Origin of the sequence: Streptomyces sp. NPDC127114 (genome assembly GCF_042677525.1) — a bacterium.
In the GTDB taxonomy this organism is placed as follows: Bacteria; Actinomycetota; Actinomycetes; order Streptomycetales; family Streptomycetaceae; genus Streptomyces.
In genome coordinates this window covers 114,232-170,695 of sequence record NZ_JBHXTJ010000007.1, presented here as the reverse complement: position 1 = coordinate 170,695, position 56,464 = coordinate 114,232, and the positions used below count along the sequence as shown (strand labels likewise).

The following is a 56,464-nucleotide window of genomic DNA, read 5'->3' as shown; positions in this document are numbered from 1 at the left end:
GTCGATCGGGGCGCCGTCGAGGCTGATCCGCTCGGTGATGGTCTGGACGTGCGGCGAGGTGTAGCGGCCGGTGCGCAGGTCGAAGGCGCCGAGCAGCGCCTCGATCATGCGGGCGGTGGAGGTCTTGCCGTTGGTGCCCGTGATGTGGATCGACGGGTACGCGCGCTGCGGCTCGCCGAGGACGTCCATCAGGGCCGCGATCCGGGTGACCGACGGCTCCAGCTTGGTCTCGCCCCAGCGCGTCGACAGCTCGGTCTCGACCTCGCGCAGCGCCTTGTCGACCTCCGGGTCGGCGGGCCGGGAGGGCACCGGGTCGCCCTGCGGCGGGCCGGACATGGCTCGCAGGGTGCGGCTGCCGGCCTCGATCACCGCCAGGTCGGGGTCGCGGGTCGTCTCGGCGTCGACGATGTCGTCGAACAGGTCGCCCTGGTCGCTGTCGTCGGACCGGTCGTCGTCGAACTGGTCGCGGTCGCTCTGGTCGCTCGGCTCACTCACGTGCCCAGTCTACGGAGGGGTACCGACAGGACCATGGACCCACCCCTTTCGGGACTTTCGGTCCACCGCCCGGGGGAGCCGCCGGGCAGACTTGGCGATCATGGACATAGGCATCGATCTCGGCACCGCCAACACCCTCCTCTACGCCCGCGGCCGGGGCATCGTCCTCAACGAGCCGTCCGTCGTGGCGGTCCAGGAGGGCTCGCGGTCGCCCCTCGCGGTCGGTGCGGAGGCGAAGGAGACCATCGGCCGGACCCCGGGTTCGATCACCGCGATCCGCCCGCTGAAGGACGGCGTGATCAGCGACTACGAGGCGGCCGAGGAGATGATCCGGCACTTCGTGCGCAAGGCCGTGCCGGGCCGCCGGCTCCCCCGGACCCGCATGGTCGTCTGTGTGCCCAGCGGGGTGACCCCGGTCGAGCGGCGCGCCATCGTGCACGCCTCGCGCTCGGCGGGCGCCCGGGCGGTGCACCTCGTCGAGGAGCCGATGGCGGCGGCGATCGGCGCGGGCCTGCCGGTCTCGGACCCGCGCGGCTCGATGGTCGTCGACATCGGCGGCGGCACGACGGAGGTGGCCGTCATCTCGCTCGGAGGGATCGCCACCTCGCAGTCGCTGCGGGTGGGCGGCGACCGGCTGGACGCGGCGATCTGCGACTACGTGCGCAAGGAGCACGCGCTGCTGATCGGCGAGCGGACCTCGGAGGACGTGAAGGTGGAGATCGGCTCGGCATGGCCGGTGCCCGGCGACGAGGAGTTCGAGGCGCGCACGTTCACCGTGCGGGGCCGGGAGAAGATCAGCGGCCTGCCGCGGACGGTGGAACTGACGGTGCCGGCGGTGCGGGTCGCGCTCGACGAGCCGGTCGAGGCCGTCATCGCGGCCGTCAAGGCCACCCTGGAGGAGTGCCCGCCCGAGCTGTCCGGCGACGTGATGGAGCACGGCATCGTGCTGACCGGCGGCGGTGCGCTGCTGCCGGGCCTCGACCTGCGGATGGCCTCGGCGACGGGCATCCCGGTCTTCGTGGCCGACGACCCCCTGGACTGCGTGGCGCTCGGCTCGGGCCGGTGCGTCGAGGACTTCGACGCGTTGGAGCGGGTGCTCGGGAAGGCGGAGGTGGTGCGCTAGGCCGTCTCTTCCGGATCTTGGCCGGGTCCGCGCCCTGATCCGAAAGAAACGGCCTGGGAGGGCGCCTCGCCGGACTTGCCGGGGCGCCGGGGTCCGCCGCCACGCCGGCTTCCGGTCCTTACACGCCCCGCCGGCCCGGCCTGGGAGGCCGGGCCGGCGTACGGCGGGATGCAGCGGAAAGTCACCCCAGCAGGACCGTGACGATGACCACCACGGCCACGATGCCGAGGACGATGGCCCAGATGGGCCAGTTGCCGCGTCGCCCCGGTTCCTCGGGGCCGCCGCCGCGCGGGCGGTCCTCTGCGAGGCGGGGGTTGTCCGGCCGGTCGCGCGAGGAGAAGTCCCGGTCGTCGGCCATAGGGCATCACTCCTTCGTGGACCCTGCGGGTACCCGCCTTCGCCCGGGCGGGAAGCCTGGTGCGGCCGACCCGCCGGGGCAGGCCCTACCGCGTCAGCCCCGACGGCAGGGTCGCCGTCACCACATAGGCGCCGTGCTCGCGGCGGGCCTTCAGGGTGCCGCCCATGCTGGTGACGCGTTCGTCCATGGAGAAGAGGCCGGTCCCGGTCGACACCGGGGCGCGGTCCGGCGGGGTCTGCGCGAGGGGGTTGCGGACCTCGACGCGCAGGGACGGGCCGTCGACGTCGATGGTGACGCTCACCGGGAGGCCGGGCGCGTGCTTGACGGCGTTCGTGAGGCACTCCTGCACCACCCGGTGGACGGCCGTCTGCCGCAGCGGCGACAGCGCCTTCGCCTCCTCGGACACCCGGACGTCGACGGGGCTGCCCATCCGTTCGCTCTCCTCGGCGAGCGCGGTCAGCCCTTCGAGGCCGGGTGTGGCGGCGGCACCGTCACCGCGTCGTACGACCGTCTCGTTGAGCATGTGGTGGGCGCGCCGCGCGGTGTCGGCGAGCTCCTCGAAGTCCTTCTGGTGCGCCTCTCCCCGCGCCCGTACGGCCAGCACCTCGGCCCGCACCGCCAGCACGGTGAGCTCGCGGCCCACCAGGTCGTGGACGTCCCGCCCGACCGAGATCCGCTCCTCCTGGACGGCCTGCCGGGCGGCGGCCTCCCGCCGCTGGGCCTCCAGGGCGCGCACGAGGTCGTGACGGTACGCGGCGATGCCGACGCCCGTGGCGAGGACGCCGATCGGGACGACGAGGCTCAGGAAGTCGCTGAGGTTCTCGCCGTGCGGGCCGGGCCAGCCGGGGGTCTCGTAGTACCCGAAGGCGGCTCCGACGTACAGCAGGGTGGCCAGGACGGCGACGCGGCGGCCCCGGAAGCGGCCGAGCGAGTACAGCGCGAACTGGATCATCGTCAGCTCGTGCAGCCAGCCCATCAGGCCGATCGCCACCAGGAAGGGCACCCAGGGCGCCTTCCGCCGCAGCACCAGGGTGGCCGCGCCGGCCCCGAGGACCAGGGTGGCGGTGACACCGGTGAGCGAGTTGTCCGCGCGGGCGAGTCCCGGCACGTCCAGGAGCATCAGGCCGAAGGCGCTGAGCGCGGCGACGACGTCCGCCGCCCTGGGCGACACCGCCCACCGGTCCACGCAGCGGCGCAGCGCGGCGGGGGCGGGAAGAGGAACCATGCGTTCCATCATCCCGGGTCTTTCGTCCCGCCGCCGGGGACCCGAAGTCCCGTCCCGTGTGACGTCGGGCACTTCGCCCGGATTGTCGTTTCCCTCCGAAATGCGCACGAAGTACTGCGTCCGGCTGAGGGAACACGCCGCATCGCACACGCCGAAGGGGCCCGGAACCACTCGTGGTTCCAGGCCCCTTCGTCACGCCGTGCGGGCTACGCCTGCGGCAGGTTCGCCAGCTGCGCCTGGATGCGGGCGATGTCCTCGTCCGCCTTGGCGAGGCGGGTGCGGATCTTGTCGACCACGTTGTCCGGCGCCTTCGCCAGGAAGGCCTCGTTGCCGAGCTTGCCCTCGGCCTGCGCCTTCTCCTTCTCGGCGGCGGCCAGGTCCTTCGCGAGCCGCTTGCGCTCGGCGGCGACGTCGATCGTGCCCGACAGGTCGAGCGAGACCGTCGCGCCGGCGACCGGCAGGGAGGCGGTGGCGGAGAAGCCCTCGCCCTCCGGCTGGAGGCGGAGCAGCTGGCGGATGGCGGCCTCGTGCGCGGCGAGCGGGGTGCCGTCGAGCTCGAGGCGGGCCGGGACCTTCTGACCGGGCTGGAGCCCCTGGTCGGCGCGGAAGCGGCGGACCTCGGTGACCACCTGCTGGAGGTTCTCGATCTCGGCCTCGGCGGCGTCGTCGCGGAAGCCGCTGTCGGTCGGCCACTCGGCGATGACCAGGGACTCACGACCGGTGAGCGTGGTCCACAGGGTCTCCGTGACGAACGGGACGACCGGGTGCAGCAGCCGCAGCATGACGTCCAGGACCTCGCCGAGGACCCGGCCGGAGACCTTGGCCTGCTCGCCGCCGGCGAAGAAGGTCGTCTTCGACAGCTCGACGTACCAGTCGAAGACCTCGTCCCACGCGAAGTGGTACAGCGCGTCGCTGAGCTTCGCGAACTGGTAGTCCTCGTAGAACGCGTCGACCTGGGCGACCGTCTTGTTGAGACGGGACAGGATCCAGCGGTCGGTCGCGGACAGCTGCTCGACCGGGGGCAGTTCGCCCTCGACCGTCGCGCCGTTCATCAGCGCGAAGCGGGTCGCGTTCCAGATCTTGTTGGCGAAGTTCCGGGACGCCTTGACCCAGTCCTCGCCGATCGGGACGTCGACGCCCGGGTTGGCGCCGTTGGCCAGGGTGAAGCGGACGGCGTCGGAACCGTACTGGTCCATCCAGTCCAGCGGGTTGACCACGTTGCCGAAGGACTTCGACATCTTCTTGCCGTTCTGGTCACGGACCATGCCGTGCAGGGCGATGGTGTGGAACGGCGGGGTGCCGTCCATCGCGTACAGACCGAACATCATCATCCGGGCGACCCAGAAGAAGAGGATGTCGTAGCCGGTGACGAGGACGGAGTTCGGGTAGAACTTCGCGAGGCTGTCGGTCTGCTCGGGCCAGCCGAGCGTGGAGAACGGCCACAGGCCGGAGGAGAACCAGGTGTCGAGGACGTCGCTGTCCTGGCGCCAGCCCTCGCCGGTGGGCGGCTCCTCGTCGGGGCCGACGCAGACGACCTCGCCGTTCGGGCCGTACCAGACCGGGATCCGGTGGCCCCACCACAGCTGGCGCGAGATGCACCAGTCGTGCAGGTTGTCGACCCAGTCGAAGTACCGCTTCTCCATCTCCTGCGGGTGGATCTTGACCTTCCCGTCGCGGACCGCGTCACCGGCGGCCTTCGCGAGCGGCCCGACCTTGACCCACCACTGCATGGAGAGCCGCGGCTCGATGGTGGTCTTGCAGCGCGAGCAGTGGCCGACGGAGTGGGTGTACGGCCGCTTCTCGGCGACGATCCGGCCCTCGGCGCGCAGCGCGGCGACGATCGCGGAACGGGCCTCCAGACGGTCCAGGCCCTGGAAGGGACCGTGGACGGTGATGACCGCGTGCTCGTCCATGACGGCGATCGACGGGAGGTCGTGCCGCTGGCCGATCTCGAAGTCGTTCGGGTCGTGGGCGGGCGTCACCTTGACCGCGCCGGTGCCGAACGCCGGGTCGACGTGCTCGTCGGCGACGACCGGGATCCGGCGGCCGGTGAGCGGCAGCTCGATCTCGGTGCCGACCAGGTGCTTGTAGCGCTCGTCGTCCGGGTGGACGGCGACGGCCGTGTCGCCGAGCATCGTCTCGGCGCGGGTGGTGGCGACGACGATCTCCGCGTCCCCGGAGCCGTACCGGATGGAGACGAGCTCGCCGTCGTCGTCCTGGTACTCGACCTCGATGTCCGAGATCGCGGTGAGGCAGCGGGGGCACCAGTTGATGATGCGCTCGGCGCGGTAGATCAGCTCGTCGTCGTAGAGCTTCTTGAAGATGGTCTGGACGGCCTTGGACAGGCCCTCGTCCATGGTGAAGCGCTCGCGGGACCAGGCGACGCCGTCGCCGAGGCGGCGCATCTGGCCGGAGATCTGGCCGCCGGACTCGGCCTTCCACTTCCAGACGCGCTCGACGAAGGCCTCACGGCCCAGGTCGTGGCGGGACTTGCCCTCCTTCGCGAGCTCGCGCTCGACGACGTTCTGGGTGGCGATGCCGGCGTGGTCCATGCCCGGCTGCCACAGCGTCTCGTAGCCCTGCATCCGCTTGCGGCGGGTGAGGGCGTCGATCAGCGTGTGCTCGAAGGCGTGGCCCAGGTGGAGCGAACCGGTGACGTTCGGCGGCGGGATGACGATGGTGAACGGCGGCTTGTCGCTCTTCTCGTCGGCCTCGAAGTACCCGCGCTCTACCCAGCGCTCGTACAGCGGCCCCTCTACCTCGGCCGGCGTGTACTGGGTCGGCAATTCGGTGGTGGCTGCTGTCTGCTGCTGAGTGTTCTCGGTCACGGGCCCAGTTTAGGGGTGTCCCGGACGTGTCCAGAAACTCGATTGTTCGGTAACGGTGTGCCCCCCAGCGCTCCGGCGGGGCGGGGCTTCCGACAGGATGTTCGCTACGCATAAACATCCTGTGAGGGGAACCTGTCCATGAGCTACAACCAGCCGGGCCCGTACGGCGGCCAGCCGAACCCCTACGGCCAGCAGCCCGGCCCCTACGGCGGCCAGCCGAACCCCTACGGCCAGCCTCAGGCCCCGCAGCCGGGTTACGGCTACCCGCAGCAGGCCCCGCAGGGCGTCCCGCCGCAGCAGCCCCCGTACGGCTACCCGCAGCAGCAGCCCGCCCCCTACGGCCAGCCGCCCCAGCAGCCCCCGTACGGCGCCCCCCAGGGCCCCGGCGGCTACATGCCCCCGCCGCCGCCCGTCAAGAAGAGCAAGGCCGGCTGGATCATCGGCGGCATCGCGGTGGTGGCGGCGCTGGGCGTGGGCGCGTACTTCGTGTTCGGCGGAGGCGCCGGCGCGGGCAACGGCGCCGTGGCCGATGACACCAAGGGCTACAAGCTGACCGCCCCGGACAGCGTGGGCGAGTACAAGAAGTCCCCGGGCGCCGCGGGCAAGTCCACGACGCTGAACGACGAGCAGAAGGCGCGCGCCGAGGCGCTGGGCGTGAAGAACGCCGCTCAGACCTTCGGCCAGTACAAGAACAGCACCGAGCCGCTCAAGGGCAAGCAGCTCAGCTTCAGCGGTCTGTACGGCGAGATCGCCGACCCGGAGAAGACGATCGACGCCTACTTCGCGAGCATCGGGAAGAACCCCGAGGCCGAGAAGATGGGCATGAAGTACGAACTCGTCGGCAGCGCCGAGACGGTGGAGCCGTCGGGCTTCAAGGGCGCCCTGATGAAGTGCCAGAACGTGAAGATGACCAGCGAGAAGGAGTCGGGCTCGGCGGCGCTCGGCCCCAAGTCGCTGGAGGCCCCGACCTGCATCTGGGCCGACTACTCGACCCTCGGCTCGGTCAACCTGATCGACCTGTCGACCATGATGACCGGCGGTGCCCCGCTGCCGCAGTCCGAGGTCGCCGACCTGGCGGCCAAGCTCTACAACACGTCGCGCAGCAAGGCCTGATCTGACGACCAGCCCCGCCCCCCGCCCGGGGCGGGGGTCCCGGCGGTGGGGCGGGCGGACATGAGCCGCCCGCCACCGCGCTCGAGACCGAAGAGACTCACCGACTACGCGGCCAGCGTGCAGGCCCTGTTCGCGTGGGCGGCCTGGACGCCGATGGCCACAAGGCCGCCGAGACACACGGTGTGCCCGGTCGGCACCTGCGCGCCGTTTCGGCAGGCAGCCTTCACCTTCGGACCGACCACGTACCCGGCGCCACGTAAGTAGCTTTCACACTGGGCAGGCGTCGCCTGTGCGGACGTCGCGGTCGCGACCGGTATCACGATGACGGCGGCAGTCAAGGACGCTGCCGCGAACAGCCGCTGGAGCTTGGTCCCCATCTTGGTCTCCTCTCGGAATGACGCAGACTGATCGTCTGCACCCGAGAACGAGATCATCCGGACAATCGCACGGCAATCGAATGGGGCGACTCTGTCCTGATTCAACTGCCTCTGGCGACGAAAACGCGTGTGCCCCGCCGGAGGCCGACGGGGCACGAACGAGTCCCGGTCTCAGGCCGACTTCTCGTGCCTGCCGTCGTTCTTCACGATGCGCGGGACCAGCGTCGGGTTCACGTTGTCGCGGACCACGTCCGCCGTGATGACCACGCGGGCCACGTCCTTGCGGGACGGGACCTCGTACATCACCGACTGGAGGACCTCCTCCATGATGGCGCGCAGGCCGCGCGCGCCGGTGCCGCGGAGGATGGCCTGGTCGGCGATGGCCTCCAGGGCCGGGCGGTCGAAGTCCAGCTCCACGCCGTCGAGTTCGAAGAGGCGCTGGTACTGCTTCACCAGGGCGTTGCGCGGCTCGACGAGGATCTTCAGGAGGGCTTCGCGGTCCAGGTTGTGGACGGAGGTGATGACGGGGAGGCGGCCGATGAACTCCGGGATCATCCCGAACTTCACCAGGTCCTCCGGCATGACCTCCTGGAACTGGTCGCTCGCCTCGATCTCCCGCTTGGAGCGGATGGTCGCGCCGAAGCCGATGCCCTTGGCGCCGGCCCGCGACTCGATGATCTTCTCCAGGCCGGCGAAGGCGCCGCCCACGATGAAGAGCACGTTCGTCGTGTCGATCTGGATGAACTCCTGGTGCGGGTGCTTCCGGCCGCCCTGCGGCGGGACGGAGGCCGTCGTGCCTTCCAGGATCTTCAGGAGGGCCTGCTGCACGCCCTCGCCGCTCACGTCACGCGTGATCGACGGGTTTTCGCTCTTACGGGCGACCTTGTCGATCTCGTCGATGTAGATGATGCCGGTCTCGGCCTTCTTGACGTCGTAGTCCGCGGCCTGGATCAGCTTGAGCAGGATGTTCTCGACGTCCTCGCCGACATAGCCCGCCTCCGTCAGCGCCGTCGCGTCGGCGATGGCGAACGGCACGTTCAGCATGCGGGCGAGCGTCTGGGCCAGGAGGGTCTTGCCGGACCCCGTGGGGCCGAGCAGCAGGATGTTGGACTTCGCCAGTTCGATGGCGTCGTCCCGGCCCTGCGCGCCGCCGTTCTCGCCGGCCTGGACGCGCTTGTAGTGGTTGTACACCGCGACCGAGAGGGCCTTCTTGGCCGGCTCCTGGCCGACCACGTAGCCCTCCAGGAACTCGTAGATCTCGCGGGGCTTGGGAAGCTCTTCCCAGCGCACCTCGCTCGTCTCCGCGAGCTCCTCTTCGATGATCTCGTTGCAGAGGTCGATGCACTCGTCGCAGATGTACACACCGGGGCCTGCGATGAGCTTCTTCACCTGCTTCTGGCTCTTTCCGCAGAACGAGCACTTGAGCAGATCGCCGCCATCACCGATGCGTGCCACGAGGTGCTTCCCCTTCGCCTGGGAGCGCTTGGTTCAGCGACTCCTGGTGCCTCATATTCGACGGTACCTTGCCGGGCCCCCCGTTCGGGCCCCCCTTGGCCCGGTTGGCATGGACGGGATTCGGCCATGCCCACCGGGACGAGGGAAGGTCGAGCGTCAGGCTGCCGCGGCGGCCGTGCTCTTGCGGGTCGAGATGATCTGGTCGATCAGGCCGTACGCGAGGGCGTCCTCGGCGGTCAGGATCTTGTCGCGCTCGATGTCGTCGCGGATCTTCTCGATCGGGGTCGAGGAGTGCTTGGCCAGCATCTCCTCGAGCTGGCTGCGCATGCGCAGGATCTCGTTGGCCGCGATCTCCAGGTCGGAGAGCTGCTCACGGCCGGTGCCGCCGGACGGCTGGTGGATCAGCACCCGCGCGTTCGGCAGGGCCATCCGCTTGCCGGGGGTGCCGGCGGCGAGCAGCACGGCCGCGGCGGAGGCCGCCTGGCCCATGCAGACCGTCTGGATGTCCGGCTTCACGAACTGCATCGTGTCGTAGATGGCCGTGAGGGCGGTGAAGGAGCCGCCCGGGCTGTTGATGTAGATCGAGATGTCGCGGTCCGGGTCCATCGACTCCAGGCACAGCAGCTGCGCCATGACGTCGTTGGCCGAGGCGTCGTCGATCTGCACGCCGAGGAAGATCACGCGCTCCTCGAAGAGCTTCGCGTACGGGTCGTACTCGCGGATGCCCTGCGAGGTGCGCTCGACGAAGCGCGGCACGACGTAGCGGTTGTCCACCTGCGGGCCGGTGTAAAGGCCGCTCGCGGAGAAGTTCGGGGTCATGGGGCTGTTCACCATCCTGAGGGCGATCGTGGGCTGGGGCTCTGGAACGGGCTGCCGGGGCTCAGGCGCCCGTGCCGCCGCCGCCCGGGACACCCGCGGCGTGGGTGATGATGTCGTCGATGAGGCCGTACTCCTTGGCCTCGTCCGCGGTGAACCAGCGGTCACGGTCGCCGTCGCGGATGATCGTCTCGACGGTCTGGCCGGAGTGGTGCGCGGTGATCTCGGCCATGCGCTTCTTCGTCCGGAGAAGGTACTCGGCCTGGATCTTGATGTCCGAGGCGGTGCCGCCGATGCCGGCGGAGCCCTGGTGCATCAGGATGTCGGTGTTCGGCAGCGCGAAGCGCTTGCCGGGGGTGCCGCCGGTGAGCAGGAACTGGCCCATCGAGGCCGCCATGCCCATACCGATGGTGACGACGTCGTTCGGGATGTACTGCATGGTGTCGTAGACGGCCATGCCGGCCGTCACGGAGCCACCGGGGCTGTTGATGTAGAGGAAGATGTCCTTCTCCGGGTCGGCGGCCAGGAGGAGCATCTGCGCGGTGATCTTGTTGGCGATGTCGTCGTCGACCTGCTGGCCGAGGAAGATGATGCGCTCGCCGAGCAGCCGGTTGTAGACATGGTCGCCGAGGCCGCCACCGATGGACGGCTCACCCGCGGCGTAAGGCTTCAGATTCGTCACGTATCCACCTGCTCGTCTCCGACGGCCCCGGGCCGTCTCGCGTCTCGTTCTGAGGGCAGTGCCCTCGTATTCATGGACCCTAACGCGCAGGTAGGACAACGCCATCCCGGTTCCCGAACTGTTCGCTGGGAGCGCAAGGTAGTTGGGCGCGCATAAACGGGTCACGAAGGGGTTCCCGGAGGGATCCCGGTACGTCCACGGGCCCGGCGCACTGCTGTGCGTCCGGGCCCGTGGCGCGGGGTTCAGCGGGGGGCCTGGGCCTCCCGGTGAGCCTGGTGGGGCTTACTTCTCCTCGGAGACCTCGGCCTCGCCGGTGACGGCCTCGACCGTCTCGGTGGCCTGCTCCTCGTCCTCGTCGGACAGGTCGACCACGTCGCCGTTGGTGTCGACGACCTTGGCGGCCTCGACGACGACCGCGAGGGCCTTGCCGCGGGCGACCTCGCCGACCAGCATCGGCACCTGGCCGCCCTGGACGACGGCCTGGGCGAACTGGTCGGGGGACATGCCGGAGGAGGCGGCGCGGCGCATGAGGTGCTCGGTGAGCTCCTCCTGGTCCACGTTCAGCTTCTCCTGGGAGACCAGCTCGTCGAGCAGGAACTGGGTCTTGATGCCCTTGACCGCCTGCTCCTTGGTCTCGGCCTCGAACTCCTCGACCGTCTTGCCCTGGAACTCCAGGTACTTCTCGAGGGTCAGGCCCATCTGGCCGAGCTGGTGGTGCTCCAGGTTGTGCTTGCGGGTCTGGATCTCGTCCTCGAGCAGCTTCTCGGGAACGGGGATCTCCGCGAGCTCCAGGAACTTCTCCAGGACGCGCTCCTGGGCCTGGGTGGCCTGGTCGAACTGCTTCATGTTCTCGAGGCGCTTGCGGCTGTCGGCCTTGAGCTCGTCGAGGGTGTCGAACTCGGACGCCATCTGCGCGAACTCGTCGTCGAGCTCGGGGAGCTCACGGGCGGCGACGGCGGTGACCTTGACGGTGACCTCGGCCTCCTTGCCCGCGGCGGAGCCGCCCTTCAGCTCGGAGGTGAAGGTGGCCTCGCCGCCGGCCTCCAGGCCGGTGACGGCGGCGTCGATGCCGTCGAGCAGCTCGCCGGAGCCGATGGTGTACGAGACGCCGTTGGCGATGCCGTCGGGGAGGACCTCGCCCTCGACCTTGGCCTCGAGGTCGATGGTGACGACGTCACCCTCGGCGGCGGCGCGCTCGACCGGGTTGGTGGAGGCGAAGCGCTCGCGCAGCTGCTCCACGGACTTCTCGACGTCCTCGTCGGTGACCTCGACCGCGTCGACCTCGACCTCGATGCCGGAGTAGTCCGGGATCTCGATGGCCGGGCGGATGTCGACCTCGGCGGTGAAGGCCAGCAGCTCGCCGTCCTTCAGCTCGGTGATGTCGACCTCGGGCTGGCCCAGCGGGTTGACCTCCGCCTCGTTGACCGCCTCGGTGTACAGCTTCGGGAGCGCGTCGTTGACGGCCTCCTCGAGGACGGCACCGCGGCCGAAGCGCTGGTCGATGACGCGCGCGGGGATCTTGCCCTTGCGGAAGCCCTTGACCGTGACCTGCTGGTTGATCTTCTTGTACGCCGCGTCGAGGCTGTCCTTGAGCTCCTCGAAGGGCACCTCGACAGTGAGCCGAACCCGGGTCGGGTTCAGGGTCTCCACGGCGCTCTTCACGGTTCGGTCTCCTTGTGGCTGATTCCTGGTTTCCGGCGGCGCCGCCCGTGGCGGTTCCGGCCGATCGGCCCGGTCAGAGAGACACACGGGCACGCAGCTTGCATAGTAACCGCAAGCGGCTTGCGCCCCACAACGTGATCTTGGCTGGTCGGGGTGGCGGGATTTGAACCCACGGCCTTCCGCTCCCAAAGCGGACGCGCTACCAAGCTGCGCCACACCCCGTCGGTGCGACACGTAGGGTACATGGACGGGGACGGTGCGACGCCCCCTCTTTCCGAGGGGCGTGCGAGCACCCGCCAGGACCGGCTACGATGGCGTCCGTGCCGCGGCCCTGGCCTGCGGCGCACTGCTGTGCGGGCGTAGCTCAATGGTAGAGCACTAGTCTTCCAAACTAGCTACGCGGGTTCGATTCCCGTCGCCCGCTCTGTTCGGCCCGGGGCCGGGCCGGAGACGCGTTCTCCGGCCCGGCCCCGAGTCGTTCCCGGGCCCCTCATGCCGGGCCTTTCGTACCTTTTGCAGGGATCTTCGAGGGGCCGGAGAATGGGCCGCGGAGGCACTCATGACGGACCTGAAGTTCGAGCAGAAGCGCTCGTTGTCCCGTGTCGAGGCGGCCGATCAGCTCGCGGCGCTCGCCGACGCCCTCAGGAAGGGCGGAGACGCGGAGCTGGAACTGGGCGCGGGAACGCTGAGCCTGCGCATCCCGGACGAGCTGCGCGGTGAGCTGGAGTTCGAGGTCGACGACGGGGAGGTCGAGCTGGAGATCGAGTTCACGTGGTCGACGGCCCGGGGCTCGACGAAGGCGACGGCCCCCACGGACGGGACCGCGAAGACGGCCACGAAGGCTTCTCGGGGCCGTAAGCGCGCCGCGGCCAAGCCGGCGTGACCGCGAGCAGGGCACTCAGAACTTGATGGAGCCGATCGTCTGCGTTATCGAGTCCAGGAAGCGCTGGATGTCGTCGGCCATGCCCGTGGAGGCGAGGAAGAAGCCGAAGAGGACCGCGACGACGGCCGGACCGGCCTTCAGGTTTCCGCCACGGATCAGCACCACCAGGATGATCGCCAAAAGCAGCACCACGGACAGTGAAATGGCCACAACTGATCACACCCTCGGTCGGTCCCGCCCTTGCCGCCGGGGAGCGCACGTCACAGAACACCCCCGCCGCATCTATCGTGCCACCAACTTCCTGCCCAGCGCGGCCGGGTGACGAATCGTCGACGTAAGGATCCAGCCAACGTGACGAAATCCGTCTTGATCATTTCCCTGTGGCCTGATCATTTCCCTGTGTGAGTCCCAACGGGGTTCCCTGTGTGAGTCCCAACAGGGACCGCATCCGGGCGTATTTGGCCGTCAGCCGCTCCCCCGTCGCCGGGTCGAGCGCGGCGAGGCGGGCCGGGTCGGCGTTGTGCGCGAGGTCGGACTCCTTGACCAGCAGGGCGCCCGGAGTGGCCAGAATGCGACGGGCGTAGTCCTCCGGCGGCTCACCGGTCCGCTTGGTGAGGGCGCGCACCATCGCCTTGACCTCGTCCGGCAGCGCGGCGTCCGCCAGCCACCGCTCGGACAGGGCGTCGTCCTCGACGGCGTCGTGCAGCCACCCGGCCGCGATCTGCGCCTCGCTCCCGCCCCGGGACCGCACGCCCTCGGCGACGGCGCGCAGGTGCTCCGCGTACGGCCGGCCCGCCTTGTCGGTCTGCCCGGCGTGGGCGGCGACGGCGACGGCCTCGACCTCGGCCAGGGTGAGGTACGGGCGCGGGCCGGGGTGCGGGGTCTCGGTCACGGCGGCTACCCCTTGCGGCTGATCAGGAGGAGGGCACGGTCGTCGTTGACGTCCTTGGCGCAGGCTTCGATGAGGTGCCAGGCGGCGCCCTCGAAGCCGGCGGTGATGTGGCGGTCGGCCTCGCCGGTGAGGCGGTCGATGCCCTCGGCGATGTCGCGGTCGGCGCTCTCGACGAGGCCGTCGGTGAAGAGCATCAGGACGTCGCCGGGGCGCAGGGCGCCCTTGACCGGGTGGAACTCGGCACCGTCGTACACGCCGAGGAGCGGCCCTTCGGCGGCCTTCTCCTCCCAGCGGCCGGTGCCCGCGTGGAGCTGGAGCGCGGGCAGATGGCCGGCGGAGAGCAGCTCGTAGTCGCCGGACTCCAGGTCGAGGACCAGGTGGACGGAGGTGGCGAAGCCCTCGTCCCAGTCCTGGCGCAGCAGGTAGCCGTTGGCGGCGGGCAGGAAGCCGTGCGGCGGCAGCGAGCCGAGGAGGCCGCCGAAGGCGCCGGAGAGGAGCAGCGCGCGGGAGCCCGCGTCCATGCCCTTGCCGGAGACGTCGGTGAGCACGACCTCCAGGGTGCGTCCGCCGTTGGTGCGGGCGGCGACGACGAAGTCGCCGGAGAAGGACTGGCCGCCGGCCGGGCGCAGGGCCATCTCGCGGTGCCAGCCGGCCGGGAGGCGGGGCAGCGCGCTCTGCACGCGGATGCGTTCGCGCAGGTCGAAGAGCATGGTGCCGCCGCGTCGCCAGGGCACGCCGACACGGGCCCGGAACTGGGCGATGAGCAGCCCGAACAGACCGCAGGCCGCGACGACCAGGACGGTGCCGGGGGTGACCCGGGCCGGGCCCTCGGTGTACGGGCCGAGGACCAGCGACTCGACGATGAGCGCGCCGGCGGCGGCCGCGTACAGGCCGAGGAGGCTGGCGGGGCGCAGCAGCAGCCCGCCGGCGACGATCGGCAGGACGAGGGCGACCGGCGAGCACCAGACGGGGTTGGTGACGGTGCCGACGGCGATGGCGGGGACCGTGAGGAGGAGCCCGGCCATCGCGATCCAGTCGGAGCCGTCTCCGCGGAAGTAGTCGACTCCGCTCCGGCGCAGCGCGACGCGGGCCCGGCGGGCGCTCCTGCGCATCCGGGCCGCGTACGAGTCGAGTACTCCGCGACGTCCCATTGGCCTGGACCCTATCCACACGGTCGGAGCTCGTGCAGGGGGACCCAGGTGACAAGCTGTGTGAAATCGGGTCGCGTCGGGGCGCGGGGCGCTGATATCGATGGCATATGACGACGGAACTGCGGGTGCTCGACCCCGCCGAATGGGACAACTGGTACGCCGTGCTCGAGCTGGCGTTCGGTGGCGTTCCGGAATCGGACGAGGAGCGCAAGCTCTGGCAGGAGCTGACCGAGCACGAGCGCTCCATCGGCGCGTGGGACGGCGACCGCTGTGTCGGTACGGCGGGCGCGTTCTCCTTCCGCCTCTCGGTCCCGGGCGGGAACGTGGTGCCGGCGGCGGGCGTCACCATGGTGAGCGTGGCGGGGACGCACCGGCGGCGCGGGATCCTCACGTCGATGATGCGGCGCCAGCTGGAGGACGTACGGAGCTGGGGCGAGCCGCTGGCGATCCTGACGGCTTCGGAGCCGGTGATCTACGGGCGGTTCGGGTACGGCGCGGCGACGTACGCGGTGCACACGACGATCGACACGACCCGGGTGCGGCTGACGATGCCGGAGGGCACGGACGAGGTCTCGCTGCGGGTGACGACGCCGACGGAGGCACTCGACGCGACCGAGGCGGTGTACGCGCGTCTGGTCACCGGCCGGCCCGGGATGCTGGAGCGCCGCCCCGGCTGGGAGCGGGTGGCGGTGCTCGACCCGCCCGCCGACCGGGAGGGCGCTTCGCCGCGGATGTGCGTGCTGGCGGAGCGGGACGGGGAGGTCGTCGGCTACGCGCACTACGCGATCAAGCCGGACTGGTCCTTCGCGGGCTCCGACGGCTCCGTCTCGGTGCACCAGCTGGCCGGCCTCGACCCGGTGGCGGAGGCGGCGCTGTGGCGGTTCCTGTGCTCGGTGGACCTGACCGCGCGGGTGAAGGTGCGCAGCAGGCCGGTGGACGACGCCTGGCAGCACCTGGTGACGGACGTCCGGCGCTGCGAGCCGACCCTCCGGGAGATCCTCTTCGTCCGGCTGGTGGACGTGGGCGCGGCGCTCGCGGCGCGGACGTACCAGACGCCGGTGGACGTGGTGTTCGAGGTCGAGGACGCGTTCTGCCCTTGGAACGAGGGGCGTTGGCGGCTGACGGGGGACGCGTCGGGCGCGAGCTGTGTCCGTACGGGCGAGCCGGCGGACCTCTCCTTGTCCGTACGGGAGTTGGGCGCGGCCTACCTGGGCGGTGTCTCGCTGCTGTCGCTCGCCGCGGCCGGGCGCGTCCGCGAGGTGCGCGCGGGAGCGCTGGCGGCGGCTTCCGTGGCGTTCGGGTCCCCGGTGGCGCCGTGGCTGCCGCACAGTTTCTGACCGGAGGCCGGACACCCCTCTAGGACTGCTGGCAGCCCGGGCACCAGAAGAGGTTGCGGTGGGCGAGGTCCGCCGTGCGGATCGCGGTGCCGCAGACGTGGCAGGGCAGGTGGGCGCGGCGGTAGACGTAGACCTCGCCGCCGTGGTCGTCGACGCGCGGCGGGCGGCCCATCGCCTCGGGCGTGTGCTCGGGGCGGACGGTGTCGATGCGGTTCAGGCGCACGCCCTCGCGCATCAGCGCGACGAGGTCGTCCCAGATCGCGCGCCATTCCCGCTCGGTCAGGTCCCTGCCCGCGCGGTACGGGTCGATGCCGTGCCGGAAGAGGACCTCGGCGCGGTAGACGTTGCCGACGCCCGCGACGATCTTCTGGTCCATGAGGAGCGCGGCGATCGTGGTGCGGGACCTCGAGACGCGGTGCCAGGCGCGGGCCGGGTCGTCGCCGTCCCTCAGGGGGTCGGGGCCGAGCCGGTCGTGTACGGCCCGCTTCTCGGCGTCGGTGATCAGCTCGCAGGCCGTCGGGCCGCGCAGGTCGACGTACGACTCCGGGTTGGCGAGGCGCAGCCGGACCGTGTCCGTGGGCGGCGGCGCGGGGGCGTCGCCGAAGGTGACCTTGCCGAAGAGGCCGAGGTGGACATGGACCCATTCCTCGCCGGGGAAGCCGAGGAAGAGGTGCTTGCCGTGGGCCTCGGTGCGGGCGAGCACCGTGCCGTCGAGGAGCGCCGCGGAGTCGGCGAACTTGCCCTGCGGGCTGGAGACGCGCACAGGCCGGCCGCCGAACCGTTCCCGGCAGTCGGCGGCCAGCCGGTGGATGGTGTGCCCTTCGGGCATCAGGCGGTGGGCTCCTGCGGGTGGTGGGCCGGGATGGGCGGGAGCTCGCCGGTGGTCTCGTACGCGCTGAGCATGTCGATGCGGCGGGTGTGGCGCTCGTCGCCGGAGTACGGGGTGCTCAGGAAGATCTCGACGAACTTGGTCGCCTCTTCCTCCGAGTGCATGCGGGCGCCGACGGCGACCACGTTGGCGTTGTTGTGCTCGCGGCCGAGGGCGGCGGTCTGCTCGCTCCAGGCGAGGGCGGCACGGACGCCCTTGACCTTGTTGGCGGCGATCTGCTCGCCGTTGCCGGAGCCGCCGATCACGATGCCGAGGCTGCCCTCGTCGGCGGCCGTCTTCTCGGCGGCGCGCAGGCAGAACGGCGGGTAGTCGTCCTGGGCGTCGTAGATGTGGGGACCGCAGTCGACGGGCTCGTGGCCGTGGGCCTTCAGCCACTCGACGAGGTGGTTCTTGAGTTCGTAGCCGGCATGGTCGGAGCCGAGGTAGACGCGCATGGGTCCGAGTGTGGCACGGGCGGAGCCGGGTAGCGGTCATCGGGGTCGGGACGTCGGTCCCGGGCGCCGGGGACCTTCGTCCCGGCTGGTCCGGACCTTATGTCCTGAATCACGATCCGGAATCAGCTCTTCCGTACTCCCCGGTCACCCGGTTTCATTGCTCCAGCTCGCGACCCGAGCATGCCCCCATACCGAAGGAAGCGTTCATGAACACGCAGCCGACCCTGGCGAAGGAAGGCGGCACCACCGGAAACCCCGGTGAAGTCCAGCCCGACGGCACCAACGGCCTCAAGGCCGGGCTGAAGAACCGCCACCTGTCGATGATCGCCATCGGCGGTGTCATCGGCGCCGGTCTCTTCGTCGGTTCCGGCTCCGGCATCGCCGCGGCCGGCCCCGCCATCCTCCTCTCCTACGCGCTCGTCGGCGCGATGGTCGTCTTCGTGATGCGGATGCTCGGCGAGATGGCCGCCGCCCGCCCCTCCTCCGGCTCCTTCTCCGCCTACGCCGACCAGGCGCTCGGCCGCTGGGCCGGCTTCACCATCGGCTGGCTGTACTGGTTCTTCTGGGTGGTCGTCCTCGCCGTCGAGGCGACCGCGGGAGCGGTGATCCTGGAGAGCTGGATCCCGGCCGTGCCGCAGTGGGCCTGGGCGCTCATCGTGATGGTGGTGCTCACCGCGACCAACCTCGGCTCCGTCGCCTCGTACGGCGAGTTCGAGTTCTGGTTCGCCGGCATCAAGGTCGTCGCCATCGCGGCCTTCGTCGTCATCGGCTTCCTCGCCGTCTTCGGCGTGCTGCCGGGCTCGGACAACCCGGGCGCGGGCCTCGCGCACCTCACCGACGCCGGGGGCTTCTTCCCGATGGGCGCGGGCGCGATCCTCACCGGCGTGCTGATGGTCGTCTTCTCCTTCATGGGCAGCGAGATCGTCACCCTGGCCGCCGGCGAGTCCGAGGACCCGCAGCGCGCCGTCACCAAGGCCACCAACAGCGTGATCTGGCGGATCGGCGTCTTCTACCTGGGTTCGATCTTCGTCGTCCTCACCCTGCTGCCGTGGAACGACAAGTCGATCGTCGAGAAGGGCTCGTACGTCGCCGCCCTCGACTCCATCGGCATCCCGGCCGCCGGCCAGATCATGAACGTGATCGTCCTGACCGCCGTGCTGTCCTGCCTGAACTCGGGCCTCTACACCGCCTCCCGCATGGCCTTCTCGCTCGGCCAGCGCGGTGACGCGCCCAAGGCCTTCGCCCGCACCAACGCCAAGGGCGTGCCGGTCGCGGCGATCCTCGCCTCCGTCGTCTTCGGCTTCGTGGCGGTCTTCTTCAACTACTGGCGGCCGGACGACGTCTTCGCCTTCCTGCTCAACTCCTCCGGTGCGGTCGCGCTCTTCGTGTGGCTGGTCATCTGCCTGACCCAGCTGCGGATGCGCAAGATCATCCTGCGCGAGTCCCCGGAGAAGCTGGTCGTGAAGATGTGGCTCTTCCCGTACCTGACCTGGGCCACCGCCGCCATGATCGTCTTCGTCCTGGGCTACATGGTCTACGACGGCGGCAGCAACCGCGAGCAGGTCGTGCTCTCGCTGCTGGTCGCGGCGCTGGTCCTCGCCATCGGCATCGTGAAGGACCGGTTCCGGAAGCCCGCGGAGCTCCCGGAGCCCTCCGACAGGATCTGAATCCATACCTGACGGAAGCTGTCAGGTATCCGCGAAAGGCTCTCCGTACACCGACCACCTCGGGAACGGAGAGCCTTTCCATGTCCGCGTACGACCAGTTCACCGGCTTCCAGACCGCCTTCCCCGTGCGCCCCGAGCGGCTCGTCGAGGCCACCGGCCCCGACGACGTCCGCGCCGCCGTCCGGTACGCGGCCGGGCACGGCCTCACCGTCGCCGTGCAGTCCACCGGGCACGGGCGCGGCGGGCCCGTCGAGGGCGGGCTGCTCGTCGACACCCGGCGGATGGACGAGGTCGCGGTCGACCCGGTGGCACGCACCGCGCGGATCGGCGCCGGGGCCCGCTGGGGCCGGGTCGTGGCGGCCGCCGCGCCGCACGGGCTCGCGCCGCTCAACGGCTCCTCGCCCGGCGTCGGCGTGGTCGGCTACCTCCTCGGCGGCGGTCTGGGCATCCTCGGCCGTACGTACGGCTGGGCCGCCGACCACGTCCGCTCGCTCGACCTGGTGACGGCGGACGGCGAGCTGCGGCACCTGACGCCGGGCGACGCGGCGTTCGAGGCGGTGCTCGGCGGCGGTCACGGGCTCGGCGTGGTCACCGCCGTCGAGACCGGCCTGGTGCCGGTCGCCCGCCTCTACGGCGGCTCGCTCGCCTTCGACGGTGCCGTGGTCGAGCCGGGCCGGGTGCTGCGGGCCTACACGGAGTGGGCCTCGGGCGTGCCCGAGGCGCTGACCTCCTCGCTCGCCGCGCTGGTCTACCCGGACGTCCCGGCCCTGCCTCCGCACCTGCGCGGCCGGTACGTGCTGTCGGTGCGGGTCGCCTTCACCGGCGACGCGGCGGACGGCGAGCGGCTGGTGGCGCCGCTGCGGGAGCTGGGGCCCGCGCTCTCCGACTCGCTGCGGGAGCTCCCGTACGCCGAGAGCCACACCATCCACGCGGACCCGGACTTCCCGCACGCCTACTGGGGCGACGGGATCCTCCTCGACGCGATGGACGAGCAGGCGCCGGCCCAGGTCCTCGACCTGACCGGGCCGAAGGCCGACCGGATGGCGGTCGTACAGCTCAACCACCTGGGCGGGGCGCTCGCCGCGGAGCCGGCGACGCCGAACTCCGTGCCGTACCGCGAGGCGGGCTGGCTCGTGCGGGCCCTGTACCCGCTCGACGAGGCCGGTCCGGCACCGGTACGGGAGCTCCACGCGCGCGTGGAGCGGGCGCTCGCACCGCGCACGCTGGGGCGCGCGGCCAACTTCGTCTTCGGCGACGGGGAGCGGACGGACGGCCTGTACGACTCCGCGACGGCGAAGAGGCTCGCCGCGGTCAAGTCGGAACTCGACCCGGCGGGCCTCTTCGGGCCCTTCGGGAAGCGGTGAGCGCGTGAGCGCGGGCCTTGGGCGGCGCGGCACTCGGCAGCCCCGGCCCTCAGCGGCTCCGCCGCTTGCGCGGCTCAGCCCTTGTGGCCGAGCAGCTTCCAGGCGGTCGGCAGGGCGCCCATCGCCAGCGCGGCCTTGAGGGCGTCGCCGATGAGGAACGGAGTCAGGCCCGCGGCGACGGCCTGGCCGAAGGACATGCCGGTGGCGAGGGCCAGGTACGGCACGCCGACCGCGTAGATGACCGCCGAGCCGAGCACCATCGTGCCGGCCGTGCGGAGCACCGAGCGGTCGGCGCCGCGGCGGGCGAGGGCGCCGACGACGGTCGCGGCGAGCAGCATGCCGAGGATGTAGCCGAAGGACGGCATGGACCAGCCGGAGGTGGCCTGGGCGAACCACGGCACGCCCGCCATGCCGGCGACGGCGTACAGGGCGAGGGCGAGGAAACCGCGGCGGGCGCCGAGCGAGGTGCCGACGAGGAGGGCGGCGAAGGTCTGGCCGGAGACCGGGACCGGGGAGCCCGGGACGGGCACGGACAGCTGGGCGGCGAGGCCGGTGAGCGCGGCGCCGCCGACGACCAGCGCGAGGTCGCGGACGCGGCTCGACGGGATCAGGTCGGCGAGGACCGTCCCGGAGCGGAGGGAACGGACGGGGGCGGCGGCGGTGCTCATCGGTACTCCGCGGAACGAGGGGACAGGGGGACGGCTCGACCGTATGCCAGGAGTGAACGGCCGATCACCATCAGCCGCCCACAAAGCGGAGGTTGAGCGCTTCGTGGAGATCAGACAAAGCCCGTCGTTCATGCCTCCCGCCACGTGACGCTTGTCACTGGGCACTCTCGCCCAGTGGTCCCTTTTGCGCCAGGAGACGGTCACCGGAGAGACTGTGGAGTCCCCATAAACCGTCCGAGAGCACGAGCCCCCACATGCACGACGCCCCGCCCGCCCCTCCGTCCTCCCTCGCCCCGGAACCCGAGCCGCTCTCCCACGGGCTGAAGCAGCGTCATCTGACGATGCTGGGGCTCGGCGGGGTGATCGGCGCCGGGCTCTTCGTCGGCTCGGGCGCGGGCATCGCGGTGGCGGGGCCCGGGATCGTCGTCTCGTATCTGCTCGCCGGCGCGCTCGCGATGCTGGTGATGCGGATGCTGGGCGAGATGTCGGCGGCGATGCCGGCGTCCGGTGCCTTCTCGGTGCACGCGGAGCGGGCGCTCGGCCGCTGGGCGGGCTTCTCGGTGGGCTGGCTGTACTGGTTCCTGCTGGTGGTGGTGCTCGCGGTGGAGGCGACGGGCGCGGCGCGGATCGCGCACGGCTGGGTGCCGGGCGTGCCGCAGTGGGCCTGGGTGCTCGTCTTCATGCTGGTGTTCACGGCGGCCAATCTGGCGGCGGTGAAGAACTTCGGCGAGTTCGAGTTCTGGTTCGCGGCGCTGAAGGTCGGCGCGATCGTGCTCTTCCTGGTGCTCGGTGTGCTGGCGATCGTCGGCCGGCTGCCCGACACCGACCCGGTGGGACTGACCAATCTGACGGGCCAGGGCGGCTTCCTGCCCAACGGCTGGGCAGGGGTCGTCTCCGGCGTGCTCGCCGTGGTCTTCGCCTTCGGCGGCCTGGAGGTCGTGACGATCGCGGCGGCCGAGTCGGACGACCCGGCGCGCAACGTCGCGCGGGCGGTGCGCAGCGCCGTGTGGCGCATCCTCTTCTTCTACGTGGGCTCGATGCTGGTGATCGTGACCCTGCTGCCGTGGACCGCGATGCAGCCGGGCGAGTCGCCGTACGTGGCGGTGCTGGACGCGATCGGGGTGCCGGCGGCCGGTCAGATCATGAACGTGGTGGTGTTCGTGGCGCTGCTCTCGGCGCTGAACGCCAATCTGTACGGCTCCTCGCGGATGGTGTTCTCGCTGGCCGAGCGCGGTGAGGCGCCGAAGGGACTGCTCAGGGTGTCGGGCGGCGGGGTGCCGCGGCGGGCGGTGCTGGCGTCGGTGGCCTTCGGCTTCGTCTCCGTACTGCTGAATCTGAAGTGGCCGGATTCGGTCTTCCTCTACATGCTGAACGCGGTCGGCGCGGTGCTGCTGTTCGTGTGGGCGCTGATCGCGGTGTCCCAGCTGCGGCTGCGGCGCCGGATCGAGCGGGAGGCGCCGGAGACGCTGTCGCTGCGGATGTGGGGCTTCCCGTGGCTGACCTGGGTGGCGCTCGCGGCGATGGCGGCGGTGCTCGTGCTGATGCTGGTGGACGACGCGGCCCGGCCGCAGGTGCTGTGGTCGGCCGGGGCGACGGCGGCGGTGCTGGTCGTGGCATGGGGGCGGGAGCTGCGCGGTTCCTCCACGAAGCGGAGCTGAACCTTCACCTTGTGTGAAGCTCGTGCCCGTATAGCGGACATCTGTTCCCTGTGAGCGGTGCGGGCCCACAGACTGTGGGCCACCTCCCCGTCTCACCTCATGAACAGGTTCGCCCATGTCCCGGACCACCGCGCCCGCGCCGGCCGACCGCAAGGACGGCGCGAGCGCTCCTGCCGGGGGCCTGTCCCACGGCCTCAAGCAGCGCCATCTCTCGATGATCGCCCTCGGTGGCGTCATCGGCGCCGGCCTCTTCGTCGGCTCCGGTGCCGGCATCGCCGCGGCCGGCCCGTCGATCGTCCTCGCGTACGCGATCTCCGGTGTGCTCGTCATGCTGGTGATGCGGATGCTGGGCGAGATGTCGGCGGCGAACCCGGCCTCGGGCTCCTTCTCCGTCCACGCCGAGCGGGCCTTCGGCCCGTGGGCCGGCTTCACCGCCGGCTGGGCCTTCTGGTTCCTGCTGTGCGTGGCCGTCGGCCTGGAGGGCATCGGCGCCGCGAAGATCATGACGGGCTGGTTCCCGGGAACCGCGGAGTGGGCCTGGGTGGCCCTCTTCATGGTGGTGTTCTGCGGCACGAACCTGGCGGCGGTGAAGAACTTCGGCGAGTTCGAGTTCTGGTTCGCCGCGCTGAAGGTCGGCGCGATCGTCCTCTTCCTCGGCATCGGCGTGCTCGCCATCGTCGGCGTGCTGCCGGGCACGGACGCCCCCGGCGCGGCGAACCTCTCCGGGGACGGCGGCTTCTTCCCGCACGGCTCGGAAGGCCTGATCGTCGGTCTGCTCGCCTCGGTCTTCGCGTACGGCGGTCTGGAGACCGTCACCATCGCCGCGGCCGAGTCCGAACACCCGGTGCAGGGCGTCGCCAAGGCCGTCCGCACGGCGATGTGGCGCATCGCGCTCTTCTACATCGGCTCGATGGCGGTCATCGTGACCCTGGTGCCGTGGGACGACAAGGCGGTCGTCGAGAAGGGCCCGTACGTCGCGGCGCTCGACCACCTGGGCATCCCGGCCGCCGGCCAGATCATGAACGTGGTGGTCCTGGTCGCCCTGCTCTCGGCGATGAACGCCAACATCTACGGCGCCTCCCGCATGGCCGGCTCGCTGGTCGCCCGCGGCCAGGGCCCGCAGGCGCTCGGCCGCACCTTCGGCGGCGTGCCGCGCCCGGCGGTCCTCGTCTCCTCGGTCGTCGGCTTCGGCTGCGTGCTGCTGAGCTACTGGTCGCCGGACAAGGCCTTCATCTGGCTGCTCAACACCATCGGCGCGATCATCCTCGTCGTCTGGTTCTTCATCGCGGCCTCCCAGCTGGTGCTGCGCCGCCGCACCGAGCGCGAGGCGCCCGAGAAGCTGGTCGTGAAGATGTGGCTGTTCCCGGCCCTGACCTGGGTGGCGCTGGCCGGCATGGCGGCGGTCTTCTTCCTGATGGCCCGTGAGGAGGGCACCCGGATCCAGCTCTACTCGACGGGCGGCCTGACGCTGGTGCTCGCGCTGGTCGGCTTCGCCCTGCAGAAGTCCCGCGGGACGGCGGCCGCCCCGACGAACGACCCGGCCCCCGAAGAGGCCTGACCGCCCCCCTTCCCTGCGACGAGGCCCCGCCGAGCGACCGCTCGGCGGGGCCTCGTCGTGTCCGCGCCCGTCCTAGGACCAACGACTGATCAACTTCTCTCGCACCTACTGCTAACCTGCACTTGCATAGAGGTTGCAATAAGCAGTCGGTCGAAGGGCTAGGGCTCGGCACATGGCGATCTACACACTTCCGGAGCTGCCGTACGACTACGCGGCGCTGGAGCCGGTGATCAACCCGCAGATCATCGAGCTGCACCACGACAAGCACCACGCGGCCTACGTGAAGGGTGCGAACGACACGCTGGAGCAGCTGGAGGAGGCGCGCGACAAGGAGGAGTGGGGAAGCATCAACGGGCTGGAGAAGAGCCTGGCCTTCCACCTCTCCGGGCACATCCTGCACAGCATCTACTGGAACAACATGAACAGCCCGAAGGACGGAGGCGGCGGTGAGCCGCTGGCCGCCGACGGGGTCGGCGAGCTCGCCGACGCGATCACCGAGTCCTTCGGCTCCTTCGCCAGGTTCAAGGCCCAGCTCACCAAGGCCGCCGCGACCACCCAGGGCTCCGGCTGGGGCGTCCTCGCGTACGAGCCGATCAGCGGCCGGCTGATCGTCGAGCAGGTCTACGACCACCAGGGCAACGTCGGCCAGGGCTCGGTCCCGGTCCTCGTCTTCGACGCCTGGGAGCACGCCTTCTACCTGCAGTACAAGAACCAGAAGGTCGACTTCATCGAGGCCATGTGGCAGGTCGTCAACTGGCAGGACGTGCAGAAGCGCTACGCCGACGCGAAGGGACGCACCCCGCTGATCGGCATCTGACGGACTCCTGCTCGTGATCGTCTTCTCAACCTTCACCGGGCAGGCGGAAAGAGGACGGCCCCCGCGGTACCCCCTCTGGGGGCGAACCGCGGGGGCCGTCCGCATGTGCGGACGCGGGCCTACTCGAAGCTCGGCGCCGCCGTCCGGGTGCGCTTGATCTCGTAGAAGCCCGGCGTCGACGCGACGAGCAGGGTGCCGTCCCACAGCCGGGCGGCGGCCTCGCCGCGCGGGGTCGGCGTGACGACCGGGCCGAAGAAGGCGACCTCGGCGCCGTCCGCGCCGGGGACGGAGATCACCGGGGTGCCGACGTCCTGGCCGACCTTGTCGATGCCCTCCTTGTGGGAGGCGCGCAGCTCGGCGTCGTACGTGTCCTTGTCCGCGTAGTCGACGAGCTCGGCCGGCAGGCCGACGTCGGCGAGCGCGGCGGCGATGGCCTCGCGGGTCGGGCCCTCGCCGTCGTTGTGGAAGCGGGTGCCGAGCGCCGTGTAGAGCTTGCCGACGACCTCGTCACCGTGCAGCTGCTGGGCGGCGACCACCACGCGCACCGGGCCCCAGGCCTTGGTCTCGAGCATCTCCCGGTACTCCGGCGGCACCTCGTCCAGACGGTTCTCGTTGAGCACCGCCAGGCTCATCACCTTCCAGCGCACGTCGACCGGGCGCACCTTCTCGACCTCCAGCATCCAGCGGGACGTCATCCAGGCCCACGGGCACAGCGGGTCGAAGAAGAACTCGGCGGTGGTCCTGCTCTCGGACATGTGACTCCTCGGAAAGGGCCTCGGAACGGGCGGGGAAACGTGCTCGGCAAGGTGTTGCGCCGAAAAGCGGCAACGCCGGGGAGCGCGGCGGCATTCCCGTGTACCCCGCGTCAGTGGCACATGGCAGGATCGGTGCTGTTTCGATGGCGTCACGAAGGAGTGCCCCGTGCCCGGTGAGAATCTGTCCCGCGACGAGGCCCGCGAGCGGGCCGAGCTGCTGTCCGTCGACGGGTACGAGGTCTACCTCGACCTGCGGTCGGCGGTCGGCGAGTCCGGGGAGGGCGTGCGCACCTTCCGCTCGGTGACCACGCTGCGCTTCCGCCGCACGGGCACCGGCGACGCCACCTTCGTCGACCTGGTCGCCCCTTCGGTGAACGCGGTCACGCTCAACGGCCGCGCGCTCGACCCCGCGGTCGTCTTCGACGGCTCACGGATCGCCGTCGACGGCCTCGCCGACGAGAACGTGCTGGTCGTCGACGCCCAGTGCGCCTACAGCCGCACCGGCGAGGGCATGCACCGCTTCGTCGACCCGGAGGACGGCGAGGTCTACCTCTACACGCAGTACGAGCCGGCCGACGCCCGCCGCGTCTTCGCCAACTTCGAGCAGCCCGACCTCAAGGCCCCGTACCGCTTCGAGGTGGACGCCCCCGAGGGCTGGACGGTCTGGTCGAACGGCGCCGGCGAGCAGGACGCCGAGGGGCGCTGGCGGTTCGCCGAGACAGCGCCGATCTCCACGTACATCACGTGCGTCGTCGCCGGGCCGTACCACTACGTGACGGACACCTACAAGCGGGTCTCCGCCGACGGCACCGAGCTCGTGATCCCGCTGGGCGCGATGTGCCGCAAGGGCCTCGCGAAGCACTTCGACGCGGACGACGTCTTCCTGATCACGAAGCAGGGCTTCGACTTCTTCCACGACAACTTCGACTTCCCGTATCCGTTCGGGAAGTACGACCAGGCCTTCGTGCCCGAGTACAACCTCGGCGCCATGGAGAACCCGGGCATGGTCACCTTCCGCGAGGAGTACATCTACCGCGGCAAGGTGACGCAGGCGGCGTACGAGCGCCGGGCCAACGTGATCCTGCACGAGATGGCCCACATGTGGTTCGGCGACCTGGTCACCATGGTGTGGTGGGACGACCTGTGGCTGAAGGAGTCCTTCGCCGACTTCATGGGCTCCTTCTCGCTCGCCGAGGCGACCCGCTTCACCAACAGCTGGGTGACCTTCGCCAACAACCGCAAGGCCTGGGCGTACCGAGCCGACCAGCTGCCGTCCACCCACCCGATCACGGCCGACATCCGTGACCTGGAGGACGCCAAGCTCAACTTCGACGGCATCACCTACGCCAAGGGCGCGTCGGTCCTGAAGCAGCTCGTGGCGTACGCGGGCCGGGACGCGTTCCTCGAGGGCGCGCGCCGCTACTTCAAGCGCCACGCGTACGGCAACACGCGCCTCGCGGACCTGCTGACCGTCCTGGAGGAGACCTCCGGCCGGGACATGAAGGCCTGGGCGAAGTCCTGGCTGCAGACCTCCGGCGTCAACACCCTGACGCCGGTCGTCACGTACGACGCCGAGGGCCGGATCACCGAGCTCGCCGTCCTCCAGGAGGGCGGAGAGCTCCGTCCGCACCGCGCCGCAGTCGGTCTCTACCGCCTCTCGGACGGCGAGCTCGTGCGGTACGCGCGCGTGGAGGCGGACATCACGGGTGCGAGCACGGTCGTGGCCGAGTTGGCGGGCGCCGAGAAGCCGGACCTGGTCCTGGTCAACGACGACGACCTCACCTACTGCAAGGTCCGCTTCGACGAGGGCTCGCTCGCCACCCTGCGCGCCCACCTCGGCGACATCACCGACCCGCTGGCCCGCGCCCTGTGCTGGTCGGCGCTGTGGAACCTGACCCGCGACGGGCTGATGCCGGCCCGCGACTTCGTGCGGATCGCGCTGGACTTCGCGGGCCGCGAGACCGACATCGGCGTCCTGCAGATGGTGCACGCCTGGGCGCAGTCGGCCGTCACCCACTACGCGGCGCCGGACTGGCGGCCGGAGGGCGGGCGGCTGCTCGCCGAGGGCGGGCTGCGCGAGCTGCGGCTCGCCGAGCCGGGCAGCGAGCACCAGCTGACCTGGGCGCGCTTCTTCGCCGCCGTCGCGTCCTCCGAGGCCGACCTCCAGCTCCTGGAGGGTCTGCTCGACGGCTCGGCCGCGGTCGACGGGCTCGACGTGGACCAGGAGCTGCGCTGGGCTTTCCTGGAGCCGCTGGCCACGCACGGCCGCGCCGACGAGGCCCGGATCGGCGCGGAGCTGTCCCGTGACGACACCGCGACCGGCAAGCGGCACCAGGTGCGCTGCCTGGCGGCCCGGCCCTCGGCCGCGGTCAAGGCGCAGGCCTGGGCCCAGGTCGTCGAGTCGGACGCGCTGTCGAACGCCCTCGTGGAGGCGACGATCGCGGGCTTCGTGCGGCCCTCGCAGCGCGAGCTGATCGCCCCGTACGCGGAGAAGTACTTCGCGGTGATCGAGCGGATCTGGGCGGAGCGGTCCATCCAGATCGGCATGGACGTGGTGCGCGGTCTGTTCCCGGGGCTCCAGGACCGGCCGGAGACGCTGGCCGCGACCGACGCCTGGCTGGGCGAGCACGCCGACGCCGCCCCGGCGCTGCGCCGTCTCGTCCTGGAGGCGCGGGACGACCTGGCGCGGGCGCTGCGGGCGCAGGAGTGCGACGGGCGCGCGCTCTGATCCCCGGCCCTGCCTCGTAGGGCGCCTTCGGCCCCCGGCGGAGACCCTCCGCCGGGGGCCGCTGTGCGTGCGGGCGGGCCCGGGTTGCGTGTTGCGTGCCTGGTGGGCGGGCCGCGCCTACTCGGCACTCGAACGCGCGTACTTTAGTGCGGGGTTGTCCCTAAATGTCGACGGGCGTGTAACAGCGGTTAGTTGAGGTCCGGACGACGGAAGACCGTCGACATGAACCACGACACCTCCCCCAAGGCCCCCCTCTCCCCCCTCCCCCACACCGGAGCCGACCGGTTCCGCGAGGCCGTCCGCCACGCGGGCACCGGGTCGATGCTCACCGGGCTCGCCGCCCTCTCCCTGCACCGCTTCGCCTCCGCTCCCCCGCCCGGCATGATCGACCGGGTCGACGTCCTCGTGCCGCGCACCCGGCGGCTGCGCTCGACCGGCCTCGTGCGGGTGGTGCGCACGGCCGAGCCGCCGCAGTCGCTGGAGATCGACGGGCTGCCGGTCGCCCCGGTGCCCCGGGCGCTCGCCGACGCCGTCTCGGCGCTGTCCGACGCGGGCGTGGTGCGCCGGCTGCTCACCGAGGCGGTGAGCGCGGGCCACTGCGAACCGGGGTCCGTCGTCAGGGAGTTGAACCGGGCCCGGCTGCTGACCCGGCCCCATGTGGTGGACGCGGTGGACTCGCTGCTCGCCGAGGGCCGGTCGATCGCCGAGGACCGGCTGTACACGATGGTGCGGGAGTTCGCGCTGCCGGACCCGCTGTGGAACGTGGACCTGCGGCTGCCCGGCGGCCCCCACCTCGGCGGCGTGGACGCCTACTGGCCGGACCAGGCGGTCGCGGTGGAGCTGGACACCCGGGCGCCGCGGCAGGACGACGACGCGCTCTGGTCGGAGTACACGCGCAAGCGCGAGCACCTGGAGCGGCTCGGCATCACCGTCGTCCACCTGACCCCGCGCAAGCTGCGCGAGGCGATGGACCAGCAGGCGACCGTGGTCCGTACGGCCCTGATGGCCGCGCCGGACCGGCAGCCGCCCGCCTACGTCGTCGTCCTGCCCCGCTGAACGCCGCCCTCGTGGGCTACTTCTTCGGAGCCGTGCCGCAGAACTCCGCCTCCAGGAGGGACTGGGTGTCGCCCGTCCAGTCGGCGTTGAAGTTCCCGGCGAGGGAGTGCTCGCCGTCCCTGGTGACCACGGCCTGCGAGCTGGATCCGTGGATGCCGCCGCTGTGGCCCCAGATCTCCTTGCCGCAGCTCAGCTTCGCCTGCATCAGCCCGAGTCCGTAGCGGACGTCCCCACCGTCGCGGGACGTGGCGACCGTGTCGGTCAGCTCCTTCATCTCGGCCGCCGGCAGCAGCCTGCCCTTGATCAGAGCGCGGTAGAACGTCTGCAGGTCGTTCGAGTCGGAGATCATCTCGCCCGCCGCGTAGGCGATGCTCGGGTTCAGCCGGGTCACGTCGTACGTCGGGCCGTCGGACTCGCGGGACAGCTTGGAGTAGGCGCCGGAGTTCGGCCTCGGCATCCGGGGGTCAGTGCCGGGAACGCTGGTGGCGCGGAGCTTCAGCGGCTTGATGATCCGGTTCTCGACCGCCTTGCCGTACGGACGGCCGGTGACCTTCTCGATGACCATGCCGGCGAGGACGTAGTTGGTGTTGGAGTAGTTCCAGTCGGTGCCGGGCGCGAAGTCCGGCTCGTGGGTCATGGCGATGGCGACGAGCTGCTGCGGCGTCCAGGTGTCGTAGCGGTGCTCCAGGAAGGCGGGACCGAAGACCTTCTCCTGGAAGCCGGGGTCCGAGGTCACGTTGTACACACCGCTGGTGTGGTTGAGGAGCTGGCGGACGGTGATCTTCCGGCCGTCGTGGCCGTTGCCGCGGACCACGCCGGGCAGCCACTTCTCGACCGGGTCGTCGAGGTCGAGCCGGCCCTCGGCCTGGAGCTGGAGGAGGACGGTGGCGGCGAAGGTCTTGGTGATGGAGCCGACCCGGTAGCGGTCGTCGCCCTTGCGCTCGCCCGCGGTGCCGGTCCAGCGGTCCTTGCCGTCGCGGGCCGCCGCGACGGCGCCGGGCACGCCCGCGGCCACGGCCGCGTCCAGGGCCTGCTGGGTGGCGGCGTGGGAGGGCCCGGCCGGTGGCGCGGCGGCGACTGCGGGTGCGGCGAGCGCGGTCGCGGCGAGGCCGGCCACCAGGCCGGCGGCGACGACGGTACGGGCGGTGCGTGCGGCTGACATTCGGGCTCCCGTGATCGTTGTGCTGCGGTCACGGGAGGGGACCGCGGGAGGCGGGCGGCGGGTTGAGGCGGGTCGTGACGGTTGAGCCGTTTTCAGCCGTTCGCCGGATCGGTGAGGTGGGAGTGGCCCGACGGGGGCCGGTCGCGCCAGAGCTGGAGGCCGATGTCGACGAGTTCGACGCGGGTGAGCGAGGGCACGGAGTCGAGCGGGTGCCAGGCGGCGAGGTCGGTGGAGCCGCCCTGCTCGTTGCGCAGGGCACCGCCGGTGATCCGGGCCTCGTAGACGATCCTGAGGCCCTGCCAGTCGCCGGGCCCGCCGAGCCGGCGCAGCCGGTCGCGGCGGATGGAGTCGATCCCGAGCAGGGCGACGACCTCGGCCTCGTACCCCGTCTCCTCCTCGACCTCCCGCACGACGGTCTCGACCGGCAGCTCGCCGTGGTCCATCCCGCCCCCGGGCAGCGTCCACCGCCTGACCCCGGCCTTGTCCACCCAGCGGGCCAGCAGTATCTGCCCGTCCCGCACGCACACGGCGTAGGCCGCCACCCTCAACTCCGTCTTCATACGGCGAGGTTAGAGCCAGTACGCCGGGTAGCGGCGGCCCGTCAGACGGGCGCCGGCCAGGCCGGTGGCGACGAGGAGGAGGGAGGCGAGGACGAGAAGGCCGAGAAAGGTCCAGAACGGCGGGTTCTGGAGGGTCACGATCACGGCGGTGGCCGCGGCGGGCGAGTGCGGGGTACGGGCGGCCGCCATCACGCCCAGTGCGAGGCCGCCGGCGAGCGCGGCGCCCCACGGGCCGGGGCCGGTGAGCGCGAGGACGGCGAAGCCGGTGAGCGCGGAGAGGAGCTGGCCGCCGACGACGGAGCGCGGCTGGGCCAGCGGCAGGTTGGGCGCGCCCGCCACCAGCGCCATGCTCGCGGCGAGCGGCGGGATGAGCAGCGGCTGACGGAGCACGGCGCCGACCACGACGAGCAGGAGCAGGGCGGTGACGCTCACCGCGGTGGACCCGAGCAGGACACGAGCGCGAGGCCGCGGGGGCGGCGAGACCGGCGGGGACAGGGAGGGAGCGGGCGGGGCGGCCGGGGCGGGGGCAGCTGCGGCCGTCGGGGCGCCCGCGGCACCCGGGCTGGTCGCGCCGGCCAGGGCGGCTGCGGCCGTCAGGGCGCCCGCGGCACCCGGGCTGGTCGCGCCGGCCAGGGCGGCTGCGGCCGCTGCGGCTGTCGGGGCGAGCGGGGTGGTCGGGGCCGGGGCGGTCGGGTCGGGCGGGGCGGGCGGCATGCGTGGTCCTTCGCGTCGGAGGTCGTCAGGGAGGCACGGGCGAGCGGGCGGGGCCGGGGCCGCAGTTGCCTGCGCATGCGCCCGCGCCGTCCCGCCTGGCTCCGGCGGTCGGCCCTCCCGGGCACAGCGACGAGCTAACCCCTCACTCGGACTTTAGGGGTTAGCCATGGCCGTGCGCAACCGCTCACGTACCCTTGAGGGGTTAGTCCGGAATCCGTCCGCCGAGGAAGGCGCCCGCCATGACCGTCATCGATCCGCGGCCGCTCACCGGCGAGCCCGTCTCGCTCGACCTGCTCAACACCCGGTGGATGGCGGACGGCGTCCGCCAGGACCTGCTCACCGACACCGACGGGCTCGCGGTCTGGCTCGCCGCCAACGGGCTCGAAGGGCGCTTCGCCGCCGACGCGGCCACCCTGCGCCACACCCTCGCCGCCCGCGACGCGCTCGCCGCGCTCGTCGACCGGCCCGGCGACGCCGAGGCGACCGCCGCGGTGGACGCGGTGCTCGGGCACGGCCGCATCCGGGCCACGCTCACCACGGAGGGCCCGGGCGAGGAGGCGGAGTTCGCCGATCCCGCGCACGGACCCGGCTGGATCGCCGCGCGCGACTACCTCGACCTGCTCCGGGCGAACCCGGAGCGCATCCGCGCCTGCGCCCACGAGGCGTGCATCCTGCACTTCTTCGACACCTCGCGGAACGGCACCCGCCGCTGGTGCTCGATGGCCCTGTGCGGTAACCGGGCCAAGGCCTCGCGCCACTATGCCCGTACAAAAGACAACTAGTCCCCCAAGGGATTCGGGCTGAACCTCCCGTCGCAACGCCCCTGTTAGGGGCGTTTCGTCCCTCATGGCGCACGGTCCGCGGTGGCGGATGTGCGCCATGCGCGCATTCCGCCGCCCGATAACTCTCCCCAAAACCCGCCCTCTTGCGAAAGGCTGAGCGGTCATCCGGTACCGAAATCCGGACCCTCTTCTTTCACAACAGGGATGTAAATGACCACCCCCGAAACCCAGAGCTCCATACCCGGGCGCTCGACCACCGGGACCAGACGTGCGGCCCGCATCGCCGCCGCCGCCGGACTCGTGACCGCGCTGGTCACGGCCGGCGCCGCCCCGGTCCTGGCCGTCGACGACCCGGCGGCCGCTCCCACCCCGGCGAACTCCGCCAAGACCGCCGACGCGGGCGACAAGCTCGGCGCCACCGACGCCCAGCGCCTCTCCGAGGCCGAGGCCGCGAACAAGCCGAACGTCACGGTCCTGGTCGCCACCGCGCCCGGCGCCACCGAGCAGGTCGCGGGCCAGCTCGACGCCGTGCCCGGCGCCTCCGTCGGCAAGCGGGACGACAAGCTCGGCTACGTCCGCGCCACCCTCCCGACCGGCAAGGCCGAGGCCGCCATCAAGGCCGCCACCAAGCTCTCCTCGGTCCAGTCGATCGACCTCCAGGCGGAGATCGAGCTCGACGACCCGACCCCGGACGCGGGCACCACCGGCGCCGTCGACGGCACCACCGTCACGCAGACGTACCCGGCCCCCGGCAGGAACACGCCGGCGAAGAACCCGTACAACCCGTCCCACGAGACGGGTGCGGTCGACTTCGTCAAGGAGCACCCGAAGGCCGACGGCCGCGGCGTGACCATCGGCGTCCTCGACTCCGGTGTCGACCTCGGCCACCCGGCCCTGCAGAAGACCACCACCGGCGAGCGCAAGATCGTCGACTGGGTCACCGCCACCGACCCGCTGACCGAGGGCGACGGCACCTGGCGTGCCCAGATCACCGCGGTCACGGGCCCCGTCTTCACCGCCGGCAGCCAGAGCTGGAAGTCCCCCGAGGGCAGCTACAGCTTCAGCGTCTTCCGCGAGTCGGTCACCGCGGGCGGCGACCCGAAGGGCGACATCAACCGGGACGGCGACACCACCGACGTCTTCGGTCTGCTCTACGACGCCGCCGCCGGCACCGTCCGGGTGGACTCCGACCAGAACGGCGACTTCACGGACAACGCTCCGATGAAGCCGTACAAGGACGGCAACCAGGTCGGCTACTTCGGCACCGACAACCCGGCCACCGAGGTCGTCGAGAAGACCCCGTTCGTCGTGCAGATCCGCAAGGACGTGCCGATGGACCCGCTGGGCGGCACGTGGGTCGGCAAGAAGGCCGACTTCGTGAACGTCGGCCTCGTCGAGTCCTCGCACGGCACCCACGTCGCCGGCATCACCGCCGCCAACGGCCTGTTCGGCGGCAAGATGAACGGCGCCGCGCCCGGCGCGAAGATCGTGTCCTCCCGTGCCTGCACCTGGACCGGCGGCTGCACCAACACCGCGCTCACCGAGGGCATGATCGACCTCGTCGCCAACCGTGGCGTCGACATCGTCAACATGTCCATCGGCGGCCTGCCGCTGCAGAACGACGGCGACAACGTCCGCGCCCGCCTCTACACCCGTCTCATCGACGAGTACGGCGTGCAGCTGGTCATCTCGGCCGGCAACGAGGGCCCCGGCATCAACACGATCGGCGACCCCGGCCTGGCCGACAAGGTCCTCTCGGTCGGCGCGGCCGTCTCCAAGGAGACCTGGGCCGCGAACTACGGCTCCGCCGTCGAGAAGAAGTACGCCATGTTCCCCTTCTCCTCGCGCGGCCCGCGTGAGGACGGCGGCTTCACCCCGACCATCACCGCCCCCGGCTCGGCCGTGAACACCATCCCGACCTGGCAGGCCGGCGCGGGTGTCGCCGAGGCCGGTTACACGCTGCCCGCCGGCTACGGCATGCTCAACGGCACCTCGATGTCCTCGCCGCAGGCGGCGGGCGCGAGCGCGCTGCTGATCTCCGCGGCCAAGCAGAAGCACATCGCGCTCTCCCCGAACACCCTGCGCACCGCGCTCACCTCGACCGCGAAGCGGATCTCCGGCGTCGCGGCCCACGAGCAGGGTGCCGGCCTCATCGACATCGAGGAGGCCTGGGAGTCGATCAAGGACGGCGCCAAGGCGCACGACTACAAGGTCGAGGCCCCGGTCGACACCGTGATCTTCCCGGCTCCGCACACCGGCAGCGGTGTGTACGACCGTGAGGGCGGCCTCAAGGTCGGCCAGAAGAAGGTCTACGACGTCACCGTCACGCGCACGAGCGGCCCGGACCGGGTCATCGAGCACGAGCTGGACCTCAAGTACAACGACGGCACCTTCCGCATCCTCGGCGACGACGAGATCGACCTGCCGCTGAACAAGCCGGTCACCGTCAAGCTGGAGGCCCGCCCGAAGACGGCCGGCGTCCACAGCGTCATCCTGGAGGCCGACGACGAGCGCACCGAGGGCGTCGACAAGCAGATCCTCGCCACCTCGGTCGTCTCCGCCGACCTGGTCGCGCCCGGCTACGGCTTCACCGCCTCCGGCTCCGTGCAGCGCAACAGCCACAAGTCGTACTTCGTCACCGTGCCGAAGGGCGCGAAGACCCTCGAGGTCGCGATCGGCGGGCTGAAGGAGAAGAGCCAGACCCGGTTCATCACCCAGCACCCGTACGGCGTCGCCCTCGAGGACAACGCGACCAACCAGTGCTACCCGCACTACAACCCGGCGAACACCTGCCGCCCGGACGTGCGCTCCTACGCGAACCCGATCCCGGGCGTCTGGGAGATCATCGTCGAGTCCCGCCGCACCTCGCCGGACCTGGACAACCCGTTCACCCTGAACGTGTCCGTCCTCGGCGCCGACTTCGACCCGGCGGTCCAGACCGTCGCCGAGGCGAAGATCGGCACCCCGGCCGCCGTGCAGTGGAACGTCTCCAACCGCTTCGCCGCGCTCGACGGGCGTCTGAAGGGCGGCCCGCTCGGCTCGCAGAAGTCCGAGAAGGCGACCATCCAGCACCACGAGCAGCAGATCAAGACCGTCACCATCGGTGAGGGCGTGGAGCGCCTGGACATCGCCATCGGCAACACCTCCGACCTGGCGGCCGACCTCGACCTCACGGTCAAGCTCGGCGACAAGCAGGTCGGCCAGTCCGCCGACGGCGACTCCGAGGAGTCCGTCACGCTGATCAAGCCCGCCGCGGGCACCTACACCGTCGTCATCGACGGTTACTCCGTCCAGGCGGCCGGCGGCACCAGCTACGACTACAAGGACGTGTACTACTCGTCCGCGCTCGGCTCCGTGAAGGTCGACGAGTCGAAGCAGGTCCAGCTGGCCAACGGCGGCACCGCCGAGGTCGCCGCCGAGGTCGTCGTGAACGCCGCCGCGCCCGAGGGCCGGCAGTTCTTCGGCGAGGTCCAGCTGCTGAACGCGCGCGGCACCGCCGCGGGCACCGGCAGCGTCGTGATCGAGAAGGTCACGCCGTAACGCCGACCATGACGAGGGTCACACCCTGACATGGCCAGGCCTGGGGGCGGGCACCGGAACGGTGTCCGCCCCCTTCGGCGTCTTAGGACCTGCGGAAGCCGTCCCGTCCCTTGGACAATGAATTGGACAAGGCGCCCCGGGCCACACGCATGATGGATGCGGCACCACCCTGCACACACATTCGGAGGATCCCCGTGAAGGTCGGAATCGTCGGAGCCACCGGTCAGGTCGGCACAGTCATGCGCAAGATTCTGGCCGAGCGGAACTTCCCGGTGGACGAGCTGCGCCTGTTCGCCTCGTCCCGCTCCGCCGGCACGGTCCTGGACGGCGTCACCGTCGAGGACGCCTCCACCGCCGACTACACCGGCCTCGACATCGTCCTCTTCTCGGCCGGCGGCACCACCTCCAAGGCCCTCGCCGAGAAGGTCGCCTCGCAGGGCGCCGTGGTGATCGACAACTCCTCCGCCTGGCGCCGCGACCCCGAGGTCCCGCTGGTGGTGTCCGAGGTCAACCCGCACGCGGTCAAGGACCGCCCCAAGGGGATCATCGCCAACCCGAACTGCACCACGATGGCCGCCATGCCGGTGCTCAAGCCGCTCCACCAGGAGGCCGGCCTGACCGCGCTGGTCGCCACCACCTACCAGGCCGTCTCCGGCTCGGGCCTGGCCGGTGTCGCCGAGCTGCGCACCCAGGCCTGCGCGGTCGCCGAGCAGGCCGACCAGCTGGCGTACGACGGCGAGGCCGTCGACTTCCCCGAGCCCGGCGTGTACAAGCGCCCGATCGCCTTCAACGTGCTGCCGCTGGCCGGCTCGATCGTCGACGACGGCTCCTTCGAGACCGACGAGGAGCAGAAGCTCCGCAACGAGTCCCGCAAGATCCTGGAGATCCCGGACCTCAAGGTCTCCGGCACCTGCGTGCGCGTCCCGGTCTTCTCCGGCCACTCGCTCCAGGTCAACGCCCGCTTCGCGCGTCCGATCAGCGTCGAGCGCGCCTACGAGCTCCTCAGGGACGCCGAGGGCGTCGAGCTCTCCGACATCCCGACCCCGCTCCAGGCCGCCGGCAAGGACGCCTCCTACGTGGGCCGCATCCGTGTCGACGAGACCGTCGAGAACGGCCTCGCGCTCTTCCTGTCCAACGACAACCTGCGCAAGGGCGCCGCGCTGAACGCCGTGCAGATCGCCGAGCTCGTCGCCGCTGAGCTGAAGGGCTGACACCCGGACGTACGCATCGAGGGCGGCCACCCCCACGGGTGGCCGCCCTCCGCTTGTTCGCCCTGGGAAATGCACCGTGCGCCGTCCGCACACCCCGTGGAAGGATGGGCCAAACGTCACGAAACCGAGGAGTTGACCGGGTGCCTGGCACAAACCTGACCCGTGAAGAGGCGCAGCAGCGGGCGAAGCTGCTGTCCGTGGACGCGTACGAGGTCGACCTCGACCTCACCGGTGCGCAGGAGGGCGGCACCTACCGGTCCGTCACCACCGTCCGCTTCGATTCCGCCGAGGCCGGTGCCGAGACCTTCATCGATCTCGTCGCCCCGGCCGTCCACGAGGTCGTGCTCAACGGGCACGCCCTGGACGTCGCCGCCGTCTTCCGGGACTCCCGGATCGCGCTGCCGCAGCTCCAGCAGGGCCGCAACGAGCTGAAGGTCGTCGCCGACTGCGCGTACACCAACACCGGTGAAGGCCTGCACCGCTTCGTCGACCCCGTCGACGGACAGGCCTATCTGTACACGCAGTTCGAGGTGCCGGACGCCCGCCGGGTGTTCGCGTCCTTCGAGCAGCCCGACCTGAAGGCGACCTTCCAGTTCACCGTGAAGGCGCCGGAGGGCTGGAGCGTCATCTCCAACTCCCCCACGCCGGAGCCGAAGGACGGCGTGTGGGCCTTCGAGCCGACGCCGCGCATCTCCACGTACATCACGGCGCTGATCGTCGGCCCGTACCACTCGGTGCACTCCTCGTACGAGGGCCCGGGCGGCCAGGTCGTGCCGCTCGGCATCTACTGCCGTCCGTCGCTGGCCGAGTTCCTGGACGCGGAGCACATCTTCGACGTCACCCGCCAGGGCTTCGGCTGGTTCCAGGAGAAGTTCGACTACGCCTACCCGTTCGCCAAGTACGACCAGCTGTTCGTGCCGGAGTTCAACGCGGGCGCGATGGAGAACGCGGGCGCGGTCACCATCCGCGACCAGTACGTGTTCCGCTCGAAGGTGACGGACGCGGCGTACGAGCGCCGTGCCGAGACCATCCTGCACGAGCTCGCCCACATGTGGTTCGGCGACCTCGTCACCATGGAGTGGTGGAACGACCTGTGGCTGAACGAGTCGTTCGCCACCTACACCTCGGTCGCCTGCCAGGCCGCCGTCAAGGGCACCCGCTGGCCGAACGCCTGGACCACCTTCGCCAACGCGGAGAAGACCTGGGCCTACCGCCAGGACCAGCTGCCGTCGACGCACCCGATCATGGCGGACATCAACGACCTGGAGGACGTGCTCGTCAACTTCGACGGCATCACCTACGCCAAGGGCGCCTCCGTCCTGAAGCAGCTGGTGGCGTACGTCGGGCAGGACGAGTTCTTCCAGGGCGTGCAGGCGTACTTCAAGCGGCACGCCTTCGGCAACACCCGCCTCACCGACCTGCTGGGCGCGCTGGAGGAGACCTCCGGCCGTGACCTGAAGGCCTGGTCGAAGGCGTGGCTGGAGACCGCGGGCATCAACATCCTGCGTCCCGAGATCGAGACCGACGAGAACGGCGCCATCACCTCCTTCGCCGTCCGCCAGGAGGCCCCGGCGCTGCCGGCCGGCGCCAAGGGCGAGGCCGTGCTGCGCCCGCACCGGATCGCGATCGGCTTCTACGACCTGGACGCGGCCGGCAAGCTGGTGCGCACCGAGCGTCTGGAGCTGGACATCGAGGCGGCCGAGCTGACGGCGGTACCGCAGCTCGCGGGCAAGCAGCGCCCGGCCGTGGTGCTGCTCAACGACGACGACCTGTCGTACGCGAAGGTCCGTCTCGACGAGGTGTCCCTGAAGAACGTCACCGCGCACCTCGGCGACTTCACCGAGTCGCTGCCGCGGGCGCTGTGCTGGGCCTCGGCCTGGGACATGACCCGGGACGGCGAGCTGGCCACCCGCGCCTACCTGGACCTGGTGCTCTCGGGCATCACCAAGGAGAGCGACATCGGCGTGGTGCAGTCGCTGCAGGGCCAGGTCAAGGCGGCCCTCGACCTGTACGCGGCGCCGGAGTGGCGCGCCGAGGGCCTGGCCCGCTGGGGCGCGGCCGCGCAGGAGCAGCTGCGCGCGGCGGCCCCCGGCAGCGACCACCAGCTCGCGTGGGCGCGGGCCTTCGCCGCGACCGCCCGTGAGGACGCGGAGCTCGACCTGCTCGCCGCGCTGCTCGACGGCAGCGAGGTCATCGACGGTCTGGCCGTCGACACCGAGCTGCGCTGGGCGTTCGTGCAGCGGCTCGCGGCGACCGGCCGTTTCGACGAGCCGGAGATCGCGGCGGAGCTGGAGCGGGACCGTACGGCGGCGGGCGAGCGCCACGCGGCCACGGCCCGTGCGGCCCGTCCGACCGAGGCCGCCAAGGCCGAGGCGTGGGCGTCGGTCGTCGAGTCCGACAAGCTGGCGAACGCGGTGCAGGAGGCCGTGATCGGTGGCTTCGTGCAGGCCGACCAGCGTGAGCTGATCGCCCCGTACACGGAGAAGTACTTCGCCTCGATCAAGGGCATCTCGGAGACCCGCAGCCACGAGATCGTCCAGCAGATCGTGGTGGGCCTGTACCCGACGCTCCAGGTCTCGCAGGAGACCCTGGACGCCACGGACGCCTGGATCACGGCGAACGCCCCGGCGCCGGCGCTGCGGCGTCTGGTGACGGAGTGCCGTGCGGGCGTCGAGCGGGCCCTGAAGGCCCAGGCGGCGGACGCGGCCGCCGCCTGAGAGCGGTGAGATGAGGGGGCCCCGGACGGTTCGCCGTCCGGGGCCCTTCGTCTGTCACGCGGGGGCGTGGCGCCGCTCTTCCGTCACGCGGTCAGGCGGGCGTACCGCGCGCGGAGTCCGGCCGCGCCGTCCTCCGTCAGGCTGCCGTGCAGCCGCAGCCGGGCGATGCCGCCGTCGGGGAAGGCGTCGAGGCGGACGTGGGTGACGACGGCGTGGGCGGGGAGGGTGAAGCGGTGGAGGGTGTCGGGCTGGAGACGGGTGCGCGGGATGATCTCGAACCACTCGCCCGACTCGCCGTTGCGGCCCTGGAGGGCGATCCAGCCGGCCGAGTTGCCCTTGAGGCAGGCGGTGTCGATCTCGACCGCGCGGACGGCGCCCTGCGCGGCGAGCCGGAAGCGCACCCAGTCGTTGGTGCCGCGGACCCGGCGGCGGCGGTTCTCCCAGCCGTCGTCCATCTTGCGGGAGGTGCCGGGCAGGATGATCTGGGTGGGCGAGGAGTAGAAGCGGTCCGAGGCGTCCTCGTACACACCGCCGTTGACCACGGCTATCAGGTCGAGGGTGCCGAGGACGTCCAGCCACTCGGGGTCGGGGACGACCTCGCCGTGCACCCGGAGGCGGGCGATGCCGCCGTCGGGGTGCTGGCAGAGCCGTACGTGCGTGTAGCGGCGCTCGGCGTCGACGGTGAAGCCGTTGGCGGCGTGGCCGCGGACGGGGGTGGGCGGGACGAGCTCCTCCCACTTCGCGTCGAGGAGCTCCTCGGGGCTCGGTGAGCCTTCGACGGCCGTGGCCTGGATGCTGACGCGCTGCGGGTAGTTGCCGCGGAAGTGGGCGGTGTCGACGACGATGCCCCGGATGACGCCGGGGGCGCCGAGGCGGACGATCGCCCAGTCGTGGTCATCGGGCGCGGGAAACGGGTGTCCCGCGTCGGCGCCGCGGCGGCGCCGGGTCTCCCAGCCGTCCATGATCTTGCCCTTGTGGCCGAAGTGCTCGGGGTCGAAGACGGCACGCTCGCGGACGAGCAGGTTCTCGCGCTCGGCGAAGAACTCGTCGTTGGCGGCGACGACTCCGGCGCCGAGGCGCCGGTCGGCGAGGTCGACGAGCTCCGTGAAGGGGAAGTCGCCGGTGCGGTAGTCGGCGTACGGGTCGCCTCCGGCGTACTGGGCGGCGTCGTTGGCGTGCGGGTCGACGTCGTCCGGGCGCAGGTCGTTCGGGCGGGAGTCGTTCGGGCGGAGGTCGTTCGCGTCGAGGCTCATGTCGTCGACTGTGCCGCCGGCCGACCACCCAGGTCCATCGAATGTTTTCGATGACGCCTTTCAGCTGTGCTGAACGGTTTCGCGCTGGACGGCGGCCTGCCGCAGCGCGGCCAGGACCTTCGCCACGGCCGGGCCTTCCTCCGCCCCGCGCCGTACCGCCGCGACGACGTGGCGGCGCGGCTGGTCGGCGGAGAGCACCCGCATGACCACGCCGGAGCCCGCGCCGGTGCGCCGCTCGGCGGCGGCCATCCGGGGCACGAGGGCGACGCCCATCCCTGCCTCGACCATGGCGAGGATCGCGGTCCAGCCGGCGGCGCTGTGTGCCTGCTCGGGCACGAACCCGGCGGCCTCGCAGGCGGCGGTGGTGATCTCCGACCAGGGCCCGGAGCCGCCGAAGATCCACGGCTCGGCGGAGAGGTCGGCCAGCTGCAGCCCCGGGGCGTCGGCCAGCGGATGCCCGGCGGGCAGGGCGACGTCCAGCGGGTCCGCGAGCAGCGGCAGCCGGCTGAACCTGGGGTCGCGGGCCGTGGGCGCGTGGGCGGCGAGCGAGAGCGCCAGGTCGACCTCGCCGGCGGCGAGCAGTTCGTACGCCTCCGCCGCCTCGGCCTCCCGGATCCGGACGTCGAGTCCGGGGTGGGCGGGACGCAGGGCCTGTACGGCGGGGACGACGAGCGCGGGCACGGCGGTGGAGAACGCGGCGACCCGCACGCGGCCCGCCTCGCCCCGCAGATAGCCGTCGAGTTCGGCCTCGGCCTGCTCCAGCTGGGCGAAGACCGCCTCGGCGTGCCGCAGCACCAGATGGGCGGCGTCGGTGAGCCGCACCCGGCGCCCGTGCGCCTCCAGGAGCTTCACGCCGAGCTGCCGGGAGAGGTTGGTGAGCTGTTGGGAGACGGCCGAGGGGGTCATGAGCAGCGCCTCCGCGGTCGCGGTGACGGTGCCGCGATCCCGCAGGGCGCGGAGGATCTGGAGCTTCCTGATGTCCCACTCGGTCATGAGCGGCAACCTACCGGGGTGCGTCGACGGGAAATGCCTGAACGCGTTCAAGACTACTCTTGAACGCGTTCAATCCCTCTGTCAGGATGGCCGCATGACCACCCACAGCCCCTGGCGGGGCCTGGGCGCCGTCGGCCTGCGCCTGGCCGACGTCGCCGGGCGCTACCTGCTGACCTACCTGGCCGCGTTCCTGGCGGTCGGCCTGACCGAACCGCGGGTCACGGACAGCTGGCACGAGCCCTCGGCGTTCCCCTCCCGCGCGGAAGTGGTCCTGGAGAGCCTTCGCCTCGGCGTCGACCTCGTGTGGATCATCCCGGTGCCGTCGCTCCTGATCGTCTGGCTCTTCGCCCTGTTCAGCGAGCGGACCGGACTGGCCTTCCGCGGACGCCTGGCGGGGCTCCTCATGGCGCCGCTGTGGTTCCTGTTCCTGACCTTCGCGGGTTCACTGCTCCTCTTCCTGGTCCTGGCCCACCTCGTCTTCGCCCTGCTGCTGATGCGCGCCCCGCTCATGCGCGGATACGCGACGCGCTAGCCAGCGCGACTCCGCCCAGGATCAGCACCATGCAGGCCCCGCCGAGGAGCCCCAGCTCCTCGCCGAGCAGGGCGTACGAGAGCAGGGCGACGCACACGGGCTGGAGGTAGTAGACGACGCCGGCGCGGGCCGCGCCGATGAGGGTGATCGCCTTGTTCCAGGCGAAGAAGGCGACGGCGGAGGACATGACGCCGACGTAGAGGAGCGGGCCGGCGGTGCCGGGGGTGACAGGGAAGCCGCCCTGGACGGTGAGGGAGACGGCGTAGGCGGGGGCGAGCATCAGGGCGCCGAGGGCGAACGTGGTGAAGAGGAAGGCGAGTCCGTCGATCTCCGTGGGCTTGCGCTTGAGCATCGCGCTGTACGTGGCGAAGGACAGCGCCGCCGCGAACATCCAGAGGTCGCCGGCGGAGAAGTCGACGGAGGGGGATCCCTTGCCGACGAGCAGCAGCACGCCGGTGACGGCGACGACGAGGCCCAGGACGCGGCGGGTACCGAGCCGTTCGCCGCCGAGCCGTGCGTACACCGCCATGATCACCGGCGAGGCGGCCATGATCATGCCCATGTTGCCGGCGGACGTGGTCAGTCCGGCCTGGTGGACCAGGGTGTTGTAGAGGGCGACGCCGAACAGCGAGGCGAGGGCGACGAAACCGAGGTGACGGCGGATCAGCTTCCGCTGCCGCCAGAACGGGCGGGCGGCGAACGGCGCGACGGCGGCGAGGGCGATGATCCAGCGCCAGAAGACGGCCTGGACGGGCGGGACCGAGTCGGCCATGTCGCGGGTGGCGACGAAGCTGCCGGACCAGACGACGGTGGCGAGCAGCGCGAGCAGCACGCCGAGGCCGGCGCCCCGCGCGAGCTTCCTCGCGGGCGCCGGCCTCTCGGTGGCGATGGGTTCGGGAGTGGGACCGGGAGTGGGATGACGGGCGGTGATCAGGCTCATGCCGCCTACCGTCGCACCGCCGAACCCTCCAGGTCCATCGAAACTTCCTGACCGTTCTTTTCAGTTGCACTGAACAATTCGACCGGGGCGGCGACCTGCTTCTTCGCCGGGGGGTTCAGCTGGCCGACCAGCGTGGCACCGAAGGCGATCGCCATGCCGACGAGCTGGACGGGGCCGAGCGCCTGGCCGAGCGCGGCCCAGCCGATGACGGCGGCGGTGATCGGCGAGAGCGGACCGAGCAGGGTGACGGAGGAGGCGCTGAGCCGCTCGATGCCGCGGAACCAGAGGAAGTACGAGATCGCGGTGTTGCCGAAGGCGAGGTAGGCGTAGCCGGCCAGGTTGGTCCCGGTGAGCGCGGGCGGCGCGCCTTCGAGCAGCAGGGCGACGGGCAGGATGATCAGGCCGCCCGCGGTGAGCTGCCAGCCCGTGAGCGCGAGGGCGCCGACGCCCTCGGGACGGCCCCAGCGCTTGGTGAGGACGGTGCCGGCGGACATCGACAGGGCGGAGAGCAGCCCGGCGGTCACTCCGAGGGTGTCGAGCGCCGCGTTCGCCTTGAGGACGACGAGGCTGACGCCGAAGGCGGCGGCGATGGCGGTCAGCAGGGACTTCACGGTGGGCCTGTCGCCGAGCAGGAGGGCCGCGAGGCCGACGACGAAGAGCGGGCCGACCGACGCGACGACGGCGGCGACGCCGCCCGGCAGGCGGTAGGCGGCGAGGAAGAGGAGCGGGAAGAAGGCTCCGATGTTGAGGCCGCCGAGGACCGCCGACTTCCACCACCAGGCGCCCTGCGGCAGCTTGCGGGTGAGGGCCAGGAGCAGCAGCCCGGCGGGCAGGGCCCGCATCAGGCCGGTGAAGAGCGGCCGGTCGGGAGGCAGGAACTCCGTGGTGACGTAGTAGGTCGAGCCCCAGGAGATCGGGGCGAGGGCGGTCAGGGCGACGGTGGCGGCCTTGCGGGACATGACGGTTCCCCCTGCACTGGACGGACCGGGCACGAGACCCGGACTGGCTTGACAGTAATTAACTTAGCACTAAGCTACTTATCCGCAAGTGGCTTCCTTGCAAGTTACTCACCGGAGAGGGAAACTGGGCGGCATGGACAACCACGACGCCGTCGACGCCATCGCCGACCAGTGGGCCCGGGTCCGGCCCGACCTGGACACCCTGCCGATGGTCGTGTTCGGCCGCATCTACCGGCTCGCGGCCGCCATGCGCAGCAAGGTCGACAAGGCCTACGCGCCGTACGGAGGGATGTCGCTCGGCGAGTTCGACGTCCTCGCCACGCTGCGGCGCTCGGGCGAGCCGTACACCCTCTCACCGCGCGAGCTGACCGCCACGCTGATGATCACGACCGGCGGGATGACGGGCCGGCTCGACAAGCTGGAGCGGGCCGGGCTGCTCACCCGCAGCCCCGACCCGAACGACCGGCGCGGCCTGCGGGTCACCCTCACCGACGAGGGCCGGGAACTCGTCGACCAGGCCGTCGGCGCCGGACTGGCCCAGCAGCGCACGGCCCTGGAGGCGGGACTCACCCAGGAAGAGGCGGAGCAGCTGGCCGGGCTGCTGCGCAAGCTCCTCGCCACGACGGCGTGACGCCGGGCCGGCCGGAGACGCACGAGGGCGCCGCGCGGTGACTGCACACCGTGCGGCGCCCTCGGGAGAGCGGAGAGGAGACCTACGCCTTCTTGACGCGGTCCTTGGACCTGTCGAGCACCATCACCAGGCCGGCGATGCCCAGGAACAGCACGAGCGGGAGACCCACGAACAGACCGAGGGTCTCGACGACCTCCAGCTTGGGGGCCGGGTCGTCACCGTCGTCGCGGGTCAGCGCGAGCGCGGGGGACGACATGAGCAGCATCATCAGCGTCGTACCGGCCGCGACGGCGCCGGCGCGCAGGGCGTTCTTCTTGTCCACGGTGCAAAAGTAGCGAACGCCTAAACGGGCCGCGCGCCCGGGGGTGCCGTACGGGCGCCGACGCGCTCCGCGACCACCCGCAGCAGATCGTGCGCGCGGGCCGAGGCGGCCAGCCGCTCCAGGGACACCGGCTGCCCGTCGGCGCCCGCCACGGGCAGCCGCCAGTTGGGGTACTGGTCCCAGGTGCCCGGCAGGTTCTGCGGTCTGCGGTCCCCCACCGCGTCCGGCAGCCACACCCCGACCATCCGGGCCGGCGTCGCCGCCAGGAAGCGGTGGAAGGCCCGGATCTCGGCCGTCTCGTCGCCCGGCCCCTCCGGCAGCAGACCGAGCCGCTGGAGCAGGCCCAGCCACTCGGCGGTCTCCGCCGCGTCCCGGCCCCGCTCCCGCTCCAGGTCGCCGGCGAGTAGCCCCAGCCGGTGGCGCAGCGTCACGTGGTCGCCGGACAGCCGGGCCGCGGTCGACGGCAGGTCGTGGGTGGTGGCGGTGGCCACGCAGTCGGCCCGCCACTCCTCCGGCGCCAGCGGACGGCCGCCGCCGGCCCAGTCCCGCTCGAACCACAGCACGGAGGTGCCGAGCACCCCGCGCCGGGCCAGCGCCTCCCGGACGCCCGGCTCGACGGTCCCCAGGTCCTCGCCGACCACCGCCGCGCCGGCCCGGTGGGCCTCCAGGACGAGCACGGCGAGCATCGCCTCCGAGTCGTAGCGGACGTACGTGCCCTCGGTCGGCTCGCCGCCGTCGGGCACCCACCACAGCCGGAACAGGCCCATCACATGGTCGATCCGCAGCGCGCCCGCGTGCCGCAGCAGTTCGCGCAGCAGACCGCGGTACGGGGCGTAGCCCTCGGCGGCGAGCGCGTCGGGGCGCCAGGGCGGCAGGCCCCAGTCCTGGCCGCGGGAGTTGAACGCGTCGGGCGGCGCGCCCACCGACATGCCCGCCGCGAAGACGTGCTGCTGCGCCCAGGCGTCGGAGCCGTCCGGGTGCACGCCCACGGCCAGGTCGTGCACGATCCCCACCGCCATCCCGGCCCGGCGGGCGGTGAGGGCGGCGTCGGCGAGCTGCCGGTCCGTCAGCCAGGCGAGCCGGCAGTGGAAGTCGACCCGGGCGGCGAGCCCGGCGTCGGCCCGGACCGCCGCCGCGGCCGAGCGCGGGTCGCGCAGCTCCGCGGGCCAGCGGCGCCAGTGGTGGCCGTGCCGCTCGGCGAGCGCCTGGTAGGTCGCGTGGTCCTCCAGGGCCCGGCCCCGCTCGGCCAGGAAGTCGCGGTAGTCGGCCCGGCGGCCCGGCCCGAGCTCCACGGTGTGCACCAGCTCCAGGGCGCGCCGCTTGACCTCCCACACCGCGTCCCGGTCGATCAGCGCGCCCTTGCCGAGGACCTGTTCGCGCAGCTCGGCGGCGTCGGCGAGGGCCAGGTCCAGCTCCTCGCGGCGGCCCGGGTCGACATATCCGTACTCCGGCACGTCCTCGATCCGCAGATGCACCGGGTCGGGGAAGCGGCGGGAGGACGGGCGGTACGGGGAGGGGTCGGTGGGCGCCCCGGGCACGGCCGCGTGCAGGGGGTTGACCTGCACGAAGCCCGCACCGTGCGTGCGGCCCGCCCAGTCGGCGAGGTCCCGCAGGTCCCCGAGGTCGCCCATGCCCCAGGACCGCTCGGACAGCAGCGAGTACAGCTGGACGAGCAGGCCGAAGGCCCGTCCGTCGGGGCCCGGCACGCGCGCGGGGGCCACGATCAGGGTGCTGGTGGAGCGGCGCCCGTCGGGCGCGAGGGCGACGAGCCGGTGCACGCCGAGCGGCAGACCGCTCCAGTCGGGGCCGGTGACGGTCCGTCCGGTCTCGGTGGTGACCGTGAGCCGGGTACCGGCGGGGAGCCCGCGCGGCGGCCGCGGCGCGGCTCCCGCACCCCTGGACGCCTGCTTCTGCTCGTGCGTCTGCGTCTGCTCCTGCGTCTGCTTCCGCTCCTGCTCCTGCTCCTGCTCCTGCTCCTGCTCCTGCCAGACCACCACCGTCGGCGGGAGCAGCCGCTCCCGGTCCGCCGCCTCCGCCGCTTCGAGCGCCGCGGCCAGCGCCTCCGGGGTGGACGCGTCGACGTCCAGGGCGCGCAGCACGGCCACCACGGTGGCCTCGGGCACGGTGACCGTGACGCCCTCGGACGGGGCGTACTCGGTGGCGACACCGTGCAGGGCGGCGAGACGGGCCAGGGTCACGTCACACTCCGGGGGACTCCGAACCGCCCGCGGTGGCGCGGGCGGTGGGTTCACTGGTCAGGGGAGCCGCCTCGATGAGGGGCGGTTCGCTGGTGAGCGGCGCGGCGTCGGCGAGGGGCGGCTCGCTCGTGAGCGGCGGGCCCTGCCGCGGAATGCGTATCCGTTTGCAGGTGGGGTCGGTCGCGGTCACGGGGTCTCCCGGTATGTCTCGACAGGTGGGACAGCACGAGGAGCCCTACCCACGGATCCCCGTTTTACCGGCGGAATTCGGCGAAAGCGCGCCACCTCGCCGAAACACCACCGGGCAAAGCAGACAGTTCGACCACGCGCATTGACACCCCGTCGGCCCGGGTGGTGGGCTCGTCATCCAATCGTGACCAACGGGTCCGGTGGCCGGCGGGTCCTCGTGGCCGCCGGACCGTCGTGACCGGCAGGCCGTCGTGACCACCGGGTCGCCGTGGCCGAAGGGCGGAGAGGAGTCCCGCGTGCACGTCGGACGCAGGAAGCGGACGGCGACGGCCGTGGCCGCGGCCGTCATCGGCGGACTCCTCGGCGGCGCCGTGCCCGGTGTCGCCCACGCGGCCCCCGTCTCCCCCGTCGCCACGCCCGACCGGCAGCCCGCCGCCGTCCCGCCGGTCTGGCCGCGCCCCCAGTCCCTGACCGCCGCGGGCGAGGCCGTACCGCTCGGCACCGAGGTGACCGTGCTCACCGCGCCCGAGGCCGACCCGTACGCCGTGACCGCCCTGCGCGCGCTGCTCCAGGCGGCCGGGGTGCGCACCGTGCACGAGGCGCTGCCCGGCCGCGGCCCGGTCCTCCGGGTCGGCGACAGCCTGGAGACGGAGGCGGCACTGCGCGCCCTCAAGGTGCCCGAGCGCGGCGACCTGCCCGACGGCGGCTACCGGCTCGCGACCGGCCGGCTCCAGGGCCGGGACACCGTCGTCCTCGACGGCGCGGGCGACGACGGGCTCTTCCACGCCGTCCAGACGCTCCGTCAGCTGGTCGGCACCACCGGGCAGGTCCCCGGCGTCGTCGTCCGCGACTGGCCGGCCGGCGCCGTGCGGGGACTGACCGAGGGCTTCTACGGCCGCCCCTGGTCGCCTGCCGAACGTCTCGCCCAGATCGACTTCATGGGCCGCACCAAGCAGAACCGCTATCTGTACGCGCCGGGCGACGACCCCTACCGCCGGGCGCTGTGGCGCGAGCCCTACCCGGCCGCCGAGCGGGCCGCGTTCCGCGAGCTGGCCGCCCGGGCCGCCGCCAACCACGTCACGCTCGCCTGGGCCGTGGCGCCCGGCCAGGCGATGTGCCTGTCGTCGGACGCGGACCTCAAGGCGCTCACCAGGAAGATCGACTCCATGTGGGCGCTCGGGGTGCGCGCCTTCCAGCTGCAGTTCCAGGACGTGAGCTACAGCGAGTGGCACTGCTCGGACGACGGCGACGCCTTCGGGAGCGGTCCCGGGGCCGCCGCCCGCGCCCACGCGCGCGTGGCGAACGCCGTCGCCGCGCACCTGGTGGAGCGGTACCCGGGCGCGGCCCCGCTGTCGCTGATGCCGACCGAGTACTACCAGGACGGCGCCACGGACTACCGCACCGCGCTCGCCGGCGCCCTCGACGCGCGCGTGGAGGTCGCGTGGACCGGCGTCGGCGCGGTGCCGCGCACCATCACCGGGCGGGAACTGGCCGGTGCCCGCGACGCGCTGCGGCACCCGCTGCTCACCATGGACAACTACCCGGTCAACGACTACGCCCAGGACCGGCTTTTCCTCGGCCCGTCGACCGGCCGCGAACCGGCCGTGGCCGCCGGGTCCGCCGGCTTCCTGGCCAACGCGATGGAGCAGGCCGCCGCCTCCCGGGTGCCGCTGTTCACCGCGGCCGACTTCGCCTGGAACCCGAAGGGCTACCGGCCGCAGGAGTCCTGGCGGGCCGCCGTCGACGAGCTCGCGGGCCCCGACCCGGCCGCGCGCGAGGCCTTGCGGGCGCTCGCCGGGAACGACGCCTCGTCGATCCTCGACCCCGACGGGGAGTCCGCCTATCTGAAGCCGCTCGCCGCCGCCTTCTGGGCGAGCCGCGGCAAGGCCGACCCGGTCGCGCGGGAGAAGGCGGCGCGCGAGCTGCGGGCCGCCTTCACGGTGATGCGCGAGGCGCCCGCGCGTCTGAAGGGCACCGCGGACGGCACGCTGGGCGAGGAGGCCGGGCCGTGGCTCGACCGGCTCGCGCGGTACGGCGCGGCGGGCGAGACGGCCGTCGACATGCTGCTGGCCCAGGCCCGCGGCGACGGCGCGGCGGCCTGGCGGGCCCAGCTCGACCTGGAGCGGCGGCGCGCGGAGCTGCGGCCGGGCGGAGTGACGGTCGGCAAGGGCGTCCTCGACGCCTTCCTCGCCCGGGCGGTGTCGGAGTCGGCGGTCTGGACGGGCGCCGACCGGGCGCAGCAGGGCGGCCGGGGCGGAACGGCCGAGCCGGAGAGGGAGCCGGGCGCGTCGGAGAACGCGTACACCGTCCGGCTCGACCGCTCGCGGCCGGTGGAGACCCTGACCGTGATGACCGAGCCCGCCGAGAGCGCCGCCGGTGCCGGACCCACCGGCTTCCTCGAGGCGTACGTGCCCGGCGAGGGCTGGCGGCGGATCGGCCCGCTGGCCGCCTCGGGCTGGACGCAGGCGGACGTGAAGGGCCTGCGGGCGGAGGCGCTGCGGATCGTGTGGACCGGAGGCGGCGAGCCGCCCCGGGTACGGTCCCTGGTGCCGTGGTTCGCCGACGAGCCGCGCGCCGGGCTCGAACTGGCCCGCTCCGAGACCGACGCGGAGATCGGCGGCCCCGCCCGGCGGGTGGCCGTCACCCTGGAGGGGCGGCGGGCGGCCCCGGTGCGCGGGGCGCTGGCCGCGCGGGCACCCCGCGGAATCACGGTGCGGCTGCCGAAGGAGGCCGTGGTGCCGCGGGGCACCCGGACCACGGTGGCGCTGGAGGTGTCGGTGGCGGCGGACGTGCCGGCCGGCTCGTACGCGGTGCCGGTGTCGTTCGCGGGCGAGGAGCGGGTCCTGACGGTGCGGGCCTTCCCCCGTACGGCGGGCCCGGACCTGGCCCGTACGGCCACGGCCTCCTCCTCGGGCGACGAGACGCCCGACTTCCCCGCCGCGCTCGCGCTGGACGGCGACCCGGCCACCCGCTGGTCCTCGCCGGCCGAGGACGGGGCCTGGTGGCAGCTGGAGCTGGCGGAGCCGGCCCGGATAGGGCAGGTGGTCCTGCACTGGCAGGACGCCTACGCCTCCCGCTACCGCATCCAGGTCTCCGCCGACGGCCGCACCTGGCGCACGGCCGCCACGGTGCGCGACGGCCGGGGCGGGCGCGAGTCGGTCCGGATGGACGCGGCGGACACCCGCTTCCTGCGGGTGCAGGGCGACGCGCGGGCGACGCGCTACGGCTACTCGCTGTGGTCCGTGGAGACGTACGCCGTGGCGGACCCGGCGACGGGCACGGCGGACGCCGGCCCCGAGGGCACGCCACAGAACCCGACGGCCGGCGAGCCGGGCGGGACGGCACCCGGCGCACCGTAGAACCGTCCGGCGCACGCGCGCAGGGCCGGTCCGGCGCAGGACTCCCCATCAGACCGTCCGGCGCACGCGCGACGGGCCGGTCCGGCGCACGGCTCCCCGTTGAGCCCGCCGGCGCGCGCAGGGGCCGTCCGAAGCCTGTCCGGCGCACGGCTCCCCGTCGGAGCCGACCGGCGCCCTGCCCGCAAGACCGGTCCGGCGCAGGACTCCCCATCAGACCGTCCGGCGCAAGCGCGACGGGCCGGGTCCGGCGCACGGCTCCCCGTCGGAGCCGCCCGGCGCCCGGCGCGCAGGACGTGGACGGCGCCCTGCGCGGCCGGGTACGCGAAAGGCCCGGCTCAACCCGTCGTCAGCACCTCCTGAGGGGTGCTGCCGACGGCGTCGATCCGGGCCATGACGTCGTCCGCGCCGTACGGCTGGAGGTACGGCAGCCAGCGTGGGTCGCGATGGCCGGTGCCGATGATCCGCCAGGCGAGGCCGGTCGGCGGCGCGGGTTGGTGGCGCAGCCGCCAGCCCAGCTCCCGCAGGTGCCGGTCGGCCTTCACGTGGTTGCAGCGGCGGCAGGCCGCCACGACGTTCTCCCAGGCGTGCGTCCCCCCGCGACTGCGCGGAATGACGTGGTCGACGCTGGTTGCGACGCCACCGCAGTACGCGCAGCGCCCGCCGTCGCGGGCGAAGAGGGCTCTACGGGTCAAGGGAACGGGCCCCCGGTAGGGGACCCGCACGAACCGTTTGAGCCGCACCACGCTGGGCGCGGCGATGACACGGCTCTCGCTGTGCAGGAAGGCGCCGGACTCCTCGAGGCAGAGTGCCTTGTTCTCCAGGACGAGGACGAGCGCGCGGCGGAGCGGTACGACGCCGAGCGGCTCGTACGACGCGTTGAGGACCAGGACGTGCGGCACGGATGCCTCCTATGACGCCGGCGGCGCGTGGCTCGCGCCGGGACGAAACTGCCACCAGTCTCTCCTCATGCCTGGTCGGTGCGCCACCACATGGAGGTAACGGCCCTGGGGTGTTCTCGACCACATCGGCGGGCGTACGGGAGTCTTCCCCGGCCGTGGGCCGTCTTTCCCTGTGCACACGTGTGCGCACGACGGCGGGGCCACGCCCTGGGCCCCGTTAGTGTGGATGGATTGCGAACGCCTGCCTGGAGGTCTCCCCGTGCTCTGGTCCGCCCCGCCGACCGACGATCCCCAAACCGTCCCGGTGACGCTGGACGAGGCGGCGGAGAAGGCGACGAACGCCGCGGGCTGGGTGGAGCAGAACTGGTCCACCTGGCTGAACACCGGTCTGAAGATCCTGCTGATCCTGGTCGTGGCGCTGACCCTGCGGATGCTGGTCCGCAAGGCGCTGACGAAGCTGATAGAGCGGATGAACCGCTCGGCGCAGGCGGTGGAGGGCACCGCCCTCGGAGGCCTGCTCGTCAACGCCGAGCGGCGCCGCCAGCGCTCGGAGGCGATCGGCTCGGTACTGCGCTCGGTGGCGTCCTTCCTCATCCTGGGCACGGCCGGGCTGATGATCCTGGGCGCCTTCAAGATCGACCTGGCGCCGCTGCTCGCCTCGGCGGGTGTGGCCGGTGTGGCGATCGGTTTCGGCGCCCGCAACCTCGTCACGGACTTCCTCTCGGGCGTCTTCATGATCCTGGAGGACCAGTACGGCGTCGGTGACTCGGTCGACGCGGGCGTCGCGTCCGGCGAGGTCATCGAGGTGGGCCTGCGGGTGACGAAGCTGCGCGGCGTGGACGGCGAGATCTGGTACGTCCGCAACGGCGAGATCAAGCGCATCGGCAACCTCAGCCAGGGCTGGGCGACGGCGGCGGTCGACGTGACGGTCCGCCCGACGGAGGACCTGGACCGGGTGCGCGAGGTGATCACCGAGGCGGCCGAGACGATGTCCAAGGAAGAGCCCTGGAACGAGCGCCTCTGGGGCCCGGTCGAGGTCCTCGGCCTGACCGAGGTGCTGCTCGACTCGATGACGATCCGCGTCTCGGCGAAGACGATGCCGGGCAAGAAGCTGGGCGTGGAGCGCGAGCTGCGCTGGCGCATCAAGCGCGCCCTGGACGAGGCGGGCATCCGCGTCGTGGGCGGCATCCCGCCGCAGGCGGACGAGTCCGCGCCCACCGACCCGACGGCCTCCATGTCGGCCCCGTCGGCCTTCGCCTCCCCGGCCTCTCCCCAGTCCGCGGCGGCGACCCCGCTCCCGAAGCCGGACCTGACCAAGTGACGGCTGCCGGTTCCTCATGTCATGGGGGCGCCCTAGCATCTGCCCCCATGTCCCCGAGATTCTGGCTCGCCGTGCGGCTCTACGCAGCCCCGGTCCTCGGCACCTTCGCCCTGGCCCTGCACCACAAGCTGACCACCGGAAGCTGGACCTTCCCCGTCCTCTTCACCGTGCCCACCCTCGCGCTGGCCTCGTTCGCCTTCTGGCACAACCGCAGCCCGGAAGCCCGGGCGCGCCTGGAGTTCCGCCGAGCGGCCAAGCGCAATCTCTGAGCCGGCCGACCACACACACCAAGAGGGGCCTCGCCTGACGGCGGGGCCCCTTCTGTCGTACGTCGGCTGTCGGGTCTCGAGTCCGCCTGGGGCGGGCACGCGAAGTAGCCGCCGTGTTCAGGGTATTGACGGCCCACTGATCTCCGCCTTACCTTCCTCCCAACCCAATAGGAAACTTTCCTAACAGTGCACCCCACAGGCAGGTGGAGCGTCTTGGCCGGTACGACCCCGGGTACTCCCGGCACCCCGCGCGTGCTGCGCGCCATGAACGACCGGGCCGCGCTCGATCTGCTGCTCGCGCACGGGCCCTTGTCGCGGACCCGGATCGGGAAGCTGACCGGGCTGTCCAAGCCGACCGCCTCGCAGCTGCTCGCGCGGCTCGAGGCCGCAGGGCTCGTGGTGGTCACCGGGACCACCGAGGGGAGGCCGGGGCCCAACGCTCAGCTGTACGGGGTGAATCCGCGGGCGGCGTACGCGGCCGGGCTCGACGTCAGTCCCGAGCGGGTGCACGCGGCCGTCGCCGACGTCACCGGCGAGGTCGTCGGCGAGTTCCAGGTGCCGACGCCCGGGCGCGGCGCCGACGACGTGGTGCGGCAGGTCGTCGACGCCCTCGACGGGGCCGCCAAGGACGCCGGGCTCGCCCTCGGAGACGTACACCGTCTCGTCATCGGCACCCCCGGCGCCTTCGACCCGGCCACCGGGCGGCTCCGTTACGCCTCCCACCTGCCCGGCTGGCACTCCCCCACCCTCCTGGAGGAGCTGGCCGTCGCCCTGCCCATGCCGTTCGAGTACGAGAACGACGTCAACCTCGTCGCCATCGCCGAGCAGCGGCTCGGCGCCGCCCGCGACCACGAGGACTTCGTGCTGCTGTGGAACGAGGAGGGCATCGGCGCCGCCCTCGTCCTCGGCGGCCGGCTGCACCGCGGCTTCACCGGCGGCGCCGGCGAGGTCGGCTTCCTGCCGGTGCCCGGCACCCCGCTCGTCCGGCAGGTCGCCAAGGCCAACTCCGGGGGCTTCCAGGAACTCGCCGGCGTCCAGTCCGTACCCCGCATCGCCAAGGCCGTCGGCATCGAGACCCGCGAGCAGCCGTACGTGGAGACCGCCGCCGGGCTGCTCGCCCGCGCCGCCGAACTCCACGGCGAGGACGAGCGCTACGGCCGGCTCCTCGACGTCTACGCCGAGCGGCTCGCGACGGGACTCGCCGCCCTGGTCGCCGTGCTCGACCCCGAGCTGATCGTCCTGTCGGGTGCGGCCGTCAGCCCGGGCGGCGAGCCGCTGCGCGCCCGCGTCCAGACCCAGCTCGCCGATCTCGCCGCCGCCCGGCCACGGCTCGTCCTCGCCGAGGTCGACCGGCACCCGGTGCTGCGCGGCGCCCTCGAATCGGCCCTCGCCACCACGCGCGACGAGGTCTTCGACACCTCGCGGTAGCCGCGCCCCGGCCACCCCCGATTTTTCTCCGTTCGACCGCCTCGTCGAAGTTCTCCGCCCGACCGCCCCGTCCCGCCCTCCGTCCCAGGCCCTGTCCCGGCCCTCCGTTCCAGGGAGACTCCGTCATGCCCGCTCGCCCCCGCCGGCGCGCCGCCGCCGCCCTCGCCGCCACCGCCTCCATAGCGCTCTTCGCCTCGGCCTGTACCGGCCAGGCGGGCAACGGCGCCACCGACGACCCGAACGCCAAGACCACGATCACCTTCTGGCACGGCTGGTCCGCCGAGTCCGAGGTGAAGGCCATCAACGACAACATCAAGCGCTTCGAGCAGGCCCACCCCAACATCAAGGTGGACGTCGTCGGCAACATCAACGACGACAAGCTCAACCAGGCGCTGCGCACCGGCGGTTCGAAGGGACCCGACGTGGTCTCGTCCTTCACCACGTCCAACGTCGGCAAGTTCTGCTCCTCCGGCGCCTTCGCCGATCTGAAGCCC

The 56,464-nt window shown here is 72.0% G+C and carries 49 protein-coding genes and 2 tRNA genes (2 of these 51 running past the window's edge); 23 read left to right on the top strand and 28 right to left on the bottom strand.

Annotated elements, in window-relative coordinates:
• Positions 1-420 carry the start of a bifunctional folylpolyglutamate synthase/dihydrofolate synthase gene (locus tag ACFVGS_RS10150; RefSeq protein WP_384421688.1) on the bottom strand. The gene continues 1,053 nt to the left of window position 1, outside the view, so the window shows 420 of its 1,473 coding nt (coding positions 1-420); it begins with the start codon at positions 418-420; the stop codon falls past the left edge of the window.
• 175 nt (positions 421-595) lie between these two features.
• On the opposite strand from ACFVGS_RS10150, the gene ACFVGS_RS10145 reads away from it, so the two are divergent.
• Entirely contained in the window at positions 596-1,618 is a 1,023-nt protein-coding gene (locus tag ACFVGS_RS10145) for a rod shape-determining protein (protein ID WP_385692132.1), read from the top strand.
• Positions 1,619-1,799: 181 nt separating this feature from the next.
• Here the strand turns inward: ACFVGS_RS10145 and ACFVGS_RS10140 are convergent, their stop codons facing one another.
• The 3 genes from ACFVGS_RS10140 to ACFVGS_RS10130 all read right to left on the bottom strand — a co-directional run bounded on the left by ACFVGS_RS10140 (position 1,800) and on the right by ACFVGS_RS10130 (position 6,029).
• Entirely contained in the window at positions 1,800-1,976 is a 177-nt protein-coding gene (locus ACFVGS_RS10140) for a hypothetical protein (protein ID WP_384421648.1), read from the bottom strand.
• Positions 1,977-2,061: 85 nt separating this feature from the next.
• Positions 2,062-3,201 (bottom strand): sensor histidine kinase, encoded by a 1,140-nt coding sequence (locus tag ACFVGS_RS10135; protein WP_384421650.1) that lies wholly within the window; start codon positions 3,199-3,201, stop codon positions 2,062-2,064.
• 206 nt (positions 3,202-3,407) lie between these two features.
• Positions 3,408-6,029 (bottom strand): valine--tRNA ligase, encoded by a 2,622-nt coding sequence (locus ACFVGS_RS10130; RefSeq protein ID WP_384421652.1) that lies wholly within the window; start codon positions 6,027-6,029, stop codon positions 3,408-3,410.
• Between the two features lie 138 nt (positions 6,030-6,167).
• Between ACFVGS_RS10130 and ACFVGS_RS10125 the strand changes: the two genes are divergently transcribed.
• Complete coding sequence (locus tag ACFVGS_RS10125; RefSeq protein ID WP_385692130.1) at positions 6,168-7,142, top strand: hypothetical protein; 975 nt, start codon at positions 6,168-6,170, stop codon at positions 7,140-7,142.
• A gap of 104 nt (positions 7,143-7,246) precedes the next feature.
• Here ACFVGS_RS10125 and ACFVGS_RS10120 read toward each other — a convergent pair whose 3' ends face one another.
• The 6 genes from ACFVGS_RS10120 to ACFVGS_RS10095 all read right to left on the bottom strand — a co-directional run bounded on the left by ACFVGS_RS10120 (position 7,247) and on the right by ACFVGS_RS10095 (position 12,356).
• Positions 7,247-7,519, bottom strand: a complete 273-nt coding sequence (locus ACFVGS_RS10120; protein WP_385692128.1) for a hypothetical protein — start codon at positions 7,517-7,519, stop codon at positions 7,247-7,249.
• Between the two features lie 171 nt (positions 7,520-7,690).
• Positions 7,691-8,974 (bottom strand): ATP-dependent Clp protease ATP-binding subunit ClpX, encoded by a 1,284-nt coding sequence (gene clpX / locus ACFVGS_RS10115; protein WP_128980430.1) that lies wholly within the window; start codon positions 8,972-8,974, stop codon positions 7,691-7,693.
• Positions 8,975-9,130: 156 nt separating this feature from the next.
• Positions 9,131-9,793: an ATP-dependent Clp protease proteolytic subunit gene (locus ACFVGS_RS10110; RefSeq protein ID WP_385434683.1), complete on the bottom strand. Its 663-nt coding sequence runs from the start codon at positions 9,791-9,793 to the stop codon at positions 9,131-9,133.
• Between the two features lie 61 nt (positions 9,794-9,854).
• On the bottom strand, positions 9,855-10,472 hold the full coding sequence (locus ACFVGS_RS10105) for an ATP-dependent Clp protease proteolytic subunit (protein WP_384421660.1): 618 nt from the start codon (positions 10,470-10,472) through the stop codon (positions 9,855-9,857).
• Between the two features lie 282 nt (positions 10,473-10,754).
• Positions 10,755-12,134: a trigger factor gene (tig, locus tag ACFVGS_RS10100; RefSeq protein WP_384421662.1), complete on the bottom strand. Its 1,380-nt coding sequence runs from the start codon at positions 12,132-12,134 to the stop codon at positions 10,755-10,757.
• A gap of 145 nt (positions 12,135-12,279) precedes the next feature.
• A tRNA-Pro gene (locus tag ACFVGS_RS10095) sits at positions 12,280-12,356 on the bottom strand.
• Between the two features lie 131 nt (positions 12,357-12,487).
• Between ACFVGS_RS10095 and ACFVGS_RS10090 the strand changes: the two genes are divergently transcribed.
• Both ACFVGS_RS10090 and ACFVGS_RS10085 read left to right on the top strand, forming a co-directional pair.
• A tRNA-Gly gene (locus ACFVGS_RS10090) sits at positions 12,488-12,558 on the top strand.
• Positions 12,559-12,693: 135 nt separating this feature from the next.
• Complete coding sequence (locus tag ACFVGS_RS10085; RefSeq protein WP_385692125.1) at positions 12,694-13,017, top strand: amphi-Trp domain-containing protein; 324 nt, start codon at positions 12,694-12,696, stop codon at positions 13,015-13,017.
• 15 nt (positions 13,018-13,032) lie between these two features.
• On the opposite strand, the gene ACFVGS_RS10080 is transcribed toward ACFVGS_RS10085, so the two are convergent.
• The 3 genes from ACFVGS_RS10080 to ACFVGS_RS10070 all read right to left on the bottom strand — a co-directional run bounded on the left by ACFVGS_RS10080 (position 13,033) and on the right by ACFVGS_RS10070 (position 15,060).
• The gene (locus tag ACFVGS_RS10080; RefSeq protein WP_384421666.1) at positions 13,033-13,227 is read right to left on the bottom strand and encodes a hypothetical protein; all 195 of its coding nucleotides are present in this window, start codon (positions 13,225-13,227) and stop codon (positions 13,033-13,035) included.
• A 160-nt stretch (positions 13,228-13,387) separates the two neighbouring features.
• Positions 13,388-13,909: an HD domain-containing protein gene (locus ACFVGS_RS10075; protein WP_385692124.1), complete on the bottom strand. Its 522-nt coding sequence runs from the start codon at positions 13,907-13,909 to the stop codon at positions 13,388-13,390.
• A gap of 5 nt (positions 13,910-13,914) precedes the next feature.
• Entirely contained in the window at positions 13,915-15,060 is a 1,146-nt protein-coding gene (locus tag ACFVGS_RS10070; RefSeq protein WP_385692122.1) for a PP2C family protein-serine/threonine phosphatase, read from the bottom strand.
• A gap of 107 nt (positions 15,061-15,167) precedes the next feature.
• Here ACFVGS_RS10070 and ACFVGS_RS10065 point away from each other — a divergent pair, with 107 nt between their 5' ends.
• Positions 15,168-16,397, top strand: a complete 1,230-nt coding sequence (locus ACFVGS_RS10065; protein WP_385692121.1) for a GNAT family N-acetyltransferase — start codon at positions 15,168-15,170, stop codon at positions 16,395-16,397.
• 19 nt (positions 16,398-16,416) lie between these two features.
• Here the strand turns inward: ACFVGS_RS10065 and ACFVGS_RS10060 are convergent, their stop codons facing one another.
• Positions 16,417-17,226, bottom strand: a complete 810-nt coding sequence (locus ACFVGS_RS10060) for an Fpg/Nei family DNA glycosylase (RefSeq protein WP_385692119.1) — start codon at positions 17,224-17,226, stop codon at positions 16,417-16,419.
• On the bottom strand, positions 17,226-17,720 hold the full coding sequence (locus ACFVGS_RS10055; protein WP_384421676.1) for a ribose-5-phosphate isomerase: 495 nt from the start codon (positions 17,718-17,720) through the stop codon (positions 17,226-17,228). The genes ACFVGS_RS10060 and ACFVGS_RS10055 overlap by 1 nt, the downstream gene beginning before the upstream one ends.
• 206 nt (positions 17,721-17,926) lie before the next feature.
• Here ACFVGS_RS10055 and ACFVGS_RS10050 point away from each other — a divergent pair, with 206 nt between their 5' ends.
• Positions 17,927-19,387 carry an amino acid permease gene (locus ACFVGS_RS10050; RefSeq protein ID WP_384421678.1) on the top strand — a complete coding sequence of 487 codons (1,461 nt, stop codon included), beginning with the start codon at positions 17,927-17,929 and terminating at the stop codon, positions 19,385-19,387.
• Between the two features lie 80 nt (positions 19,388-19,467).
• Entirely contained in the window at positions 19,468-20,751 is a 1,284-nt protein-coding gene (locus ACFVGS_RS10045; RefSeq protein WP_385692117.1) for an FAD-binding oxidoreductase, read from the top strand.
• A gap of 74 nt (positions 20,752-20,825) precedes the next feature.
• Here the strand turns inward: ACFVGS_RS10045 and ACFVGS_RS10040 are convergent, their stop codons facing one another.
• Positions 20,826-21,419 (bottom strand): biotin transporter BioY, encoded by a 594-nt coding sequence (locus tag ACFVGS_RS10040; protein WP_384421682.1) that lies wholly within the window; start codon positions 21,417-21,419, stop codon positions 20,826-20,828.
• 254 nt (positions 21,420-21,673) lie between these two features.
• Here ACFVGS_RS10040 and ACFVGS_RS10035 point away from each other — a divergent pair, with 254 nt between their 5' ends.
• The 3 genes from ACFVGS_RS10035 to ACFVGS_RS10025 all read left to right on the top strand — a co-directional run bounded on the left by ACFVGS_RS10035 (position 21,674) and on the right by ACFVGS_RS10025 (position 25,452).
• Entirely contained in the window at positions 21,674-23,077 is a 1,404-nt protein-coding gene (locus ACFVGS_RS10035) for an amino acid permease (protein ID WP_384421684.1), read from the top strand.
• A gap of 115 nt (positions 23,078-23,192) precedes the next feature.
• Entirely contained in the window at positions 23,193-24,635 is a 1,443-nt protein-coding gene (locus ACFVGS_RS10030) for an amino acid permease (RefSeq protein WP_384421686.1), read from the top strand.
• Positions 24,636-24,807: 172 nt separating this feature from the next.
• Positions 24,808-25,452, top strand: coding sequence for a superoxide dismutase (locus ACFVGS_RS10025; protein WP_384421492.1), 645 nt, complete (start codon positions 24,808-24,810; stop codon positions 25,450-25,452).
• A gap of 119 nt (positions 25,453-25,571) precedes the next feature.
• Here ACFVGS_RS10025 and ACFVGS_RS10020 read toward each other — a convergent pair whose 3' ends face one another.
• Entirely contained in the window at positions 25,572-26,207 is a 636-nt protein-coding gene (locus ACFVGS_RS10020) for a DsbA family protein (protein ID WP_384421490.1), read from the bottom strand.
• Between the two features lie 166 nt (positions 26,208-26,373).
• On the opposite strand from ACFVGS_RS10020, the gene pepN (ACFVGS_RS10015) reads away from it, so the two are divergent.
• Positions 26,374-28,935 (top strand): aminopeptidase N, encoded by a 2,562-nt coding sequence (gene pepN, locus ACFVGS_RS10015; protein WP_385692114.1) that lies wholly within the window; start codon positions 26,374-26,376, stop codon positions 28,933-28,935.
• A 222-nt stretch (positions 28,936-29,157) separates the two neighbouring features.
• On the top strand, positions 29,158-29,991 hold the full coding sequence (locus ACFVGS_RS10010) for a hypothetical protein (RefSeq protein ID WP_384421487.1): 834 nt from the start codon (positions 29,158-29,160) through the stop codon (positions 29,989-29,991).
• 16 nt (positions 29,992-30,007) lie between these two features.
• Here the strand turns inward: ACFVGS_RS10010 and ACFVGS_RS10005 are convergent, their stop codons facing one another.
• From ACFVGS_RS10005 to ACFVGS_RS09995, 3 genes are all read right to left on the bottom strand, one after another.
• Positions 30,008-31,153 (bottom strand): serine hydrolase domain-containing protein, encoded by a 1,146-nt coding sequence (locus ACFVGS_RS10005; RefSeq protein WP_385692113.1) that lies wholly within the window; start codon positions 31,151-31,153, stop codon positions 30,008-30,010.
• 92 nt (positions 31,154-31,245) lie between these two features.
• Positions 31,246-31,713 carry an NUDIX hydrolase gene (locus ACFVGS_RS10000; protein ID WP_384421483.1) on the bottom strand — a complete coding sequence of 156 codons (468 nt, stop codon included), beginning with the start codon at positions 31,711-31,713 and terminating at the stop codon, positions 31,246-31,248.
• A gap of 9 nt (positions 31,714-31,722) precedes the next feature.
• Positions 31,723-32,427, bottom strand: a complete 705-nt coding sequence (locus tag ACFVGS_RS09995) for an HPP family protein (protein ID WP_385692111.1) — start codon at positions 32,425-32,427, stop codon at positions 31,723-31,725.
• Positions 32,428-32,666: 239 nt separating this feature from the next.
• Here ACFVGS_RS09995 and ACFVGS_RS09990 point away from each other — a divergent pair, with 239 nt between their 5' ends.
• The 4 genes from ACFVGS_RS09990 (at position 32,667) to pepN (ACFVGS_RS09975) (ending at position 40,677) form a co-directional block, all read left to right on the top strand.
• Positions 32,667-33,209, top strand: coding sequence for a CGNR zinc finger domain-containing protein (locus tag ACFVGS_RS09990; RefSeq protein ID WP_384421479.1), 543 nt, complete (start codon positions 32,667-32,669; stop codon positions 33,207-33,209).
• A 210-nt stretch (positions 33,210-33,419) separates the two neighbouring features.
• Complete coding sequence (locus ACFVGS_RS09985; RefSeq protein WP_385692109.1) at positions 33,420-36,749, top strand: S8 family serine peptidase; 3,330 nt, start codon at positions 33,420-33,422, stop codon at positions 36,747-36,749.
• Between the two features lie 194 nt (positions 36,750-36,943).
• Positions 36,944-37,960: an aspartate-semialdehyde dehydrogenase gene (locus ACFVGS_RS09980; RefSeq protein WP_385692108.1), complete on the top strand. Its 1,017-nt coding sequence runs from the start codon at positions 36,944-36,946 to the stop codon at positions 37,958-37,960.
• 140 nt (positions 37,961-38,100) lie between these two features.
• On the top strand, positions 38,101-40,677 hold the full coding sequence (gene pepN, locus ACFVGS_RS09975; RefSeq protein WP_384421473.1) for an aminopeptidase N: 2,577 nt from the start codon (positions 38,101-38,103) through the stop codon (positions 40,675-40,677).
• 83 nt (positions 40,678-40,760) lie between these two features.
• Here pepN (ACFVGS_RS09975) and alc read toward each other — a convergent pair whose 3' ends face one another.
• Complete coding sequence (alc, locus tag ACFVGS_RS09970; protein WP_385692106.1) at positions 40,761-41,930, bottom strand: allantoicase; 1,170 nt, start codon at positions 41,928-41,930, stop codon at positions 40,761-40,763.
• 60 nt (positions 41,931-41,990) lie between these two features.
• On the bottom strand, positions 41,991-42,923 hold the full coding sequence (locus ACFVGS_RS09965) for a LysR family transcriptional regulator (protein ID WP_385692104.1): 933 nt from the start codon (positions 42,921-42,923) through the stop codon (positions 41,991-41,993).
• Between the two features lie 94 nt (positions 42,924-43,017).
• Here ACFVGS_RS09965 and ACFVGS_RS09960 point away from each other — a divergent pair, with 94 nt between their 5' ends.
• Positions 43,018-43,455 (top strand): hypothetical protein, encoded by a 438-nt coding sequence (locus tag ACFVGS_RS09960; protein ID WP_384421467.1) that lies wholly within the window; start codon positions 43,018-43,020, stop codon positions 43,453-43,455.
• Here the strand turns inward: ACFVGS_RS09960 and ACFVGS_RS09955 are convergent.
• Positions 43,430-44,395, bottom strand: a complete 966-nt coding sequence (locus tag ACFVGS_RS09955; RefSeq protein ID WP_384421465.1) for a DMT family transporter — start codon at positions 44,393-44,395, stop codon at positions 43,430-43,432. The genes ACFVGS_RS09960 and ACFVGS_RS09955 overlap by 26 nt on opposite strands.
• 5 nt (positions 44,396-44,400) lie before the next feature.
• Positions 44,401-45,354, bottom strand: a complete 954-nt coding sequence (locus ACFVGS_RS09950; protein WP_384421463.1) for an EamA family transporter — start codon at positions 45,352-45,354, stop codon at positions 44,401-44,403.
• Between the two features lie 133 nt (positions 45,355-45,487).
• Here ACFVGS_RS09950 and ACFVGS_RS09945 point away from each other — a divergent pair, with 133 nt between their 5' ends.
• Complete coding sequence (locus ACFVGS_RS09945; RefSeq protein ID WP_385692102.1) at positions 45,488-45,985, top strand: MarR family winged helix-turn-helix transcriptional regulator; 498 nt, start codon at positions 45,488-45,490, stop codon at positions 45,983-45,985.
• An 82-nt stretch (positions 45,986-46,067) separates the two neighbouring features.
• On the opposite strand, the gene ACFVGS_RS09940 is transcribed toward ACFVGS_RS09945, so the two are convergent.
• From ACFVGS_RS09940 to ACFVGS_RS09930, 3 genes are read right to left on the bottom strand one after another with little or no spacing between them, the layout of a single operon-like run.
• Entirely contained in the window at positions 46,068-46,307 is a 240-nt protein-coding gene (locus ACFVGS_RS09940) for a hypothetical protein (protein ID WP_384421460.1), read from the bottom strand.
• A 20-nt stretch (positions 46,308-46,327) separates the two neighbouring features.
• Positions 46,328-48,505: a 4-alpha-glucanotransferase gene (malQ, locus tag ACFVGS_RS09935; protein WP_385692100.1), complete on the bottom strand. Its 2,178-nt coding sequence runs from the start codon at positions 48,503-48,505 to the stop codon at positions 46,328-46,330.
• Position 48,506: 1 nt separating this feature from the next.
• The gene (locus tag ACFVGS_RS09930; RefSeq protein ID WP_385692192.1) at positions 48,507-48,710 is read right to left on the bottom strand and encodes a hypothetical protein; all 204 of its coding nucleotides are present in this window, start codon (positions 48,708-48,710) and stop codon (positions 48,507-48,509) included.
• 280 nt (positions 48,711-48,990) lie between these two features.
• Between ACFVGS_RS09930 and ACFVGS_RS09925 the strand changes: the two genes are divergently transcribed.
• Complete coding sequence (locus ACFVGS_RS09925; protein ID WP_385692099.1) at positions 48,991-52,053, top strand: beta-N-acetylglucosaminidase domain-containing protein; 3,063 nt, start codon at positions 48,991-48,993, stop codon at positions 52,051-52,053.
• Between the two features lie 335 nt (positions 52,054-52,388).
• Here the strand turns inward: ACFVGS_RS09925 and ACFVGS_RS09920 are convergent, their stop codons facing one another.
• A complete protein-coding gene (locus ACFVGS_RS09920) occupies positions 52,389-52,952 on the bottom strand; it encodes an HNH endonuclease (protein ID WP_384421454.1) in 564 nt (187 codons plus the stop codon).
• A gap of 226 nt (positions 52,953-53,178) precedes the next feature.
• On the opposite strand from ACFVGS_RS09920, the gene ACFVGS_RS09915 reads away from it, so the two are divergent.
• The 4 genes from ACFVGS_RS09915 to ACFVGS_RS09900 form a co-directional block, all read left to right on the top strand.
• Entirely contained in the window at positions 53,179-54,273 is a 1,095-nt protein-coding gene (locus ACFVGS_RS09915) for a mechanosensitive ion channel family protein (protein WP_384421453.1), read from the top strand.
• A 47-nt stretch (positions 54,274-54,320) separates the two neighbouring features.
• The gene (locus ACFVGS_RS09910) at positions 54,321-54,542 is read left to right on the top strand and encodes a hypothetical protein (protein WP_384421451.1); all 222 of its coding nucleotides are present in this window, start codon (positions 54,321-54,323) and stop codon (positions 54,540-54,542) included.
• Between the two features lie 213 nt (positions 54,543-54,755).
• The gene (locus ACFVGS_RS09905; RefSeq protein ID WP_385692096.1) at positions 54,756-55,970 is read left to right on the top strand and encodes an ROK family transcriptional regulator; all 1,215 of its coding nucleotides are present in this window, start codon (positions 54,756-54,758) and stop codon (positions 55,968-55,970) included.
• A gap of 125 nt (positions 55,971-56,095) precedes the next feature.
• Positions 56,096-56,464: the beginning of an ABC transporter substrate-binding protein gene (locus ACFVGS_RS09900; RefSeq protein WP_384421449.1), read on the top strand. Its footprint extends 981 nt past the window's final position; only the first 369 of its 1,350 coding nucleotides appear in the window; it begins with the start codon at positions 56,096-56,098; its stop codon lies off the right edge, out of view.

Bases quoted from the DNA above. Each gene is read 5' to 3' on its own strand.
- ACFVGS_RS10145 (WP_385692132.1), top strand. From the start codon at position 596: ATGGACATAGGCATCGATCTCGGCACCGCCAACACCCTCCTCTACGCC.
- ACFVGS_RS10140 (WP_384421648.1), bottom strand. From the start codon at position 1,976: ATGGCCGACGACCGGGACTTCTCCTCGCGCGACCGGCCGGACAACCCC.
- ACFVGS_RS10135 (WP_384421650.1), bottom strand. From the start codon at position 3,201: ATGGTTCCTCTTCCCGCCCCCGCCGCGCTGCGCCGCTGCGTGGACCGG.
- ACFVGS_RS10125 (WP_385692130.1), top strand. From the start codon at position 6,168: ATGAGCTACAACCAGCCGGGCCCGTACGGCGGCCAGCCGAACCCCTAC.
- ACFVGS_RS10120 (WP_385692128.1), bottom strand. From the start codon at position 7,519: ATGGGGACCAAGCTCCAGCGGCTGTTCGCGGCAGCGTCCTTGACTGCC.
- ACFVGS_RS10110 (WP_385434683.1), bottom strand. From the start codon at position 9,793: ATGACCCCGAACTTCTCCGCGAGCGGCCTTTACACCGGCCCGCAGGTG.
- ACFVGS_RS10085 (WP_385692125.1), top strand. From the start codon at position 12,694: ATGACGGACCTGAAGTTCGAGCAGAAGCGCTCGTTGTCCCGTGTCGAG.
- ACFVGS_RS10070 (WP_385692122.1), bottom strand. From the start codon at position 15,060: ATGGGACGTCGCGGAGTACTCGACTCGTACGCGGCCCGGATGCGCAGG.
- ACFVGS_RS10065 (WP_385692121.1), top strand. From the start codon at position 15,168: ATGACGACGGAACTGCGGGTGCTCGACCCCGCCGAATGGGACAACTGG.
- ACFVGS_RS10060 (WP_385692119.1), bottom strand. From the start codon at position 17,226: ATGCCCGAAGGGCACACCATCCACCGGCTGGCCGCCGACTGCCGGGAA.
- ACFVGS_RS10055 (WP_384421676.1), bottom strand. From the start codon at position 17,720: ATGCGCGTCTACCTCGGCTCCGACCATGCCGGCTACGAACTCAAGAAC.
- ACFVGS_RS10050 (WP_384421678.1), top strand. From the start codon at position 17,927: ATGAACACGCAGCCGACCCTGGCGAAGGAAGGCGGCACCACCGGAAAC.
- ACFVGS_RS10045 (WP_385692117.1), top strand. From the start codon at position 19,468: ATGTCCGCGTACGACCAGTTCACCGGCTTCCAGACCGCCTTCCCCGTG.
- ACFVGS_RS10040 (WP_384421682.1), bottom strand. From the start codon at position 21,419: ATGAGCACCGCCGCCGCCCCCGTCCGTTCCCTCCGCTCCGGGACGGTC.
- ACFVGS_RS10035 (WP_384421684.1), top strand. From the start codon at position 21,674: ATGCACGACGCCCCGCCCGCCCCTCCGTCCTCCCTCGCCCCGGAACCC.
- ACFVGS_RS10030 (WP_384421686.1), top strand. From the start codon at position 23,193: ATGTCCCGGACCACCGCGCCCGCGCCGGCCGACCGCAAGGACGGCGCG.
- ACFVGS_RS10025 (WP_384421492.1), top strand. From the start codon at position 24,808: ATGGCGATCTACACACTTCCGGAGCTGCCGTACGACTACGCGGCGCTG.
- ACFVGS_RS10020 (WP_384421490.1), bottom strand. From the start codon at position 26,207: ATGTCCGAGAGCAGGACCACCGCCGAGTTCTTCTTCGACCCGCTGTGC.
- ACFVGS_RS10010 (WP_384421487.1), top strand. From the start codon at position 29,158: ATGAACCACGACACCTCCCCCAAGGCCCCCCTCTCCCCCCTCCCCCAC.
- ACFVGS_RS10005 (WP_385692113.1), bottom strand. From the start codon at position 31,153: ATGTCAGCCGCACGCACCGCCCGTACCGTCGTCGCCGCCGGCCTGGTG.
- ACFVGS_RS10000 (WP_384421483.1), bottom strand. From the start codon at position 31,713: ATGAAGACGGAGTTGAGGGTGGCGGCCTACGCCGTGTGCGTGCGGGAC.
- ACFVGS_RS09995 (WP_385692111.1), bottom strand. From the start codon at position 32,427: ATGCCGCCCGCCCCGCCCGACCCGACCGCCCCGGCCCCGACCACCCCG.
- ACFVGS_RS09990 (WP_384421479.1), top strand. From the start codon at position 32,667: ATGACCGTCATCGATCCGCGGCCGCTCACCGGCGAGCCCGTCTCGCTC.
- ACFVGS_RS09985 (WP_385692109.1), top strand. From the start codon at position 33,420: ATGACCACCCCCGAAACCCAGAGCTCCATACCCGGGCGCTCGACCACC.
- alc (WP_385692106.1), bottom strand. From the start codon at position 41,930: ATGAGCCTCGACGCGAACGACCTCCGCCCGAACGACTCCCGCCCGAAC.
- ACFVGS_RS09965 (WP_385692104.1), bottom strand. From the start codon at position 42,923: ATGACCGAGTGGGACATCAGGAAGCTCCAGATCCTCCGCGCCCTGCGG.
- ACFVGS_RS09960 (WP_384421467.1), top strand. From the start codon at position 43,018: ATGACCACCCACAGCCCCTGGCGGGGCCTGGGCGCCGTCGGCCTGCGC.
- ACFVGS_RS09955 (WP_384421465.1), bottom strand. From the start codon at position 44,395: ATGAGCCTGATCACCGCCCGTCATCCCACTCCCGGTCCCACTCCCGAA.
- ACFVGS_RS09950 (WP_384421463.1), bottom strand. From the start codon at position 45,354: ATGTCCCGCAAGGCCGCCACCGTCGCCCTGACCGCCCTCGCCCCGATC.
- ACFVGS_RS09945 (WP_385692102.1), top strand. From the start codon at position 45,488: ATGGACAACCACGACGCCGTCGACGCCATCGCCGACCAGTGGGCCCGG.
- ACFVGS_RS09915 (WP_384421453.1), top strand. From the start codon at position 53,179: ATGGATTGCGAACGCCTGCCTGGAGGTCTCCCCGTGCTCTGGTCCGCC.
- ACFVGS_RS09910 (WP_384421451.1), top strand. From the start codon at position 54,321: ATGTCCCCGAGATTCTGGCTCGCCGTGCGGCTCTACGCAGCCCCGGTC.